The organism is Pseudomonas sp. P39-UII1, assembly GCF_039672635.1.
Taxonomy (GTDB): domain Bacteria; phylum Pseudomonadota; class Gammaproteobacteria; order Pseudomonadales; family Pseudomonadaceae; genus Aquipseudomonas.
Map to the genome: position 1 here is coordinate 168,000 of NZ_JBDFPP010000001.1, position 55,485 is coordinate 223,484.

The following is a 55,485-nucleotide window of genomic DNA, read 5'->3' on the forward strand; positions in this document are numbered from 1 at the left end:
GCCAGGCGCGGGTCGTCACGCATCTCGATCGCGGCGTAAAAGCAATCGCAGTCGATGTGGATGATCTTGCGCAAAGACATGGATGACCGTGAGCACTGTAAATTCATACAGATAGTAACGCATGCTCCCACACGGAGACAGCCACCCGCTTGTACTGCACGACAATTGGCCTGAAAGCCCCGCCACGGCTGAGCTGCCTGCCTTGACCAACCGCTAAGGGTTTGAAGGAAAAAGGTTTTTTTGAATGAAAAGCTTGACACAGGGAAGAAAATCCGTAGAATTCGATCTCACAGGCGCGGGATGGAGCAGCCTGGTAGCTCGTCGGGCTCATAACCCGAAGGTCGTCGGTTCAAATCCGGCTCCCGCAACCAGATTCGAGAAAAGGCCACTGTTAACGCAGTGGCCTTTTTCTTTGCCCTGAAAAAGGCACTCCGCAAAAAGTTTCGTTAAATCAATAACTAACAGTTGACACTCGGCGCTTAAGCTGTAGAATTCGATTCCACAGGCGCGGGATGGAGCAGCCTGGTAGCTCGTCGGGCTCATAACCCGAAGGTCGTCGGTTCAAATCCGGCTCCCGCAACCAGATTCGAGAAAAGGCCACTGTTAACGCAGTGGCCTTTTTCTTTGGCTTCGAAAAAGTACGAGCCGAAGAAAAACGTGGCCGAACAATATTTAGTACTTGACCGCCAAGTTCAACGCTGTAGAATGCGCCCCTCTGACGCGGGATGGAGCAGTCTGGTAGCTCGTCGGGCTCATAACCCGAAGGTCGTCGGTTCAAATCCGGCTCCCGCAACCATATTCGTCAGAACAAACCCCGCCTGTGTAACAGCAGCGCGGGGTTTGTTGCTTTTCGTCACCTGAAAAACCCCTTCTGCATTCGGCAACCCCCGGGCTTGAGATGCTCTCCTTTGGATGAACTATCTTTAACCCTGCCGGACGACTGAAAGTAACGTTGCCCGGAGTAATATCTGGATACGTTTCCAAAGGGACTTTCACTTGGCCGCACCTTCCCCCCATCTCGCGCTGATTGCCCGGGGTAACCCATGACCTCCCATCACCCTGAACCCCAGGCGCCGCTTGCCTCGGCATTGCCTGCGGCTGCGCAGCGTTTGCCCTGGCTGGAGCGGCTAAGTCGCTATCGCCAACCGATCGGGCTCGGCGTGACCCTGGTGCTGTTCGCCATGGCACTGATCGCCTGCCGCCACTTGCTCAGCGAGCTGGACATCTACGCCCTGCACGATGCCATGCTCAGTGTGCCACGGCAGTCCCTGTTCGGTGCCTTGCTGGCCACGGTCATCGGGTTCGTGATCCTGCTTGGTTATGAATGGTCGGCCAGCCGCTATGCCGCCGTTAAGCTCCCTGCGCGGACCCTGTTGCTCGGCGGCTTTAGCGCGTTCGCCATTGGTAACGCCATTGGCCTGTCGATGCTCTCTGGCGGCTCTGTGCGTTATCGCCTGTACGCCCGCCAAGGGCTGGGCGCCGCCGAAGTCGCGCGCATGACGGTATTCGCCAGCCTGTCCCTGGGTTGCGCCCTGCCCCCGCTCGCCGCGTTGGCAACCTTGAGCAACCTGCCTGCCGCATCTGTCGCCTTGCGCCTGCCCGCCCCCGTACTGGCCGGTATCGCTATTGCCGTGCTGGCCCTGACCGCCGTGCTGGTGGTCGGGCTGTACCGCCGCCGCCTGGCAGAACAGCCACTGGCCGACAGCCTGCTGGTACAAATAGGTCGCCGCACCTTGCGCCTGCCCGGCGCGCGCCTGACTGCACTGCAACTGGTCATCACCGCACTGGACGTTGCCGCCGCCGCTACCGTGCTCTACCTGCTACTGCCAGAAGCCCCACCGTTCGGTGCGTTTGTCCTGGTCTACCTGCTGGCCCTGGCCGCGGGCGTGCTCAGCCATGTGCCCGGCGGTGTCGGGGTGTTCGAGGCAATCCTGCTTGCCGCTTTCGCCGACCAGCTCGGCGCTGCGCCGCTGGCCGCCGCGTTGCTGCTGTATCGCTTGATCTATGTGGTCCTGCCGCTGCTGGTAGCCTGCGTGCTGTTGCTGGCCAACGAAGCGAGGCGCCTGCTGTTCGCGCAACAGGCACTGAAAGCCGCATCGGGGCTGGCCGCCCCGATCCTGGCGATTTTGGTGTTTCTCTCGGGGGTCGTGCTGTTGTTCTCGGGCGCTACCCCGGAAATCGACACCCGCCTGGAGCACATGGGCTTTCTGGTGCCACACCGCCTGATCGATGCCTCGCACTTCGGCGCCAGCCTGATTGGCGTGTTGTGCCTGTTGCTGGCCCAAGGCTTGCGCCGTCGCCTCTCCGCAGCCTGGCTACTGACTACTGTGTTGCTGCTGGTGGGCGCACTGCTGTCACTGCTCAAAGGCTTCGACTGGGAAGAGGCCAGCCTGCTGATCTTCACTGCTGCCCTGCTCGCCCTCTTCCGCCGCTCGTTCTACCGGCCAAGCCGGCTGCTGGAGCTGCCGTTCTCACCGGTGTACCTGGTGGCCAGCGCGTGCGTGGTCGGCGCTTCGGTATGGCTGCTGCTGTTCGCCTACCAGGATGTTCCGTACAGCCATCAGCTGTGGTGGCAGTTCACCCTCGACGCCGATGCCCCACGGGGCCTGCGCGCGGCCATGGGCAGCGCAGTACTGCTGGTGATCGTCGCCCTGACCTGGCTGCTGCGCACCGCCCGGCCAGTCATCCACCTGCCTGACGATGAGGAACTGCAGCGCGCCAACCGTATCCTGCTAGCGTCCGAACAGCCCGACGGCGGCCTGGCCCTGACCGGCGACAAGGCCCTGCTGTTCCACCCCAACGACAACGCCTTCCTCATGTACGCCCGCCGCGGCCGCAGCCTGGTGGCGCTGTACGATCCGATCGGCCCGGCCCAGGAACGCGCCGAGATGATCTGGCAGTTCCGCGACCTGTGCGACTTGCACCACGCCCGCCCGGTGTTCTACCAGGTGCGCGCGGAGAACTTGCCGTTCTATATGGACATCGGCCTGACCGCACTTAAGCTCGGCGAGGAAGCCCGGGTCGATTTGCGCCGCTTCGACATCGAAGCCAAGGGCAAGGAAATGAAAGACCTGCGCTACACCTGGAACCGTGGCGGTCGCGATGGCCTCAGCCTGGAAATCCACGAGCCCGGCCAGGCCCCGCTGGCCGAGCTCAAGGAAATTTCCGATGCCTGGCTGGGCGGCAAGAACGTGCGCGAGAAAGGCTTCTCGCTGGGCCGCTTCAGCCCCGAGTACCTGCAGCACTTTCGCATCGCCCTGATTCGCTTCCAGGGCCGGCCGGTGGCGTTTGCCAACCTGCTGGAAACCCACGGCAACGAACTGGCCAGCCTCGACCTGATGCGCGCCCACCCCGAGGCTCCGAAGCTGACCATGGAATTCATGATGATCGGCCTGATCCTGCATTACAAAAGCCACGACTACGGCCGCTTCAGCCTGGGGATGGTCCCGCTATCCGGCCTGCAACCGCGGCGCGGTGCACCGTTGACCCAGCGCCTGGGCTCGATGGTGTTCCGCCGCGGCGAACAGCTCTATAACTTCCAGGGCCTGCGGCGCTTCAAAGACAAGTTCCAGCCGGACTGGGAACCTCGTTACATGGCCGTGCCAGCCGGGCTCGACCCGCTGGTTGCACTGGCCGACACCGCCGCCCTGATTGCAGGCGGCCTGACTGGATTGGTGAAACGTTGATGATCCGACGCTATTGGCTGTACGTATTGATACCTCTGCTCCTGGCTGCCGTGGCTGGAGCTGCAGGCTTCTGGTTGTGGACACGCCCGGCCCCCGAGGCACGCCTGGAACAACTGACCCTCAACGACACCCGCATCACTCGCGTCAGCCCCGGCGTGCATGCCAAGGCTCGGGTCGCCATAAGCGTCCCTCAGGACCAGGCCCTGACCGACAAGCAACTGCTGGACCTGAGCCAGGCCGGTGAGGCACAGCTGGTGCAGGTCATCCTGCCGCCAGGCGACTGCAGCAAGCAGCAGCAGGCAATGGACCAGGCATTGGCGCAACTGGCCGAGAAGCCGACCCTGGTGGCCGGCATCGGCCCGGGTGCCGCCCAAGCCTGGCGCTGGCTGGCCACCCAGACCGACGACAAGGCCCGCGCCATTTCCGTCGATTTCAACGTGGAGCAGCCCGGCTGCACCGTCGCCCTGCCGAAGACCGCCGCCCATGGCCACTGGAACGTCGCCTGGAACGACAACCCCGATGACGCCAGCGCGGCATTCGTACGCGACCAGGCCAATGCCGAAACCAGCATCAGCGACTACGACATCCACCTGCCGCAAGTCCTCAAGTCTCAGTTGACCCAAGCCCTGGTGGGCCGCGACGGCAATGCACTGGCAATCCCTGTGGTGGAAGTGCCGGCCGGGCAGACCACCGATACCGTCACCCTGTTCCTCTCGGGCGATGGCGGCTGGCGCGACCTGGACCGTGACGTGGCCGGTGAAATGGCCAAGCTCGGCTACCCGGTCGTCGGCATAGACACCCTGCGTTACTACTGGCAGCACAAGACGCCTGAGCAAAGTGCCGCCGACCTGTCAGAACTGATGCAGCACTACCGCCAGAAATGGGGCACCAAGCGCTTCGTGCTGACCGGCTATTCGTTTGGTGCCGACGTGCTCCCTGCCATCTACAACCGCCTGCCGGCCGAAGACCAGCAGCGTATCGATGCCGTAATGCTGCTGGCCTTCGCCCGCAGTGGCAGCTTCGAAATCGAAGTCGAGGGCTGGCTGGGCAAGGAAGGCCAGGAAGCGCCTACCGGGCCGGAAATGGCCAAGCTGCCCGCGGCCAAGGTGGTGTGCGTGTATGGCGTGGAAGAAACCGACGAAAGCGGCTGCACCGACCATACGGCGGTCGGTGAGCGCCTGAAGCTGCCAGGCGGGCACCACTTTGACGAGAACTACCCGGCACTGGCCAAGCGGTTGATTGGCGAGATCGAGACACGCCAGGGCAAGTCCAGCGTGGCAGAGCAGAACTGAGACAAACCAGGGGCCGCATAGCGGCCCCTTTTTCAATCAGATCTCGACCTGTGTTCCCAGCTCGATTACCCGGTTGAGCGGCAGGTTGAAGAAGCGCAGGTTACCATTGGCATTTTTCAGCAAGAACGCGAACAGGTTGCCGCGCCAGCGTGACATCCCTTCCAGGCGCGACGCGATCACGGTTTCACGGCTCAGGAAGTAGGTCGTACGCATCGGGCTGAAGTCCAGCGCGTCCAGGTGGCACAGCTTGAGCGCCGCCGGCACATCCGGCTCATCCATGAAGCCAAAGTGCAGCAGCACGCGGAAGAAGCCATCACCATAGGCCTCCACTTCAAAGCGCTCCTGGTCCGGCACCCGTGGCCGATCCTCACTCACCACCGTCAGCAGCACCACCTGGCTGTGCAGCACCTGGTTATGCAACATGTTGTGCAACAGGGCATGCGGCACCGCATCCGGGCGCGCAGTGAGGAACACGGCGGTCCCCTCTACCCGGTGCGGTGGCTGCACACGGATGCTGCTGATGAACACCGGCAGTGGCAAACCACCTTCATCTATACGCTCGACGAGGATCTGCTTGCCGCGCTTCCAGGTGCTCATCAGCAGGAACAGTACGCCGCCTGCAAGCACCGGGAAGGCACCGCCCTGTACGATCTTCGGCACGTTGGCGGCGAAGAACAGCCCGTCGACAAACAGGAAGCCCAGCAGAATCGGCACGGCCAGCACCGGCGGCCATTTCCACAGCAGCAGCATCACCGCCGACACCAGAATGGTGGTCATCAACATGGTGCCGGTCACCGCCACACCGTAAGCCGCAGCCAGCGCACCGGATGACTCGAAACCGATCACCAGCAGCACCACACCGACCATCAGCGTCCAGTTCACCGCCCCGATGTAGATCTGCCCCTGTTCATCACTGGACGTGTGCTGGATCTGCATGCGCGGAATGTAACCGAGCTGGATGGCCTGGCGCGTCAGGGAAAAGGCACCGGAAATCACTGCCTGCGATGCAATCACCGTGGCCATGGTCGCCAGCCCCACCAGCGGCAACAGCGCCCAGCTCGGGGCCAGCAGGTAGAACGGGTTGCGTGCGGCCTCGGGGTTTTGCAGCAGCATTGCGCCCTGGCCGAAATAGTTGAGCACCAGCGCCGGCAGCACCAGGGCAAACCAGGCACGGGCTATCGGCTTGCGGCCGAAGTGCCCCATGTCGGCATACAGCGCCTCGGCACCGGTCAACGCCAGCACCACCGCGCCCAGAATCGCCACGCCCATGCCCGGATGGACGATGAAGAAATTCACCGCCCAGCCTGGGTTGAATGCCTTGAGCACTTCCGGGGTCTGCGAGATGCCATGCACCCCCAGCGCGCCCAGCACCACGAACCAGGTGACCATGATCGGCCCGAACAGCTTGCCGATCTTTTCGGTACCGTGCTTCTGCACCAGGAACAGCGCCACCAGCACCACCAGCGATATCGGCACCACCCAATGGTCGATACCGTCGAACGCCAGGCCCATGCCCTCCACCGCCGACAATACCGACACCGCCGGTGTGATCATGCTGTCGCCGTAGAACAACGAGGCGCCGATCAGGCCGCAGATGACCATCAGCGTGCGCAACCGTGGGTAAGCCGCGGTGGCCCGTCGCGCCAGCGCCGTGAGCGCCATGGTGCCGCCCTCGCCCTGGTTGTCGGCGCGCAGGATGAACATCACGTACTTGAACGACACCACCCACAACAGCGACCAGAGGATCAGCGACAGGATCCCCAGCACGCCATCATGGTTGACCGGCACCCCGTAACCGCCGGTAAAGACTTCCTTGAGGGTATACAACGGGCTGGTACCGATATCGCCATAGACCACCCCAACAGCTGCCACCAGCAGGCTCAGCGACTTTGCCGTCCCGTGCCCGCCTTCGGCGTGACTGCTTGCCTGAACCATCGACCACTCCCGCAAACGGCCACCAAGGCCGGTAGAATTCACCTCAGCGCCGGGGCATCGCAGATACCCGGACGCAACGGCGCGAAGCATAGCGCAGCGTTCGTCGCATTTCTGCTAGTCAAGCGACCTTGCGCTCGCAGGAATTGCGCAATTGTTGATCAGGTGCGCCAAAAACCGCCCGTTGAGACCGCACCCGTTTAAGCCCGGGGCGACCTGCGTTTTGCCTATGCCGCTCGTCCCCTGATCAAGAAAAATCACATGCTGACACAAGCGCTACCTTGAACAATGTAGGTTAACCCCCTATCATCCAACTACGCCAATGACGCACAGAAGGAGCTGCATGATCTTCATCGAAACTCCAGTATTCACCTCCGATCTCAAGGAGCATCTGGATGATGAAGAATACCGGGCTTTTCAGGCCTATCTGTCTGAGCGTCCGGAAGCCGGCTCTCTCATAGAGGAAACCGGCGGCCTCAGAAAAGTCCGCTGGGCGGCCAAGGGCAAGGGCAAGAGTGGGGGTGTGAGAGTGATCTACTACCACGTCACTGCAGCCCACCAGATCCGTTTGATTCTGATCTATCGCAAGGGAATCAGGGATACCTTGACAAATAGTCAGAAAGCGCAGCTTCGCGCACTAAACAAAGGGTGGAAATAATGGAAAAGAATCTCTTCGATCGTCTTGTGGAAAGCATGACTCAGATGGATGAGATCGATCGCGGGGAGCGTCAGCCTTCGCGTGAATTCCACGTAGACGCAGTTCAAGTCAAAAAAATTCGTCAAGCCACTGGCCTCTCCCAGGCCATGTTCGCCAAACGTATTGATGTCGCAGTAGGCACTTTACGAAATTGGGAACAAGGCCGTCGCGAACCTGAGGGACCAGCTCGTGCCTTGCTCCGTGCGATCCATAACGATCCTGAGCATGTACTTGCAGCCTTGAGCTGAGTGCACAAAAGCCCGCAATAGCGGGCTTTTTTATGCACGGAGTTCCGATACGAGCCTGGCCTTTTCCCACCTTGTCGGTCAGCGTCTCTGGGCGATTCATCATTTGCCATTCAGCAACCTGGCGAGAGCTGAGTGTCCATTTGAACTGCATCACAAACGCCTCAAGATGATTCAGGACAACGCGATAGAGGGTGGCCAGGTCGCAGTTAAAGGGGTTCAGCAGCGTTCGTCGCATTTCTGCTAGTCAAGCGACCTTGCGCTCGCTAGAATTGCGCACTTTTTGATCAGAGGCGCCAAAAAGCGCCCGTCAAGACCGCCCCCGTTTCCGCCCGGGCGGCCTGCATTCAATACCGAGGTTAGTCATGTCCACCACGCCCGCCACCCCCAAGGTAGGATTCGTAAGCCTGGGTTGCCCCAAAGCCCTGGTCGATTCCGAGCGCATTCTGACCCAGCTGCGCATGGAAGGTTATGAAGTCGTGCCCACCTACGAGGACGCCGACGTGGTGGTGGTCAACACCTGCGGCTTCATCGACAGTGCCAAGGCCGAGTCGCTGGAAGTCATCGGCGAAGCGATCAAGGAAAACGGCAAGGTCATCGTCACCGGCTGCATGGGCGTCGAAGAAGGCAGCATCCGTGATGTGCACCCCAGCGTGCTGTCGGTCACCGGCCCGCAGCAGTACGAGCAGGTAGTCAATGCTGTGCACGAAGTGGTGCCACCGCGCCAGGACCACAACCCGCTGATCGACCTGGTGCCGCCGCAGGGCGTCAAGCTGACGCCGCGCCACTACGCCTACCTGAAGATTTCCGAAGGCTGCAACCATAGCTGCAGTTTCTGCATCATCCCGTCGATGCGCGGCAAGCTGGTCAGCCGCCCGGTCGGTGAAGTGCTGAGCGAAGCCGAGCGCCTGGTCAAGGCTGGCGTCAAGGAGATCCTGGTGATTTCCCAGGACACCAGCGCCTACGGCGTCGACGTCAAGTACAAGACCGATTTCTGGAATGGCCGCCCGGTCAAGACCCGCATGCTCGAGCTGTGCGAGGCGCTGAGCAGCCTGGGTGCCTGGGTACGCCTGCACTACGTGTACCCCTACCCGAACGTCGACGACGTGATCCCGCTGATGGCCGCCGGCAAGATCCTGCCGTACCTGGACATCCCGTTCCAGCATGCCAGCCCCAAAGTGCTCAAGTCGATGAAGCGCCCAGCCTTCGAAGACCGCACCCTGGCGCGCATCAAGAACTGGCGCGAACAGTGCCCGGACCTGGTGATCCGCTCGACCTTCATCGTCGGCTTCCCGGGCGAAACCGAAGAAGACTTCCAGTACCTGCTGGACTGGTTGACCGAAGCCCAGCTCGACCGCGTCGGCTGCTTCCAGTACTCGCCGGTCGAAGGCGCCCCGGCCAACGACCTTGGCCTTGAAGAAGTACCGGATGACGTCAAGCAGGCACGCTGGGACCGCTTCATGGCCCACCAGCAGGCCATCAGCAGTGCACGCCTGCAGCTACGCATCGGCAAGGAAATCGAAGTGCTGATCGACGAAGTCGAAGAGCAAGGCTCGGTGGGCCGCAGCTTCTTCGATGCTCCGGAAATCGACGGCAGCGTGTTCATCGATGGCGACCACGGCTTCAAGCCGGGCGACAAGGTCCGCTGCCGTGTCGTCGATGCCGATGAGTACGACATGTGGGCCGAGCCAATCTAAGGTCACTTGGTTATCCATCGCCTGTATTGGGGCCGCTTTGCGGCCCCAGCGCTCCTGAGTGAACCGCACTACGCCCCACTGGCAGGGCCTTTTTTTGCATCTATGGTTTCCTCAATGGCCAACGAGGAATACCGGCATGCACTTGATGCTGCAAACACCCCACCTGAGCGACTACCCCGAACTGGCCCAGGTCTGGGAAGACTCGGTACGCGCGACCCACGAGTTCCTGCCCGACGCCTACATCACGCTGCTGCGTGAACATGTTCTGGGCAAGTACCTCGACGCCGTCATGCTGGTCTGCTGCAGGCATGGCCAGCGCATCTGCGGCTTCGCCGGTGTCGCCAACGGCCGCGTGGACATGCTGTTCGTTGCCCCGCAGTACCGTGGCCAAGGCGTCGGAAAGCGCTTGCTGCGCTACGCCATCAGCGAGCTGAATGCCGAACGCCTCGACGTCAATGAGCAAAACCCCCAAGCCTTGGGTTTCTATCTGCACGAAGGTTTCGAAGTCATCGGCCGCTCGGAAACCGACGGCTTGGGGCAGCCTTACCCATTGCTTCACATGAAGCTGGTTCCTACAGCTCGCTAGGAGCGCACTGTAGGATGCCGTCCGATACTTCCGAAATGGCGCATTTGACACAGATTCCCGTCATCAACTGCGCATGGGCAGGTACAATGCAAGACTTTCCCTGCCTTGCGAATTGCCCGCCATGTCCGAACCCATCCGCCTGTCCAAACGCCTCATCGAGCAGCTCGGCTGCTCCCGCCGTGAGGCCGAGCTGTATATCGAAGGGGGCTGGGTCACGGTCGATGGCGTGGTCGTCGAGCAACCTCAGTTCAAGGTCGACAACCAGACCGTGGAACTGTTGCCAGGCGCCAATGCACAGGCGCTGGACCCGGTTACCCTGCTGCTCAACCAGCCGGCTGGGGTCGATATCGACACGGCGCGCGCCAGCATGAACCTGGCCAGCCTCAGCGAAGCGCACCGCGAGGGTGTGCGGCCCCTGCACGGGCATTTCGCCCGGTTGACCTGCTCTGCCCCTCTCGAGCGCGGTGCCAGCGGCCTGCAGATATTCACGCAAGACTGGAAGGTAACCCGCAAGATCGAGGCCGACCTGCGCAAGCTGGAGCAGGAATACATCATCGAAGTGCGCGGCGAGACCACCCCACAGGCGCTGGAGCGCCTGGCACGCGGGGCGACGCGCAACGACCGGGAACTGCCCAAGGCCAAGGCCAGCTGGCAGAACGAAACCCACCTGCGCCTGGCCTTGAAAAACCCACAACCCGGGCAGATTTCCGAGATATGCGCTTACCTGCGCCTGGAAGTGCTCAGCATGCGCCGTATTCGCCTGGGTGGGGTATCCATGGGCAAGCTGCCTGTGGGCCAGTGGCGTTACCTGGCCGGCACTGAACGTTTCTAAGCAATGCGCCACGCCGTTGCGTGGCTTCTGAACAGGATTTTGCAGCAATGAACCACAATGATGTCCTGCGCAGCCTGCGCTACATGCTCAAGGTGAACGACGCCAAGATGGCCGAAATCATCGCGCTGTCGGGCCTGGAGGTAAACCCGGTGGTACTCGCCACCTACCTGAAGAAAGAAGACGAGCCCGGTTTTGTGCGCTGCCCCGAGCGGGTCATGGCGCACTTTCTGGACGGCCTGGTCACCCACCGCCGTGGCAAGGATGACAGCCGTCCGCCACAGCCGGTCGAGCTGCCGGTGACCAACAACACCGTGCTCAAGAAGCTGCGCGTGGCCTTCGAGCTCAAGGAAGAAGACCTGCATGCAATCCTCAAGTCGGTCAACTTCCCGGTGTCCAAGCCCGAGCTCAGCGCGCTGTTCCGCAAGGTCGGCCACGACAACTACCGGCCCTGCGGCGATCAGTTGCTGCGCAACTTCCTCAAGGGCCTGACCCTGCGCGTGCGCGGCTGAGTGACCATGCAGCATACGGTTTCGCCCGTCGGCATCGTGCGCTCCTGCTTCAAGGAGAAGTTCGCCATACCGCGCCAGCCCCAGCTGGCGCCGGCGGCCCGTGGTGTATTGGAACTGCTGCCACCGTTCGACCAGGGTGATGCGGTGGCAGGCCTGGAGCAGGTCAGCCATGTCTGGCTGCTGTTCCTGTTCCACCAGGCACTGGAAGACAAACCACGCCTGAAGGTGCGCCCGCCGCGCCTGGGCGGCAACAAGAGCATGGGCGTGTTCGCCACGCGTGCCACCCATCGGCCAAACGGCATCGGCCAGTCGGTGGTCCGGCTGGAGGGCGTTGAACCGGGGCGGCTGCTGTTGTCCGGCATCGATCTGCTCGACGGCACGCCGGTACTGGATATCAAGCCCTATGTCCCCTACGCCGACAGCATCGCCGGGGCCAGCAACCTGATGGCCAGCGAAGCCCCTGAGGCAATCGGCGTGCAATGGGCGGACAGCGCGCTGCCGCAGGCCCACGAGCATGCGTTGCGCCTGGGCGAGCCGCTGGTAGAGCTGATCGAGCAGTGCCTGGCACAGGATCCGCGGCCTGCCTATCAGGTACCGCCAGCGGAGCGCGTATATGGGGTGAAGTTCTGGGACGTACAGGTCAGGTGGCACTACCCGCAGCCGGATGTGATTCGGGTGCTTGAGGTTGTGGGCGACTGACAGCGCCTCAGGCGGCAGGCATAAAAAAACGCAGACCTGGGTCTGCGTTTTTTAATACAGCGGTGGCGTTACTTCTCGACGAACGCGCGCTCGATCAGGTAGTCACCTGGCTCGCGCATCCGCGCAGAGACTTTCAGGCCGAAGCTGTCGAGCACTTCGCTGGTCTCGTCGAGCATGCTCGGGCTGCCGCAGATCATGGCGCGGTCGTCCTGCGGGTTGATGGGTGGCAGGCCGATGTCGCTGAACAGCTTGCCGCTGCGCATCAGGTCGGTCAGGCGGCCCTGGTTCTCGAACGGCTCGCGGGTCACGGTTGGGTAGTAGATCAGCTTGTCACGTACCGCCTCACCGAAGAACTCGTTCTGCGGCAGGTGCTCGGTGATGAACTCGCGGTAGGCCACTTCGTTCACGTAACGCACGCCGTGCACCAGGATCACCTTCTCGAAGCGCTCGTAGGTTTCCGGGTCCTGGATGACGCTCATGAACGGCGCCAGGCCAGTGCCGGTGCTCAGCAGGTACAGGTGCTTGCCCGGGTTCAGGTCATCGAGTACCAAAGTACCGGTAGGCTTCTTGCTGATGATGATCTCGTCGCCTTCCTTCAGGTGCTGCAGCTGGGAAGTCAGCGGGCCGTCCGGCACCTTGATGCTGAAGAACTCCAGGTGCTCTTCCCAGTTCGGCGAAGCGATGGAATAGGCGCGCATGAGCGGACGGCCGCTTTCCTGCTGCAGGCCGATCATCACGAACTGACCGTTCTCGAAGCGCAGGCCCGGGTCGCGGGTGCACTTGAAGCTGAACAGGGTGTCGTTCCAGTGATGCACACTGAGGACACGTTCGTGGTTCATGTTGCTCATCGATGGGGCTCCTGAAGAAAACGCAGCGCGCAAAGCGCACAGTTGCGCAATAGTTTAGGGGCAGCGACAATATCTGTTAACTGAATTATCAAGATATGTGTTATCGGTTATATCGATATGCGATTCACACTCCGCCAGCTCCAGGTCTTCGTCGCCGTGGCCCAGCATCAGAGCGTCTCACGGGCCGCCAGCCTGCTGGCCCTGTCGCAGTCGGCTGCCAGCACTTCCATCACCGAACTGGAGCGTCAGTCAAGCTGCCAGCTGTTCGACCGTGCGGGCAAGCGCCTGGCCCTCAACGCGCTTGGCCACCAGTTGTTGCCACAGGCAGTTGCGCTGCTTGACCAGGCCAAGGAAATCGAAGACCTGCTCAACGGCAAGTCCGGTTTCGGCTCATTGGCCGTCGGTGCCACGCTGACCATCGGCAACTACCTGGCCACCTTGCTGATCGGCAGCTTCATGCAGGTGCACCCGGAGAGCCAGGTAAAGCTGCATGTACAGAACACAGCTCATATCGTGCACCAGGTGGCGCAGTACGAAATTGATCTGGGTCTAATCGAGGGCGACTGCAACCACCCGGACCTGGAGGTGCAGCCGTGGGTCGAAGACGAGCTGGTGGTGTTCTGTGCGCCGCAGCATCCGCTGGCCAACGTGGGCCGGGCCAATATCGAAAGCCTGTCGCAGGAAGCCTGGATCTTGCGCGAGCAGGGCTCCGGTACGCGCCTGACCTTCGATCAGGCCATGCGCCATCATCGCGCCAACCTGAATATCCGCCTGGAGCTGGAGCATACCGAAGCGATCAAGCGTGCCGTGGAGTCGGGCCTGGGCATTGGCTGCATCTCGCGCCTGGCCCTGCGCGATGCGTTCCGCCGTGGCAGCCTGGTGCCGGTCGAGACCCCGGAGCTGGACCTCATGCGCCAGTTCTACTTCATCTGGCACAAACAGAAATACCAGACCTCCGCCATGCGCGAGTTTCTTGAGCTCTGCCGCAACTTCACTGCGGGCTTTACCCGCAGTGACGAGATCGTATTGCCACCGATTGCCTAGAGCAGGATGACGCCCCAGACCAGGGCCACCATGGTCAGCGCTACCAGCTGTGCGGCGCTGCCCATGTCCTTGGCGTTTTTCGACAGCGGGTGGCGCTCGAGCGAGATGCGATCGATCGCCGCCTCCACTGCCGAGTTGAACAGCTCGACAATCAGGCCGAGCAGGCAAACGGCAATCATGATCGCCCGCTCTGCGCGACTGACCGGTAGCCAGAAGGCAATCGGAATCAGCAGTACGTTGAGCAGCACCAGTTGGCGGAAGGCAGCCTCACCCTTGAAGGCGGCGCGCAAGCCGTCCAGCGAATAGCCGGCGGCGTTGAAGATACGTTTGAGGCCCGTCTGGCCTTTGAATGGCGACATGTGCGTCACTTTACCGATGAAAGGCCAGCAGACTAGTTGAAAAAGCATCAAAAAAGCGTGAAGGCGCAGGCAGTTAGCTGCTCGCAACCGATTCCAGTTGTTGCAGCAGCAAGGCCGCCTGGGTGCGCGTACGCACACCCAGCTTGCGGAATATCGCTGTCACGTGGGCCTTGATGGTAGCCTCCGAAACACTCAGTTCATAGGCGATCTGTTTGTTCAACAAGCCTTCGCAGACCATGGTCAGCACGCGGAACTGCTGCGGCGTAAGGCTGGCGAGGCCTTCGCTGGCGGCCTTGGCCTCGGCCGACACATCGACTTTCTCGAACGCCTGTGGTGGCCACCAGACTTCACCGTCGAGCACTTTTCTCACCGCATCCTGAATCACTTCGAGGCCGCTGGACTTGGGAATGAAGCCACTGGCGCCAAACTCGCGGGACTTGACCACCACGGCAGCCTCTTCCTGAGCCGAAACCATCACCACCGGGATTTGCGGGTACTGGCCGCGCAACAGTACCAGCCCGGAGAAACCGTAGGCACCTGGCATGTTCAGGTCCAGCAGGACCAGGTCCCAGTCGGCTTTCTCGCTCAGCCGGGTTTCAAGCTCGGCGATGCTCGCCACTTCAACCAGGCGTACATCCGGCCCCAGGCCAAGGGTAACGGCTTGGCGCAGAGCGCTGCGAAACAGCGGGTGGTCATCGGCAATCAGGACTTCGTAAGTGGCCATCGATCTAGGGATCCTGTTCTGTGCCAGGCGCATGCGGGGGAATAATAGCGCCGGGCGGGGAATCGGCGGCAAGGGTGGCGAGCACGCAGGCGCGGGTCAACCGATCGCCCTGCCGCCTCGCCGCACCCCGGCTGCCAGCCCCGTCATTATGAACCAAAGCGGGGCTGATGCCCCTTGGACTATAGGAAGGTATGCAAACGCTGGTGGATATCATCCTGCTCATCCAGCGGCAACCGACGCTTGCCACTGAGGTAATGCAGGCTGAACACGTCCAGATACGCATCCAGTGCCTGAGAGGCCTGGCTGTCGCCCGCGAGGTCCAGGCACATGGCAGCCACCTCTGCGGTACAGAAGTGATCGTCACGTTTGGAGCGACGCAGGCGATAGCGCGACATCTGCTCGGCCTGCAGGCTCAATACCGGGAAGCGCTCAAGATAAGGGCTCTTGCGGAACATCTTGCGGGCTTCGGTCCAGGTGGCATCCAGCAGGATGAACAACGGGCGCTTGCCCGCGGTACGCACCACTTCGCTGACCACGCGCTCCTGCGCAACGAACTCACCGGGGAAGACGATGTACGGCTGCCACTGCGGATCATCCAGCAGCGCCAGCAAACCTTCGTCCACCGAAGTACGCAGCCAGCCGAACGCTGAGGTGTCTTCGATCAGGTCGGCGATCAGCCAGCCGGTGTTGGTCGGTTTCAACGGCTCGGTGTCATGCATCAGCAGGCATACACCGGAGTCTGCCTGCACCCTGGGCTTCCAGGCGCACAGGCAATGCGTGGCGATCACCCGACAGTCAGGGCAGCGCTCGGCGCGTGAACCACGGGCAATGAATGGCTTGATGCTGCGAGCCAGGCGTTCGGCGCGCAAGCGCGCTACCGCGTGGCTCATGCTGGCAAGCCTCGGGGGAGGATGTGACTGGACACTGCGATAACTCGGAGAAAACAAACCGCCAGTCTAACAGAGCAGGCGTCATTTGCCGTGCAGCAGGACGGGTTGGTCCCTTATAATCTGCGCTTTGGCGGCCGCGAAGTTGCCCGTGAACATGCTTGATTCAGGGAACGCCTGCTGCCAGCGCATGTCAAAGCGCCAGTCATCGAACCAGGAGAGATTCATGCTGCGTCTTATTGTCCCGACCCTGAGCCTGTTGCTCACCCTGCCACTGGCAGCCCACGCGGCCTCCAAGCAGGAATTCGAACTGAACAAGACGCTGCAGAAGGTCGCCAAGGAAAGCAGCGTCGGTACCCCGCGGGCCATCAACGAAGATATTCTCGACCAAGGCTATACCGTCGAAGGCAAAGCCTTGGTCAACCACTTGAGCGTACGCCCTGAGCACGCCGCGCGCATGCAGGCAAACCCCGAGCAGGTACGCAGCCAACTGGGTGACAGCGTATGCCGCAACAGTGGCTACCGTAACCTGATGTCCAAGGGCGCAGTGATGGTCTATCGCTTCACTGTCTACAAGACCAACCAACCGGTCATGGACCAGGCGTTCGACGCTGCCAGTTGCACTGCCGGTAACAAGAAGAAGTAATCAGCTGACCCGCTCATCCTCCGCGCGCCGCGGCCCTTCGTCGGCGCGCATCTCCGCCAGTAGCGCCTGCAGATAAGGTGACTGGCACTCAAGCGCAGCCAACCGCCGCCGACACTCCACCTCCAGGCTCACATGGTGAACCTGCGCCGCATTTTCAAGCTGCTGATAAAGCTGCCGGTCTACCTCGATGACCAAGCGATGCATACCGCCACCTCCTGCATCGACACGTTTCGCTTCACCAGTTAATCAAACCCTCGCCATCAATGGTCATGCGCCGACGAGCGGCCACGCAGATCACAACGGCACGAACGGTCGCGAGGGTCTAGATTGATAGCGAAGACTGTGAAAACAACACGATGAATTTGCGCAACTGCATCAGGGCCTGAAGGCCTACTGCAATGCTTGGGTTGCACACTCGAGCCAGAGCAGCCAGCGACGCACGTAGTGTCGCGGCCAAGCCGGACCCTCGGCTCGGTCAGAGGTTTTGCTGCAGAAGGAGACGTTGAATGCCTTACCAACCCAGTGAGTATCTATTCAATCATTTCAGGGACAGCGGTATCGACCTGAGCAAGATCGACCAGCAACTGCAACTGGTCGCCCCCGACAGCCCCAACCTGCCACTGTACCGTGACATGATGCTGACCGTCCTGCGCATGGCCCACGATGACGGTGATCGCTGGAACGCCAAGATCACCTTGCAGGCACTTCGCGAACTGGACCAGTCATTCCGCACCCTGCAACGCTACAAGGGCCGGCGCAAGGTCACTGTGTTCGGTTCGGCGCGCACACCACTGGAACACCCGATGTACGCCTTGGCCCGCGAATTGGGGGCCACGCTTGCCCGCTCCGACCTGATGGTCATCACCGGTGCTGGTGGCGGCATCATGGCGGCCGCGCACGAAGGTGCGGGCAGCGATCACAGCCTGGGGTTCAATATCACATTGCCCTTCGAACAGCATGCCAACCCCACCGTCGATGGCACTGACAAGCTGTTGCCCTTCCACTTCTTCTTCATTCGCAAGCTGTTCTTCGTCAAGGAAGCTGACGGCCTGGTGCTCTGCCCTGGAGGCTTTGGTACGCTCGACGAGGCACTGGAAGTGCTCACGTTGATCCAGACAGGCAAGAGCCCATTGGTGCCTGTGGTTCTGCTCGACTCACCGGGTGGCAGCTTCTGGCGTGACTGCCTGGACTTCATCAGCCGCCAACTGGAAGAAAACCGTTATATCCTCCCCACCGACCTCAAGTTGGTGCGCCTGGTACACAGCGCCGACGAGGCCGTAGAAGAGATCAACCAGTTCTACAGCAACTACCACTCCAGCCGCTGGCTCAAGAACCAGTTCGTGATCCGCATGCACCACCGGCTCAGCGACGCCGCACTGCATGAAATTGAGGAGGGATTTGCCGATTTGCGCCTGAGTGGCAAATATCACCAGCACGCAGACAGTGGCGCAGAGCACGAGGTAGGCAACTACAGCCACCTCACGCGCCTGACCTTTGCGTTCAACGGTCGCGACCAGGGACGCCTGCGTGAACTGGTGGACTTTATCAATCTGCCGGAGAACTGGGCCAAACCACAGCCGATGCACACGACTCAGCGGGCGCGTGAGGCGTTGAAGGTCAGCTAGGCAAGTTTAATCGTACAAATCCCGGCCGCTGAGCAGGCGGCCGATCATCTCCATGGGGAAGCCACGGTAAGCGAGAAACCGGGTTTGCTGTGCACGGCTGCGAGGGTCTTGCGGGCGCTGCCCGGCATACTTGCGCTGCCAGGCTTCCTGTAACCGCTCCGCCCAATCGACACCGCTGTCACGCAGTGCCTGGTCGACATCTCCACGGTTCAGGCCACGCTGGCCAAGCTCTTCGCGAATCCGCGCAGGGCCATAGCCAGCATTGGATCGGTACCTGATGAAGCTTTCGAGATAGCGGGCTTCGCTAAGCAACCCTTCTTCGGCGAGCCGATCGAGCGCAGGCTCGATCAGCTCATCCGTCGCGCCGCGCTGGCGCAATTTGCGCGTCAGCTCTACGCGACCATGCTCGCGTCGCGCGAGCAGGTCCATGGCTGTCCGTCGAACGGCGACGGGGGTGTCGAGTACGGCGGACATGATCGGCCAAGCAGCTATCAGTAACCGGCGTCGGCGTCAGCCACGTCGTCAGCGTTGGCGTCGGCAGCAGCAGCCTTGCCAGCTTCAGCAACAACACCCGCCTTGAGCAGCTTCTCGCGGATCTGCTTCTCGATCTCGGCACCAATAGCCGGGTTCTCGTGCAGGTACTTGGCAGCGTTAGCCTTGCCCTGGCCGATCTTGTTGCCCTGGTAGGCATACCAGGCACCGGACTTCTCGACCAGGCCTTGAGACACGCCCAGGTCGATGATTTCGCCGTTGCGGTAGATGCCCTTGCCGTAAAGGATCTGGAACTCGGCCTGACGGAATGGCGGCGAGACCTTGTTCTTGACGATCTTCACGCGGGTTTCGCTGCCCACTACTTCGTCGCCTTCCTTGACCGCGCCGGTACGGCGGATGTCGAGGCGCACCGAAGCGTAGAACTTCAGGGCGTTACCACCGGTGGTGGTTTCCGGGCTACCGAACATCACGCCGATTTTCATACGAATCTGGTTGATGAAGATGACCAGGCAGTTGGCGTTCTTGATGTTACCGGTGATCTTGCGCAGCGCCTGGGACATCAGACGGGCCTGCAGGCCGACGTGCATGTCACCCATCTCGCCTTCGATTTCGGCTTTGGGTACCAGGGCAGCCACGGAGTCGACGATGATCACGTCAACGGCGTTGGAGCGCACCAGCATGTCGGTGATTTCCAGCGCCTGCTCACCGGTGTCCGGCTGAGAAACCAGCAGGTCGTCGACGTTGACGCCCAGCTTGCCGGCGTATTCAGGGTCGAGGGCGTGCTCGGCGTCGACGAAGGCGCAGGTGGCGCCGCTCTTCTGTGCTTCAGCGATGACCGACAGGGTCAGCGTGGTTTTACCCGACGATTCCGGGCCGTAGATTTCGACGATACGGCCTTTTGGCAGGCCGCCAATGCCGAGGGCGATGTCCAGGCCCAGGGAGCCGGTAGAGATAGCCGGGATGCCTGTGCGCTCGTGGTCGCCCATGCGCATGACCGCGCCTTTGCCGAATTGGCGTTCGATCTGACCCAGGGCCGCAGCCAAGGCGCGCTTCTTGTTGTCGTCCATTGAAATCCTCACGTGTTCGACTTGGCCCTGATGGCCGGAATACCTGTATAAGTAGCCAGTATTATTCCACAGGGAAGCGTTTGAGCAAACCCCTGTCGTCGAATTACTCGGTACCGAGCTGTAACAAACCGTCTAACGCGGCGATCACCGTTTGTCGGCGCACCGCTTCGCGGTCGCCATCGAAGTGGCGACGCTCACTGATCACGTGCTCGCCATCCGCCCAGGCCAGCCACACGGTGCCCACCGGTTTGGCCGGCGAACCTCCATCTGGCCCGGCTACACCGCTGACGGCAACGGCAAAGCGCGCGCCACTGGCAACCTGGGCGCCACGGGCCATGGCCTCGACCACTTCCTGGCTGACCGCGCCTACCTGGCTGAACAGCGGTTCAGGGACGCCAAGCTGGCGGGTCTTCTGCGAATTGGAGTAGGTGACATACCCAGCCTCGAACCAGGCGGAGCAACCGGGTACACGGGTGATGGCTTCTGCGATGCCACCACCGGTGCAGGATTCGGCAGTGGTGATCTGAGCGTTCAAGCGGCGCAAGTGTTCGCCCAGACGGGTGGAGAGAGCGGTGATCGGGTCCATGGGTGGTTCCTTGGGGAGACGGATGACACCGTAGCACTTGAGTTGGCATAGCGGGATAGGCGTTGCAATGCGCAATGCGCGGCGTGTTAGTGACCATCCGTATCACGCAGCCCCAGCCGCCTCATCGCCCACCGCTCATACATACGCATTGCAACATCCGCTCCCCCCACAGCGGTCAGGCAGCCCACCCCGCTGGCCGCCCAGATCGACAAGCCGGCGGCGTACAGCAGCATCCCGGTCGAAACCCCACAAATGACGCAGGCGCCGGAGCGCAGCACCAGTCGTCGCAAGAGCGACCACCCGGTGGCGCCGGCCTTGTCCGCCCGCCACATTTCGCCACTCAGGCCGGCCAGCAATGCCAGGGCGATCACCACCCAGAGCGGCAACTCCAGCAACACTTGCTGCTCGTTGATCACGGCGCTGCCTCCTGTGTATTGGCCGTCAACACTGATCGGCAGGCGAAAATGAGGGGGAAAGAGCAAAACCCGTCCAACCCAATTTATGCATTTACGCATAACAGGTCAATGCACCGGTTCACATTTCCATGAGGCAACAAAAAACCGCCGAAGCGGTTTTATGGAGGAACACCCCCTCAGCGGGCATACATGCCCCACCAGAACACATGGCCGAGCAGACTGATCTGCTCCTCCTGCAGTTGCTGGAAGCTGTAGTCCTCATCGGGATGTTCATCGCGGTTGAAGCTGCGCAGGCGGATGCCTGTGGGCAATCGGTAAACCTGCTTCACCCGTAATTGGCCGTTGTGGTTGATGGCGTAGAGGTCACCGTCGATGATGTCGCCAATCGAGCACTTGCCGGTATTGACGCCGACGGTAGCCCCGTCGCGCAGTACGGGCAGCATGCTGTTGCCGCGCACGGTCACGCATTTGGCCTGGTCGAACTGCACACCGTTATGGCGCAAGCTGCGCTTGCCAAACCGCAGACGGGCACGCTCGCTCTCTTCGATGACGAATCTTCCAGACCCAGCTGCCAATTCGACCTCGCGAAGAAAAGGGACCGACACCTCGTCGTCCTCGACGGGTGTTTCATCATCCCAGAGGCTGATGTCGCGCAGGTCCGCATGGCCATTAACGGGCAGCGCGGCTTCACGCGGCGCGCCCAACTCGGCACGGCCGCGCAGCTGCTCGGTGCTGACGCCAAAGTAGCTGGCGATCTTCGACACGTGCTTGTCAGAAGGGTCGACGATCTTTTCACCGAGAATGCGCGACAAGGTGGACTGGGGCACGCCCGTGCGCCGATGCAGCTCTGTCGGGGACAGGCTGTGGCGGTCGAGCAGTACCCTGAGTACGGTGGCTATATTGCGTTTTTGCATAGCATGCATAATGCCGCTACATCTCACACAATGCAATGCAGGTGCAGGCCGGGCTCAACCCGCCTTCAGGCTTTCGAGAGCAATCGCAGTGAATGCGCGCTCATCGTTCCGCCCCAGCCGCGGCAAACCCTCGGGCCACGCTTGCGACCACTCGAAACCGTCGAGCTGACGCATGTCCTCGATCGCCGAGCGCCACCAGATCACCCTGCAGGCGCGCTGATACTCGTCGCCACCGATACCGCTGCCATACAGCAGTTTGCGCCCGATGCCGCGCAACTCGGGTGGAACACGCTTCAGGCTCCATTTGACCGAAAGCCGGCCAAGCCAGGAAGGGACCGGGCGCTGCATCGGTACCTTGAGCGCCTGCTTGCACAGGCGCGGGTCGAACTGGTCGCCGCAACGCCTGAAGAAAATCTCAAGAATGGCGTGAATGTACTGCTTCACCGCGAAATAGTGGCTGATGACGCCACGCGCCTCGTTGATCTGCGCGCCATGCAGTTCGAACGAAAAAGCAATCTGCTCGATGGTATGCAGGGCCGAGGCGTACTGCGTCCAGGCATCGATGCGCTGGATGGCACGCTCGGCAATCGCGGCGTTTTCGAGGGCAAAGCCCATGACGCCGCTGTTGCAAAGGCGCAAGTCATCCACTGGCGCCTCGCCAGACAACGTCAGGCCGCGGGTAAAGCCTGCGTAATAGGCGCTGTGGGATGCCTCCGCCCAGCTCATCTCGACTTCGTCCACCAGAAAGTGCTGGGCATCTACCTGCTGGAACAGCTTCTGCGGCGATTGCAGGAAGACTGTGTCGGTATCGATGAAGATGGTCTTCTCTGCCCAGCGGGACGCATGGGCAATGGCGCAGGCCTTGCGCCGGTGGGTGTAGCCGCCCTCTCCGGACCAGTCCGCGAGCCTTTGCCCATCCAGCACTACCACGTCCACAGGCCAGCCATCGAACGCCTGTGGCTGGTCGGTCAGCACGCGGATGGTCGGCAGTTCGCCCGGCTTGCTGCGGGCAAGTGCGGTAAGGATGCTGAATTTGGCCTCAAGCTGATAGATGCGGCGCTCTCCATAAAGGAGGTAGATCAATTGCTGCTTTACGAAGGGGACACTGCTGGGCACTTTCATTACACATCGCGTGGAGCGGGCTGGCCGGGGGCGCGCATTGTAGTGAAGTGTTCCGTGCATCACCACAATTGCCCGCCGAACTGCGCCAAACCGGCGCATACGTCGCGTCCTACCGCCGCCTGCATCTCGATGAAAAAGCCTGTACCATTGCCGGTTTCAAAATCGCCAACCAGATCACCCGCTGTAAGGCCCTGAATGTCTGATCTTTCCGCACACACCCCGATGATGCAGCAGTACTGGAAGCTGAAAAACCAGCACCCGGACCAGCTGATGTTCTACCGCATGGGCGACTTTTACGAAATCTTCTACGAAGATGCAAAAAAAGCCGCGAAACTGCTGGATATCACCCTGACCGCGCGCGGTCAGTCGGCCGGCCAGTCGATCCCCATGTGCGGGATCCCGTTCCATTCGCTGGAGGGCTACCTGGCCAAACTGGTCAAGCTTGGCGAGTCGGTGGTGATCTGCGAGCAGATTGGCGACCCGGCCACCAGCAAAGGCCCGGTGGAACGCCAGGTGGTGCGCATCATTACCCCAGGTACGGTCAGCGACGAAGCGCTGCTGGATGAGCGCCGCGACAACCTGATTGCCGCGCTGCTGGGCGACGAGCGCCTGTTCGGCCTGGCGGTGCTGGATATCACCAGCGGCAACTTCAGTGTGCAAGAGATCAAAGGCTGGGAAAACCTGCTGGCCGAGCTCGAGCGCCTCAACCCGGTCGAGCTGCTGATCCCGGACGACTGGCCGCGTGACCTGCCGGCCGAAAAGCGCCCAGGCGCACGCCGCCGTGCCCCTTGGGACTTCGACCGCGACTCGGCACGCAAGGCGCTCTGCCAACAGTTTGCAACCAAGGACCTCAAGGGCTTTGGCTGCGACAAGCTGACCCTGGCCATCGGCGCCGCCGGCTGCCTGCTGACCTACGCCAAGGAAACCCAGCGTACCGCCCTGCCGCACCTGCGCAGCCTGCGCCACGAGCGGCTGGACGACACGGTGATCCTCGACGGCGCCAGCCGCCGCAACCTGGAGCTGGACATCAACCTGGCCGGCGGGCGCGACAACACCCTGCAGTCGGTGATCGACCGCTGCCAGACCGCAATGGCCAGCCGTTTGCTGAGCCGCTGGCTGAACCGCCCGCTGCGTGACCCCAAGGTGCTGCAGGCGCGCCAGGATTCGATCCGCTGCCTGCTCGATGGCTACCGTTTCGAGAAGCTGCAGCCGCAACTCAAGGAAATTGGCGATATCGAGCGGATCCTCGCCCGTATCGGCCTGCGCAACGCCCGGCCACGCGACCTGGCGCGCCTGCGCGATGCCCTCGGCGCCCTGCCCGAGCTGCAGAACGCCATGACCGAGCTGGAAGCGCCGCACCTGGCGCGCCTGGCCGCGATCACCGGTACCTACCCGGAGCTTGCCAGCCTGCTGGAGCGGGCGATCGTCGACAACCCGCCAGCAGTAATCCGCGACGGCGGTGTACTCAAGGCCGGATACGACAACGAACTGGACGAGCTGCTGGCGATCAGCGAGAACGCTGGCCAGTTCCTGATCGACCTGGAAACGCGCGAAAAGGCCCGTACAGGCCTTGCCAACCTGAAGGTCGGCTACAACCGCGTACACGGCTATTTCATCGAACTGCCGACCAAACAGGCCGAACAGGCCCCGGGCGATTACATTCGCAGGCAGACACTCAAAGGTGCCGAGCGCTTCATCACGCCGGAACTCAAAGCCTTCGAGGACAAGGCGCTGTCGGCCAAGAGCCGCGCCCTGGCCCGCGAGAAAATGCTCTACGACGCGCTGCTGGAAACCCTCATCAGCCACCTCGCGCCGCTGCAGGACAGCGCCGCCGCGCTTGCTGAGCTGGACGTGCTGAGCAACCTTGCCGAGCGCGCGCTGAACCTCGACCTGAACTGCCCGCGCTTCGTCGACGAGCCGTGCCTGCGCATCGACCAAGGCCGTCACCCGGTAGTCGAGCAGGTGCTGACCACCCCGTTCGTGGCCAACGACCTGGGCCTGGACAACAGCACCCGCATGCTGATCATCACCGGCCCGAACATGGGCGGTAAGTCCACTTACATGCGCCAGACCGCGTTGATCGTGCTGATGGCGCACATCGGCAGTTTCGTGCCGGCGGCAAGTTGCGAGCTGTCGCTGGTCGATCGCATCTTTACCCGTATCGGCTCCAGCGACGACCTGGCTGGCGGGCGCTCGACCTTCATGGTCGAGATGAGTGAAACCGCCAACATCCTGCACAACGCCACCGACCGTAGCCTGGTGCTGATGGATGAAGTGGGCCGCGGCACCAGTACCTTCGACGGCCTGTCGCTGGCCTGGGCTGCAGCCGAGCGCCTGGCGCAGCTGCGCGCCTACACGCTGTTCGCCACCCACTACTTCGAGCTGACCGTACTTCCGGAGAGCGAGCCGCTGGTGGCCAACGTTCACCTGAACGCCACCGAGCACAACGAGCGCATCGTGTTCCTGCACCACGTGCTGCCTGGCCCGGCCAGCCAAAGCTATGGCTTGGCCGTCGCGCAGCTGGCAGGTGTGCCGTCGCCGGTCATCCAGCGTGCGCGCGAGCACCTGAGCCGCCTCGAAACCAGCAGCCTGCCGCATGAACTACCCGTTTCGCAAAAAGCCAAGGGCGAGCCACAAGCACCGCACCAGAGCGATTTGTTCGCCAGCCTGCCACACCCGGCCATCGAGAAGCTGGGCAAGCTGGACCTTGACGACATGACCCCTCGTCAAGCTATCGAAATGCTATATCAACTAAAGAACCTGTTATAACGGCGCCCACTACAAGCTGGTAGAATCCGCCGCGGTTTGCTGGTGCTGCAGGTTATTAGCCTGGCCTGCAGCCACATGCCCGTAAACCGCGCGGCCCTGAGAGGAAGGGCCGCCGCCGTTGCCTGAGGAGAGAACTAGAAATGACCTTCGTCGTCACCGACAACTGCATCAAATGCAAATACACCGACTGCGTGGAAGTCTGTCCGGTGGACTGCTTCTACGAAGGCCCGAACTTCCTGGTCATTCACCCGGACGAGTGCATCGACTGTGCACTGTGCGAGCCTGAGTGCCCGGCCCAGGCCATCTTCTCGGAAGACGAGGTGCCTGCCGGCATGGAGAACTTCCTCGAGCTCAATGCGGAGTTGGCGGAAATCTGGCCGAACATTACCGAGCGTAAGGATGCCCTGCCGGACGCTGAAGAGTGGGATGGCAAGCCTGGCAAGATCGCCGACCTGGAGCGCTAAGCGCCCAGATACGAAAAAGGCCCTCACAGGGCCTTTTTCATTTTCTGCAGGCAAAAAAAAGGGGCGGTTTGACCCGCCCACATTTTTTCCGTAGTCCCTGCTTGTCCCTAACATCGTCCGTAATGAAATCGCTTCTTGCGATGTCCTTGGCCTTCTCCCTGAAAGCCTGTGCATGTCCGTGTGCACAGTTCGAATACTAGCGACTTCCCCAAGGCAGGCAACTGCCACACCTCTCAAAACATTACCGGGGACACATTTCCACAAATTTGAAATCCTCATTGATTTCAATATGTTATGAAATTTACGATTCTGGAAACGACAATGATCTACTCGTCCTTACACGAATGGCTTACACCACGAGTAAGCAAAGGCTTACATGCCATGCATCAAGGGTAGCGCCGGACACATGAAAGCCCTGTTTGCGGGTAACCAGGCACAAGCTGCACAAACAAAAACGCCCCGAATTTATCGGGGCGTTTTGCATACCTTGTTGACGCTTATTGGAACAGCGACTCGCTGGACAGGCCGTTCTTCTCGAGAATCTCGCGCAGGCGCTTGAGCCCCTCTACTTGAATCTGCCGTACCCGCTCACGGGTCAGGCCGATCTCCAGGCCAACATCTTCAAGGGTGCTGCTCTCATGCCCACGCAGGCCGAAGCGACGCACTACCACTTCACGCTGCTTGTCGGTCAGCTCGCCGAGCCACTGATCGATGCTCTGCGACAGGTCGTCATCCTGCAGCAGTTCACAGGGGTCGGTTGGCCGGTCGTCGGTCAGGGTGTCGAGCAGGGTCTTGTCTGAATCTGGCCCGAGGGATACGTCCACCGACGACACCCGTTCGTTAAGGCCAAGCATGCGCTTGACCTCGGCAACAGGCTTCTCGAGCAGGGTGGCGATTTCTTCGGGGGAAGGTTCGTGATCGAGCTTCTGAGTCAGCTCCCGCGCAGCACGCAGGTAAACGTTCAGCTCCTTGACCACGTGGATCGGCAGGCGAATGGTGCGGGTCTGGTTCATGATCGCCCGCTCGATGGTCTGGCGGATCCACCAGGTCGCATAGGTCGAGAAGCGGAAACCGCGCTCCGGGTCGAATTTCTCGACCGCACGGATCAGCCCCAGGTTGCCTTCCTCGATCAGGTCGAGCAACGACAGGCCGCGGTTCACGTAACGACGGGCAATTTTCACAACCAGGCGCAGGTTGCTTTCGATCATGCGCTTGCGGCCAGCAGGGTCGCCCTTCTGCGACAAGCGCGCGAAGTGCACTTCCTCTTCTGGCGAAAGCAGAGGCGAGAATCCGATCTCGTTGAGATACAACTGGGTCGCGTCGAGCGCCCGGGTGTAATCGATGTACTTATGCTGCTTGAGCGAAGAGCCTGATTTGGCCCTGGTCCGAACCGACGGTACAGCAGGTTCGTCTGACACCACATCCGTTTCCAAAACGATGCCCGTCTCCATCAGGAGGACGTCATCGTCGATGTCAAACTCCGGCGCTTCTTTATTGAGAGCCATTGTTATAGTCCTTTGCTGAGTTCGAACTCAGACTCGAGCGGCGCCTGCATCCCTGGCAACGCTAGAGCCTGTCCCCTCTACATCACAGGAACAGGCCGGGTACAACAATCAACGGCGTGGCAGGAACTGGAGTGGATCGACGGGTTTGCCCTGGCGGCGAATCTCGAAATGCAGCTTCACCCTATCAGTGCCCGTGGACCCCATTTCAGCAATCGACTGCCCTGCCTTGACCTGCTGCCCCTCCCGAACCAACAGCCTGCGGTTATGGCCGTAGGCACTGACATAGGTATCGCTGTGCTTGATGATGATCAGCTCGCCGTAGCCCCTCAAGCCACTCCCGGCGTAGACCACCGCACCATCAGACGCAGCAAAAACAGGCTGTCCCAAATCACCGGCGATATCAATGCCTTTATTCAAACTACCGTTTGAAGCGAATTTTCCAATCAGCACACCGTTGGCAGGCCAGGTCCAGCCGCCCACCGCCCGCTCTGCGGCGGGCACCGTGGTAACCACCGGCGCAGGCGTGGTTGGCGAATTTGGCGTCGCTTTTCCGCCGCTGGCGGGCGGGGCAATAGCTGTTCCAACAGGGCGACGAATGACCGTTGTCTTGCTCGAGGACGACGGGTTGGAAACTACCGTGGTACTGCCAGTCGAGCCGCTGCTGAAGCGGATCGCCTGACCGGGGCGAATGGTATAGGGAGCGGGGATGCCGTTGCGTGCCGCCAGCTCCTTGTAATCCCACCCGTAACGGAAAGCGATTGAGAACAGGGTGTCGCCAGGCTTGACCACATATTGGCCGGAAGTCACCGTCGGCCGCTTGGGCGCCGACGTGTTGCGATCGACCACGCGTGCGCCGCTCGAGCTGGTGCTGGAGCAACCCGTCAGCAGGGTGCCCATGGCCAAAGCAATCACCAGAAGCTTGAAACCCGCCCAATCCTTGCGCTGCCGAATGACTGTGTGCCCCACCCGCGCTCCCCTCATGGTGCCGAAAATCGATAATACGATATGAAATGCAATAATGTTGCAATTATAACCGAGCGCCACTGCATTGGCAGGCTCGCTGCAAAAGGCTCACTGAAGAGCCGGGATACCCCGCCAGATAGACAGGGCCGAACGGCAAGAATTCGTCGTCGCCGCAAATATTCCCTGTCGCTCAGGCCAACGGACCATTGAGCAGCGGCACGAAGCGCACGGCGCCCAGCACGCGCCGAGAGAAACCGTGCTCTTCGCGGACGATCAGCATCAGTTGCTGAACCTCCCCGGCCGGCCCAACCGGGATCACCATGCGGCCGCCCGGTGCCAGCTGGTCAAGCAGAGCCTGCGGCACTTCCGGCGCTACAGCGGTGACGATAATGGCATTGTAGGGCGCCAGCGCCTGCCAGCCATCGCAACCGTCCCCCCAGCGAAACACCACATTGCGCAGATTCAGCTCGACCAGGCGCTCCTTGGCGCGATCCTGCAGCACCTTGATGCGCTCCACCGAGAACACCCGCTCGACCAATTGGGCAAGGATCGCCGTCTGGTAGCCGGAACCTGTGCCAATCTCCAGCACCTTGTCCAGCGCCCCTGCTTCCAGCAGCAGTTCGCTCATGTGTGCGACCATGAACGGCTGGGAGATCGTCTGGTTGTGCCCGATTGGCAACGCGGTGTCTTCGTAGGCGCGGTGGGCGAGCGCCTCGTCGACGAACAGGTGGCGCGGCGTACGGCGGATGGCATCGAGCACCTTGGGGTTCGATACGCCCTCCTCGCACAGGCGCTGAATCAGCCGCTCCCGGGTACGCTGGGAGGTCATGCCAATACCGCGGCGCTGCAGATCGTCCTGTTCGCGCATCAGAGCAGGCCCTCCAGCCAACCGTCGAGCTGTTCGAAGGCATCGTTGAAGGTGCGGTCCAGCTGCAGCGGGGTAATCGAAACGTAGCCCTGCATCACCGCGTGGAAGTCGGTACCCGGCCCGCCGTCCTCGGCATCACCCGCCACGGCAATCCAGTAGCCCTCTTTGCCGCGCGGGTTGACCACCTTGGTCGGCGCTGCCGCCCGGGCCCGGTGACCGAGGCGGGTGAGCTGGATGCCGCGGATGTGCTCCAGCGGCAGGTTGGGAATGTTGACGTTGAGCACGGTGCGCGGGGGCAGCTGCAGACGCGGCTGCGCCTCCACCAGGCGGCGGGCGATGAAGGCCGCTGTCGGCAGATTGTCAGGCAAGCGCGACAACAGCGAAAACGCCAGCGACGTGCCGCCCAGGAAGCGCCCTTCCAGCGCGGCGGCAACCGTACCGGAATAGATCACGTCATCACCCAGGTTGGCCCCCAGGTTGATCCCCGAAACGACCATGTCGGGCGGTTCCGGCAGCAGGCCATTGAGCCCCAGGTGCACGCAATCGGTGGGCGTGCCATTGAGGCTGATGAAACCGTTGGCCAGCGTCTGCGGATGCAGCGGCCGGTCCAGCGTCAGCGAACTGCTGGCGCCGCTCTTGTCCTGGTCCGGGGCGATTACCACGCACTCGGCATAATCCGCCAGCGCGCCATGCAGCGCGGCCAGGCCTGGTGCCGTAACACCGTCATCATTCGAAATCAGAATACGCATGGGCTGTCCGTCTGCCCTGCCGGCACCAGATCGACGAGTTCGCGCACCACCACGGTGGCGAAGCATCCGGCCGGGAGGACGAATTCCAGTTGCAGGATATCAGGCTCGGGATAATGCCACGTCAGCCCGCCAATAGGGAGCCGCAGGATACGCCGTTCGTGACTCATGCCCGCATTGGCGAGCCATTGGCACAATGCCGGATGCTGCTCGGCGACCGCCGACTCCAGGGCCAAGGCCGCGCCGGCTGTGGGCGAAGGGCCTTCGCCCCACATCGGGCCGGTGGGATGCAAGTCGAGAATACCCAGGCGCGGATCGGAACATTCCAGCTCGCCCGCCGGGAAGAAACTGCGGCTATCGGTGAACGCCAACAGGTCACCGACCTGGGCGCGCTGCCAGCTGCCGTCGGCAACCCGGGCGGCCAGTACCTGGTTGAACACATAACTGCGCGCGGCAGAAAGCAGCCGCGAGCGCACGTTGCGCTGCTCTGGCAGGGCCTCGCGCGCAGCCCAGTCCTGGGCATCCTGAACGTTGCCGCCGCCAAAGCCGAAGCGCTGGCTGCCGAAATAATTCGGTACACCGTCCTGCTTGAGGGCCTCCAGGCGGGCATCGAGGGCCTGGTGGTCGGCCGCCAGCGCGGTCAGGCGCAGGGTAAAGCCATTGGCCGAATGGGCGCCACGCTGCAGCTTGCGCGAGTGGCGCACCTGCTTGAGCACGCGCAGGGTGGCATCCTCGGCACGCGCCAGGTCGGGGTCGGCCTTGCCCGGCAGGTGCAGGCTGAACCACTGACGGGTCAGCGCCTGCCGGTCCTTGAGGCCGGCATAGCTGATCGAACGCACCGGCACACCTGCGGCACGTGCCAGCCGGCGGGCTGCCTCTTCGGTGTTGAGGTCACGCTTCTCGACCCACAGCCACAGGTGCTCGCCTTGACCGGATAACGGAATGTCCAGCACTTCGTCGACCTGAAAGTCTTGCGCGACAGCCTTGAGCACCGCAGTACCCAGTGGTTCACCCGATGCACGCGGGCCCAGCAGTTCCAGTTCGGTCATGCGGGCAGCAGCAGGGCGACAGCGTGCACGGCAATCCCCTCCTCACGGCCGGTGAAACCCAGCTTCTCGGTGGTGGTGGCCTTGACGTTGACCTGATCAAGCTCGGCCTGAAGGTCTTCGGCGATCAGTTGGCGCATGGTCTCGATATGCGGGGCCATTTTCGGTGCCTGGGCAACGATGGTGGCGTCGACGTTGCCGACTTTCCAGCCCTTGGCCTGGACGATGCCGACCACATGGCGCAGCAGCACGCGGCTGTCGGCCCCCTTGAACTGGGGGTCGGTGTCGGGGAAGTGCTTGCCGATATCGCCCAATGCCGCCGCGCCGAGCAAGGCATCGCTCAAGGCATGCAACAGCACGTCACCATCGGAATGGGCCAGGAGGCCGTATTTGTGGGTGATACGCACCCCACCCAGGGTAATGAAATCACCGTCGCAGAAACGGTGCACATCGTAGCCGTGGCCAATACGCATAGAAAAACGCCCTGATTGAGTCAGGGCGTGATTCTACCTGCTTTGCAGGTGGTTGGGCGGCTTTTGGACCGGATCGTTAAACCCGCCCCAGTGCCGCTGCGTGATGGCGCAGATGGTCGTCGATGAAGCTGGCGATGAAGTAGTAGCTGTGGTCATAGCCAGGCTGCAAGCGCAGGCTGAACGCATGCCCACCCTTGCGTGCCGCCTGCTCCAGCGCCTCGGGCTTGAGCTGCTTTTCGAGGAAGTCATCACGGTCGCCCTGATCCACCAGCAATGGCGGACACTCGCCAGCCGGCGTCTCGGCCAGCAGCACGCTGGCATCCCACTCACGCCAACGCGCGCGGTCTTCACCCAGGTAACGGCTGAAGGCCTTTTCGCCCCATGGGCAATCCATTGGGTTGCTGATCGGCGAAAACGCTGAGACCGACCGGTAGCGCCCCGGGTTGCGCAGCGCACAGACCAGCGCACCATGCCCGCCCATCGAGTGGCCACTGATGCTGCGCTGATCCGAGGCCGGGAAGTGCGCCTCGATCAGCGCCGGCAACTCGTCCACCACATAGTCATGCATGCGGTAATGCTGTGCCCAGGGCTGCTGGGTGGCATTGAGGTAGAACCCCGCCCCCAGGCCGAAGTCCCAGGCACCCTCAGGGTCGCCCGGCACCTGCTCGCCACGCGGGCTGGTGTCGGGTGCGACGATGATCAGGCCAAGCTCGGCAGCCAGGCGCTGGGCGCCCGCCTTCTGCATGAAGTTCTCATCGGTGCAGGTCAGGCCGCTGAGCCAGTACAGCACCGGCAGCTTCTCGCCCTGCTCTGCCTGCGGCGGCAGGTAGACGGCAAAGACCATGTCGCAGCCCAGCACCTTGGAGTGATGCCGGTAACGCTTGTGCCAGCCGCCGAAGCTCTTCTGGCAGGAGATGTTATCCAGGCTCATGGCAGACCTCAGAAGTGGATCACGCTGCGGATGCTCTTGCCTTCATGCATCAGGTCGAAGGCTTTGTTGATGTCCTCCAGGCCCATGGTGTGGGTGATGAAGGTGTCCAGCGGAATCTCGCCTTTCTCGGCCATGTCCACATAGCTTGGCAACTCGCTACGGCCGCGCACGCCACCGAAGGCAGAACCGCGCCAGACGCGGCCGGTCACCAGCTGGAACGGACGGGTAGCGATTTCCTGGCCGGCACCGGCGACACCGATGATCACCGATTCACCCCAACCTTTGTGGCAGCACTCCAGGGCCGCGCGCATCAGCTGCACATTGCCGATGCACTCGAAGGAGAAGTCCACGCCGCCGTCGGTGAGGTCGACGATCACTTCCTGGATCGGGCGGTCGTACTCCTTCGGGTTGATGCAGTCGGTGGCCCCCAACTGGCGGGCGATCTCGAACTTGGCCGGGTTGATGTCGATGGCGATGATGCGCGAGGCCTTGGCCTTGACTGCGCCGATGATCGCCGACAGGCCGATGCCGCCCAGGCCGAAGATGGCCACGGTGTCACCCGGCTTGACCTTGGCGGTGTTGATCACCGCGCCGATGCCGGTAGTGACGCCGCAACCGAGCAGGCAGACTTTCTCCAGCGGTGCTTCCTTCTGGATCTTGGCTACGGAAATTTCCGGCAGCACGGTGTACTCGGAGAAGGTCGAGGTGCCCATGTAGTGGAACAGCTGCTGGCCCTTGTAGGAAAAACGGGTAGTGCCGTCCGGCATCAGGCCCTTGCCCTGGGTGGCGCGGATGGCCTGGCACAGGTTGGTCTTGCCGGAGCGGCAGAATTTGCACTGGCCACATTCCGGGGTGTACAGCGGGATCACGTGATCACCGACAGCCACCGAGGTAACGCCCTCGCCTACTGCCTCGACGATCGCACCACCTTCATGGCCAAGGATCGACGGGAAGATACCCTCCGGGTCGGCACCCGAGAGGGTATAGGCGTCGGTGTGGCAGACACCGCTGGCAACCACGCGCAGCAGCACTTCGCCAGCCTTGGGCATGGCCACGTCCACTTCGACGATTTCCAGGGGTTTCTTGGCCTCGAAGGCAACGGCAGCACGGGACTTGATCATCAAAGGTCTCCAAACAGAGGGTCGATTCAGTCCAACAGTGTAATTCACGTGCTTTTGATGAATAATCCAGGCAAAGGCAAAACATTATTGCTGCACAGGGACAATCAATGAGCAACCGCTGGGAGGGCATCGACGAATTCGTCGCGGTAGCGGAATCGGGTCAGTTCACCGCAGCGGCGGAACGCATGGGTGTCTCGTCATCGCACATCAGCCGGCAGATCGCTCGCCTGGAAGAGCGCCTGCAGACCCGCCTTCTGTACCGCAGCACCCGCCGGGTGACCTTGAGTGAAGCCGGGCAGACCTTCCTGCAGCACTGCCAGCGCCTGCAGGACGGCCGCGAGGAGGCGCTGCGGGCCATGGGTGACCTGGCCAGCGAGCCGAAAGGCCTGCTGCGGATGACCTGCGCCGTGGCGTATGGCGAACGCTTCATCGTGCCGCTGGTGACACGCTTCATGGCGCTGTACCCGCAGCTGCGGGTTGAAGTGGAGCTCAGCAACCGTACCCTGGACTTGCTGCACGAAGGCATGGACCTGGCGATCCGCCTGGGGCGGCTCGCCGACTCCCGGCTGGTGGCCACACGTTTGGCGCCGCGGCGCATGTACCTGTGCGCCTCGCCCGCTTACCTGGAGCGTTATGGCCGCCCGCACAGCCTGTCCGAGCTGGCCCGGCACAATTGCCTGGTGGGCAGTTCCGACTTATGGGCGCTGCAACAGGACGGCCGTGAGATCAGCCAGCGGGTGCAGGGCAACTGGCGCTGCAACAGCGGGCAGGCGGTGCTGGATGCAGCCTTGCTGGGGATGGGGTTGTGCCAGCTGCCGGACTACTACGTGCTGGAGCACCTGAACAGCGGTGCGCTGGTGTCGTTGCTGGAGGCGCATCAGCCGCCCAATACAGCAGTGTGGGCGTTGTATCCACAGCAGCGGCACCTGTCGCCCAAGGTTCGGCGGCTGGTGGATTATCTGAAGGAAGGGTTGGCGGGGATGCCGGCGTATCGGGTGGCCTGACAGTGTGCCGGGTCCGCTTTGCGGCCCAATCGCCGGCAAGCCGGCTCCCACTGGGACAACACAGCGTTCGGACACTGCACTTCATCTGTGGGAGCCGGCTTGCCGGCGATTGGGCCACGCAGTGGACCCGGCGATCTCAACCGCGCCCCGCCCAACGCTGGCGCAGCCACTCAAGGTCTTCCGGCCGGGTTACCTTGATGTTATCGCTGCGCCCCTCGATCAGCCGCGGCGCCTGGCCGGACCACTCGATGGCCGAAGCTTCATCGGTGACAACCACGTCGGAAACCAGGCACTCGGCCAAGGCCCGATGCAACGCGCCCAGGCGGAACATCTGCGGCGTGTAGGCCTGCCAGACAGTGCTGCGATCCACGGTGGCACTGACTCGCCCATTGGCATCCGCCCGCTTCAGGGTGTCGCGTGCAGGCACAGCCAGCAGCCCACCTACCGGGTCGTCAGCCAGTTCCGACAGCAAACGGTCCAGATCCGTACGCGCCAGGTTCGGCCGCGCCGCATCGTGCACCAGCACCCAGTCATCGTCAGCAGCACCCTGCGCATGCAGCAGCAACAGGGCATTGAGGACGGAGTCGGCGCGCTCGCGCCCACCTGACGCACGCTGGATGCGCGGATCGCTGGCGCAGCGCAAGCCAGGCCAGTAAGGGTCATCTTCGGCAACGCTGACCACTACGCCTTTTAGCGTGGGATGGCCAAGAAAACAGTCGAGGCTATGCTCGAGAAGTGTCTGCCCAGCCAATTGCAGATATTGCTTGGGGCGGTCGGCAGCCATGCGGGCACCTACACCCGCAGCAGGAATCACGGCCCAGAAAGCCGGCAGGGTATTCATCATTTTTGCGGCAGCTGGAAGAGGGTCTCGCCCTCTTTGACCATTCCCAGTTCATGACGAGCCCGCTCTTCGACGGTCTCCATGCCTTTCTTCAACTCCAGCACCTCGGCGTCGAGCACGCGATTACGCTCCAGCAGCCGCTCGTTCTCGGCATGCTGCTCGTCGATCTGCTGCTTGAGCTCGGCCACTTGCGCCAGGCTGCCGTTACCCACCCACAGGCGGTACTGCAGGCCACCCAGCAGCAGGAGCAGGACAAGAAACAACCAATAGGGACTGCGCATCAAGGTATCCAGGTTAAAAAGACCGCCAGCTATAGGCAGGCCTCAAATAGCACGAAGCCTGGCCGAGGCCAGGCTTCGTTGACAGAAACCCGCATGAAGCGTCAGAAATTTCAGAGCGAAAGTTCCGACAGCCTCGGCTGCTGTCTTTTTACCATCTCTTGCTTAGCCGCGAAACTCGTCACGACCGCGGTACACCGCTTTGGCGCCCAGTTGCTCTTCGATGCGCAGCAGCTGGTTGTACTTCGAGACGCGGTCGGAACGGCACAGCGAACCGGTCTTGATCTGGCCAGCAGCGGTACCCACGGCCAGGTCGGCAATGGTGGAATCTTCGGTTTCACCGGAACGGTGCGAGATCACTGCGGTGTAGCCGGCAGCCTTCGCCATCTGGATGGCTTCCAGGGTTTCGGTCAGCGAGCCGATCTGGTTGAACTTGATCAGGATCGAGTTACCGATGCCCTTCTCGATGCCTTCCTTGAGGATCTTGGTGTTGGTCACGAACAGGTCGTCACCGACCAGTTGCACCTTCTCGCCAATCTTGTCGGTGAGGATTTTCCAGCCAGCCCAGTCGGACTCGTCCAGGCCGTCTTCGATCGAGATGATCGGGAAACGTTCGGTCAGGCCTTTCAGGTAGTCGGCGAAGCCTTCGGCATCGAACGACTTGCCTTCGCCGGACAGGTTGTACTTGCCGTCTTCGTAGAATTCGGAAGCCGCGCAGTCCAGGGCCAGGGTCACGTCGGTGCCCAGCTTGTAGCCGGCTTTTTCAACGGCTTCGGCGATGGCAGCCAGCGCGTCTTCGTTGGAAGCCAGGTTCGGGGCGAAACCACCTTCGTCACCCACGGCAGTGTTCAGGCCACGGGCCTTCAGTACAGCCTTGAGGTGGTGGAAGATCTCGGTGCCCATGCGCAGGCCGTCGGAGAAGGTCTTGGCGCCAACCGGCTGAACCATGAACTCCTGGATGTCGACGTTGTTGTCGGCGTGCTCGCCACCGTTGATGATGTTCATCATCGGAACCGGCATCGAGTACTGGCCCGGGGTGCCGTTCAGGTTGGCAATGTGCGCGTACAGCGGCAGGTCCTGGTCCTGGGCAGCAGCCTTGGCGGCAGCCAGGGAAACAGCCAGGATGGCGTTGGCGCCCAGCTTGGCTTTGTTCTCGGTACCGTCCAGTTCGATCATGGCGCGGTCCAGGGCCTTCTGGTCGGACGGGTCCTTGCCCAGCAGCAGCTCACGGATGGGGCCGTTGATGTTGCCGACGGCTTTCAGCACGCCCTTGCCCAGGTAACGGCTCTTGTCGCCATCACGCAGCTCCAGCGCTTCGCGCGAGCCGGTGGAAGCACCGGACGGCGCGCAAGCGCTGCCGATGATGCCGTTGTCGAGCAGTACATCGGCTTCCACGGTGGGGTTGCCACGCGAATCGAGAACTTCACGACCTTTGATGTCGACGATTTTTGCCATTGTTGTAAGCACTCCAGAATTGACGAAAACAACGCAGCTTTAGGAAATTCTTGCCTTCCACCAGGCGGACATGCAGCAGGCAGGCCTGGCAGAAGCAACCCCTGACCGGCAGGTCAGGGGCAGAACGGGCGGTACTTTACCCGAGAAATGAGCTTTGCGCGGTTTATACCGTCGGAAAACTCATCAAAGCCTGAGCTCAGGCCTTGTTCTTCTGAGCCAGGGCAGCCTTGACGAAGCCGCTGAACAGCGGGTGGCCGTCACGCGGGGTCGAGGTGAACTCCGGGTGGAACTGGCAGGCGACGAACCATGGGTGGTCCTTGGACTCGACCACTTCCACCAGCGCGCCGTCTTCGGAGCGGCCGGAAACCACCAGGCCGGCGTCCATCAACTGCGGCAGCAGGTTGTTGTTCACTTCGTAACGGTGACGGTGACGCTCGGTGATCACATCCTTGCCGTAGCAGTCGTGCACCTTGGAACCGGCAGCCAGTTGGCAGTCCTGAGCGCCCAGGCGCATGGTGCCGCCCAGGTCGGAAGCTTCGGTACGGGTCTCGACGGCACCGGTGGCATCGGCCCACTCGGTGATCAGGCCGACTACCGGGTGGCCGCTGTTGCGGTCGAACTCGGTGGAGTTGGCGTCTTTCCAGCCCATCACGTTGCGGGCGAACTCGATCACGGCAACCTGCATGCCCAGGCAGATACCCAGGTACGGCACCTTGTTCTCACGGGCGTATTGCACCGCGGTGATCTTGCCTTCCACGCCACGCAGGCCGAAACCGCCCGGTACCAGGATGGCATCGGCGCCTTCCAGCAGGCTGGTGCCCTGGTTCTCGATGTCTTCGGAGTCGATGTAGCGCAGGTTGACCTTGGTACGGTTGGTGATGCCGGCGTGGCTCATCGCTTCGATCAGCGACTTGTACGCGTCCAGCAGCTCCATGTACTTGCCGACCATGGCGATGGTCACTTCCTGCTCCGGGTTGAGCTTGGCATCGACCACTTTGTCCCATTCGGACAGGTCGGCGCCATTGCACTGCAGGCCGAAGCGCTCGACGACGAAGTCGTCCAGGCCCTGTGCGTGCAGTACGCCAGGAATCTTGTAGATGGTGTCGACGTCTTCCAGGGAAATGACCGCACGCTCTTCGACGTTGGTGAACAACGCGATCTTGCGGCGCGACGAGGCATCGACCGGGTGGTCGGAACGGCAGATCAGCACGTCAGGCTGCAGGCCGATGGAGCGCAGTTCCTTGACCGAGTGCTGGGTCGGCTTGGTCTTGGTTTCGCCAGCGGTGGCGATGTACGGGACCAGGGTCAGGTGCATCAGCATGGCGCGCTTGGAGCCCACTTCGACACGCAGCTGGCGGATCGCCTCGAGGAACGGCTGCGACTCGATGTCGCCCACGGTACCGCCGATTTCCACCAGGGCCACGTCGGCATCGCCGGCGCCCTTGATGATACGACGCTTGATCTCGTCGGTGATGTGCGGAATGACCTGGATGGTAGCGCCCAGGTAATCACCACGACGCTCCTTGCGCAGCACGTGCTCGTAGATACGGCCGGTGGTGAAGTTGTTGTTCTGGGTCATGGTCGTGCGGATGAACCGCTCGTAGTGGCCCAGGTCAAGGTCGGTCTCGGCGCCATCGTGGGTGACGAATACTTCACCGTGCTGGAACGGACTCATGGTGCCAGGATCGACGTTGATGTACGGATCCAGCTTGAGCATGGTGACCTTGAGCCCCCGCGCTTCCAGGATGGCCGCCAGGGAAGCCGAGGCAATGCCTTTCCCCAATGAAGAAACAACACCGCCCGTGACGAATATGTAGCGCGTCATGAAAAACCCTAGAAGTCTGCGTTAAGGCGGCCAGCGCCGCCGGAGAAAGCGAAGGAAGGCCGAAGCCCCCGATCACCCGCGTCAATCACAGTGCATCTCGAAAAACTGCCGCGTCTGTACAGACCAGGGGTATCCCCGGCATGGAGTTCGCTCGTCATTTCCAGAATCAGCCCAGCAAAAAACTGCTTGGTAATCGGCAACTGCCGTGTTTCCGAGGAACGCACAGAAGTTGTATCAAGAAGGGAGGGTAGTCTACCGGAATGTACCCTTCAGCTCAAACCTTGCGCGTTCGTCGGAGGCTGCCAGTGCAGCTGGCAATCCGCCTGCCCCAGTTCAGGCAGGTTGGCCACCGCCAGCAGGCGCTCGCCGCAGTACAGCAACGGTAGCCGCGAACGCACGAAGTGCGGCACTTGCAGCTCGTTGAGCAGGCGTTTCAAGTCGCGCTTGCCGCGGCCGGGAATGTTCAGTACTTCGCCCCCCTGGCGGTAGGCAATGTGCAACTCACCCTGAGGGCGGCCCTGCAGGCGCACACTGCCGTTGCCGGGCAACACCAACCGGCCATCGGGTTGCTCCCAGCGCAATACGCCGCCGACAGGCTGCAACCAGTCACCACTCAACCACCAGACGCGCCCGTTGCTGCGCTCCAGCTTGCCGTCGGTCAGGTGCCAGGCTGGCCGAGCATCGATTGCCGCGTCGCGCAGGGCTGCCCAGCCGGCCCAATGGCGGCTGTCGGGCAAACGGGTGCGCAGGCTCAGCCAGTGCTGCAGGGCATTGCGCTGACGAGCCGGCGACAGCGCCACGAGGGTAGCCAGATCGAGCGAGTCCAAGCCAGGCCAAGCAACACACCCGCCCTCCCCGGCCTCGGCCAGGTCGGCCTGCGCCAGCTCATCCAGCAGCCCGAGCGCCTCGCCCAGGTGGTCGGCACTGCGTGCAAGGTTCTGGCTGGCCTGCGGCCAACGCTGTTGCAACAACGGGAACACCTCTGCGCGCAGGAAGTTGCGGGCATACGCCGTGTCGTTGTTCGAGGGGTCTTCGATCCAGGCCAGCCCATGGCCTTGGGCATAGGTGTGCAACTGCGTGCGTGAGACCGCCAGTAACGGCCTGACCAGTTGGCCCTGCCCCAAAGGGCGCTGTACCGGCATGGCGGACAACCCGCGCAGGCCCGCACCGCGCAAAAGGCGTAACAACAGGGTCTCGGCCTGGTCATCACGGTGCTGGCCGGTAAACAGCACATCGCCCGCGCCAAGCACGCCCTTGAAAGCCGCGTAGCGGGCATCGCGCGCGGCCTGTTCGAGGCTGGCACCCGGGGTTACCTGGACGTGGATGACAGTAAGCGGGATACCCAGGCGGTCGCAGACTGCTTTGCAATGCGCTGGCCAGGCGTCGGCAGCCGGTTGCAGGCCGTGATGAACGTGGATGGCGTGCAGCGGAGGGGTTTGCTGACTGCGGGCGTGGTCGGCCAGCAGGTGCAGGAGCACGGTGGAGTCGAGGCCGCCAGAGAAGGCGATGTGCCAGGCGGGGGCGTTAAGCCAGGGGGTGAGGTTGATCATTGAAGCCTCACAGTTTCGAAAACGCCGGGGCCGCGTTGCGCCCCTTTCGCCGGCAAGCCGGCTCCCACATTATTCGGCGACAAAGCGGACAATGTGGAAGCCGGCTTGCCGGCAAAAGGGCCGCAACGCGGCCCCAGGGCTACATCAGATGCCGTAGCTCATCAGGCGCTCGTAACGACGGGCCAGCAGCGCGTCATTGTCGAACTTGCCCAGCATGTCCAGCTGCTCAACCAGGTCGGCGCGAATGCTTTCGGACATCTGCGCCGGGTCACGGTGGGCGCCGCCCAGCGGCTCCTGAATGACCTTGTCGACGATGTTCAGGCTCTTCAGGCGCTCGGCAGTGATGCCCATGGCTTCGGCAGCGTCGGCAGCCTTGTCGGCCGTCTTCCACAGAATCGAGGCACAGCCTTCCGGCGAGATCACCGAGTAGGTGGAATACTGCAGCATGTTCAGCTGGTCGCACACACCGATGGCCAATGCACCGCCGGAACCACCTTCACCGATCACGGTGGCGATGATCGGAGTTTTCAGGCGCGCCATGACGCGCAGGTTCCAGGCGATCGCTTCACTCTGGTTGCGCTCTTCGGCGTCGATGCCCGGGTAGGCACCCGGGGTGTCGATGAAGGTCAGGATCGGCATCTTGAAACGTTCGGCCATTTCCATCAGGCGGCATGCCTTGCGGTAGCCTTCCGGACGCGGCATGCCGAAGTTGCGGCGAACCTTTTCGCGCACTTCACGGCCCTTCTGGTGGCCGATGACCATTACCGGCTTGCCATCCAGGCGCGCGGTACCGCCGACGATGGCGGCGTCGTCGGAGAAGTGGCGGTCGCCGTGCAGCTCTTCGAACTCGGTGAAGATGTGCTCCAGGTAGTCCAGGGTGTAAGGACGACGTGGGTGGCGGGCCAGGCGGGCGATCTGCCAGCTGGTCAGGTTGCCGAAGATGCTTTCGGTCAGTGTGTTGCTCTTGTCTTGCAGACGGGCAATTTCATCGCTGATATTCAGCGAGTTGTCGTTACCCACCAAACGCAGCCCTTCGATCTTGGCTTGCAGGTCGGCAATCGGCTGTTCGAAATCGAGAAAATTCGGGTTCATAGTCATCCGTCTTGGGTCTACGGCCAGGCGGCCGGCCGGTTGATCCGTTTGGCGCCCTACCTTAAGGGATCAGGCGCATTCAGGTCGAGCGTAAATTTCGTCGGTTCAACGATATTGCAGGAAGACGTTCTCACGCCCGAACTGGTCACGCAGCGCCTGAATCAGGCCATCGGCCGGGTCGATCGACCACTGCTCGCCGAACTGCAACATGGCCTTGGCATCGCTGCCCGTGTATTCGAGGGTGATCGGGCAACCGCCGCGGTGGCGGGTGATCAGCTCGCCCAGCCAGTTCAGGCGGTCACCCTTGAGCGCCTCGTGGGTGATCTTCAGGCGCAGGCTCTCGGCCAGCTTGGTCCGGGCATCTTCCATGGTCATCACCTGCTTCACGCGCAGGCGCAGGCCACCCGAGAAGTCGTCATTGCTGACCTCGCCTTCGACCACCACCATGGCATCGTTCTGCAACAGCGCTTGAGCGCCCATGAAGGCATCGGCGAACAGCGACGCCTCGATGCGCCCTGACCGGTCATCGAGGGTGACAAAGCCCATCTTGTCGCCCTTCTTGTTCTTCATCACGCGCAGGGCAATGATCATCCCGGCGATGGTCTGCGTTTCGCGCGACGGCTTGAGGTCGATGATCCGCTGGCGGGCGAAGCGGCGGATCTCCCCTTCGTATTCATCGATCGGGTGGCCGGTGAGGTACACACCCAGGGTGTCTTTCTCACCCTTCAGGCGCTCTTTGAGCGACAGCTCGCGCACCTTGCGGTGGTTGGCGTAGACATCCGAGTCGGCTTCGACGAACAGCCCGCCAAACAGGTCGACATGGCCGCTGTCGGCCGTGCGCGCGGTCTGTTCTGCAGCCTTGATGGCTTCTTCCAGGGCCGACAGCAAGGTCGCACGGTTGATGTCGATGCTGGCGTGGTACGCCTTGATCTCATCATGGAAGTGCGGGCCGAGACGGTCCAGCGCCCCGCTGCGGATCAGCGCATCGAGGGTCCGCTTGTTGACACGCTTGAGGTCGACCCGCTCGCAGAAGTCGAACAAGTCCTTGAACGGCCCGCCCTGGGCGCGCGCTTCGACGATGGCTTCCACCGGGCCTTCACCGACACCTTTGATGGCACCCAGCCCATAGATGATGCGGCCGTCGTCGTTGACCGTGAACTTGAACTCGGAGGCATTCACGTCAGGTGCATCGAGGCGCAGTTTCATGGTGCGCACTTCTTCGATCAGCACCACCACCTTGTCGGTGTTGTGCATGTCCGCCGACAGTACCGCAGCCATGAACGGCGCCGGGTAGTGAGTCTTGAGCCAGGCGGTCTGATAGGAGACCAGGCCATAGGCTGCCGAGTGGGATTTGTTGAAGCCGTAGCCGGCGAACTTCTCTACCAGGTCGAAGATGTTACCGGCGAGGTCTGCCTCGATGTTGTTGGCGACACAACCCTCGATGAAACCGCCGCGCTGCTTGGCCATCTCTTCGGGCTTTTTCTTGCCCATGGCTCGGCGCAGCATGTCGGCGCCGCCCAGGGTATAGCCGGCCATGACCTGGGCAATCTGCATCACCTGTTCCTGATACAGGATGATGCCGTAGGTTGGTGCCAATACCGGTTTGAGGCCTTCGTACTGGTAGTCCGAGTGGGGGTAGGCCAGCTCGGCGCGCCCGTGCTTACGGTTGATGAAGTCGTCCACCATGCCCGATTGCAACGGGCCAGGGCGGAACAATGCCACCAGTGCGATGAGGTCTTCCAGGCAGTCGGGCTTGAGCTTCTTGATCAGCTCTTTCATGCCCCGCGATTCAAGCTGGAACACCGCCGTGGTTTCGGCCTTCTGCAGCAGCTCGTAGGTCTTGCGGTCGTCCAGCGGGATGAAGTCGATGTTCAGGTCGGGCAGGTTGTTCTTGGCCTGCTCGCGGTTGATCGTCTCCATCGCCCACTTGATGATGGTCAGGGTACGCAGACCGAGGAAGTCGAACTTGACCAGGCCTGCGGCCTCGACGTCGTCCTTGTCGAACTGGGTAACCAGGCCGCCGCCTTCTTCGTCACAGGCGATCGGCGAGAAGTCGGTAAGCTTGGTCGGGGCGATGACCACGCCACCGGCGTGCTTGCCGGTACCCCGGGTGACACCCTCCAGCTTGAGCGCCATCTCCCAGATTTCACGGGCGTCTTCATCGCCCTTGAGGAAGTCGCGCAGAATCTCTTCCTGCTCGTACGCCTTCTCCAGGGTCATGCCCACTTCGAACGGGATCATCTTCGACAGGCGATCGGCCAGGCCATACGACTTGCCTTGCACCCGCGCCACGTCGCGCACCACCGCCTTGGCGGCCATGGTGCCGAAGGTGATGATCTGGCTGACCGCGTTGCGACCATAGGCCTCGGCCACGTAGTCGATCACCCGGTCACGCCCATCCATGCAGAAGTCGACGTCGAAGTCGGGCATGGAAACCCGTTCAGGGTTCAGGAAACGCTCGAACAGCAGGTCGTAGGCCAGCGGGTCGAGGTCGGTGATCTTCAATACGTAGGCCACCAGCGAGCCGGCACCCGAGCCCCGCCCAGGGCCTACCGGCACGCCGTTGTTCTTGGCCCATTTGATGAAGTCCATCACGATCAGGAAGTAGCCGGGGAAGCCCATCTGGATGATGATGTCCAGCTCGAACTTCAGGCGGTCCAGGTAGACCTGGCGCTTCTCTTCGTAATTGGGCGTGGTCTCTTTCGGCCAGAGCACCGCAAGGCGCTCCTCGAGCCCTTCATGGGAGACGTGGCGCAGGTAGTCATCGATGCCCATGCCGTTGGGCGTCGGGAAGTCGGGCAGGAAGTACTTGCCCAGCTGCACCTGGATGTTGCAGCGCTTGGCGATTTCGACGGTGTTGGCGACGGCGTCGGGCAGGTCGCTGAACAGCTCGGCCATTTCGTCCGCGCTCTTGAGGTACTGCTGATCGCTGTACATCCGCGGGCGACGCGGGTCGTCCAGGGTCCAGCCTTCACCAATGCACACGCGGCTTTCGTGGGCGTCAAAGTCGGATTGCTTGATGAAACGCACATCGTTGGTCGCCACCAGCGGCGCACTGAACTTGTCGGCCAGTGCCACGGCGGCATGCACGTACTCTTCGTCACCGGCGCGGTTGGTGCGCTGCACCTCGACGTAAAAGCGATCGGGGAACATGCCCATCCAATCGTGCAGCAGCGCCTCGGCCTCGTCGGCCCGGCCCGCCATCAAGGCCATGCCGATATCGCCTTCCTTGCCTGCAGACAGGGCAATCAACCCGTCGCTGGCCGGGGCGATCCAGTCACGCTGAAGAATCACCAGGCCGTTGCGCTGGCCGTCGGTCCAACCCTGCGAGATCAGCTCGGTGAGATTGCGATAACCCGCAGGGTTCATGGCCAGGAAGCAGATGCGCGACAGTGGCGCCTCTGGGTCGGCACCCGCCAGCCACAGGTCGGCACCACAGATCGGCTTGATGCCAGCGCCCATGGCGGCCTTGTAGAACTTCACCAGCGAGCACATGTTGCTCTGGTCGGTGATCGCCACTGCCGGCATGTTCATCCCCGCCAGCGCCTTGGCCAGCGGCTTGATCCGCACCAGGCCGTCTACCAGCGAGAATTCGGAGTGGACGCGCAGGTGAACGAAGGGTACCGACATGGAAGATCCTGTAGCAGTGCTGAACGACGAGGCGGGATTGTAACGTAAATGCGAGGGGGGTTTGGGGCTGCTTTGCAGCCCCTTCGCGGGGTCGCCGCCGAACCCTGTGGGAGCTGGCTTGCCGGCGATGGGCCGCAAAGCGGCCGCTGGCCTAGATCAGAGAATCGGTAATGCCTTCACGGGCTTCCCAGGCGGCACGCACCGGCGCAAACGAGCGCCGATGAATCGGCGTAGGCCCCAGCCGCGCCAGGGCCTCAAGGTGCACCGGGGTCGGGTAGCCCTTGTGCCCGCCAATCCCGTACCCCGGATAGATCAGCTCGAAAGCGCTCATTTCGCGGTCACGGGTGACCTTGGCCAGGATCGACGCGGCAGCGATGGCCGGCACCTGGCTATCGCCCTTGACCACTGGCGCAGCCGGCACCGCGAGCTTGGGGCAGCGATTACCGTCGATCAGCGCGAGCTTGGGCGTGATGTGCAGGCCCTCGACCGCACGCTGCATGGCCAACAGGGTGGCGTGAAGAATGTTCAGCCGGTCGATTTCATCCACTTCGGCCCGGGCGATGCAAAAGCTCAGGGCTTTTTCGCAGATTTCGTCGAACAGCGCTTCGCGCTTGGCTTCGGTGAGCTTTTTCGAATCATTCAGGCCCAGGATCGGGCGTGCCGGGTCGAGAATCACCGCTGCCGTTACCACCGCGCCGCACAGCGGGCCACGGCCAACTTCATCGACGCCGGCGACCAGCTCCTCGACCAGGTTGAAGTCCAGTCCTATCTGCATGTCAGCGGTCCTTCAGCAAAGCGAGCACCGCGTCTGCCGCCTGGTTGGAGGCGTCGCGGCGCAGGGTACGGTGGATCTCGTCGAAGCGCTCGGTCTGCTGGCTGCCATCGGTAACCAGCGGTGCCAAGGCCTGCGCCAGGGCTTCACTGGTAGCGGCGTCCTGCAGCAGCTCGGGCACCAGCTCGCGCTGGGCCAGCAAATTGGGCAGCGACACGTAGGGGCTTTTTACCAGGCGTTTGAGTATCCAGTAAGTCAGCGGCGCAAGGCGGTAGGCGACGACCATGGGGCGCTTGTACAGCATGGCCTCCAGCGTAGCGGTACCGGAGGCGATAAGCACCGCATCACAGGCAGCCAGGGCCTGGTGCGATTGGCCATCGAGCAACGTCAGGGGCAAGTCACGACCCTCGAGCATCTGCTCGAGCTGCGCACGCCGCGCCGCATTGGCGCAGGGCAATACGAAGCGTACACCCGGCACCCGTTCGCACAGGCGCTGCGCTGCGTCGAGGAACAGCGCGCCGAGGCGGCCGACCTCGCCCCCCCGGCTACCCGGCATCAATGCCACTACCGGGCCGCCGCCCAGGCCCAGGGCAACGCGCGCCGCCTGGCGATCAGCCTCTAATGGGATGGTATCTGCCAACGGATGGCCAACGAAGCGCACCGGCACGCCCTGCTCTTCATAGAAGCGCGCCTCGAACGGCAGCAGGGTCAGCATCAGATCGCAGCCCTCACGGATCTTGAGCACACGCTTCTGCCGCCAGGCCCAGACCGACGGGCTGACATAATGCACGGTCTTGATACCGGCCTGGCGCAGTTTCAATTCGATATTGAGGGTGAAGTCAGGGGCGTCGATGCCGATGAACACATCGGGCTTTTCGGCAATCAGGGTCTGGATCAACGCCTTGCGCCGCTTCAGCAGCTCGCGCAGGCGCCCCAGTACCTCGACCAGGCCCATGACCGCGAGACGCTCCATGGGGAAATACGACTGCAGGCCTTCGGCTTCCATCAACGGGCCGCCGACACCAATAAAACGCACATCGGGATGGCGCGCCTTCAAGGCGCGCATCAGGCCGGAACCGAGAATATCGCCGCTGGCCTCACCCGCGACCAGGGCTACGCAAAGCTGCGCCATGTCAGCGGGTGATGCCGCGGGCGGAATTCACGATCGACTGACGGAACAGGTCGACCTCGGGGTGCTTGCCGGCCAGCTCGTCCAGCTCCTTGATCGCCTCTTCGACGGTCAGGCCCTGACGGTAGACGATCTTGTAGGAACGACGCAGGGCATGGATCACCTCGTCGCTGAAACCGCGACGGCGCATGCCTTCGAAGTTCATGCTGCGGGCCTCGGCGGGGCTGCCGAACACCGTGACGAAGGCCGGGACATCCTTGCCGATCGCCGTACCCATGCCCGAAAACGCATGGGCACCGATGTGGCAATACTGATGCACCAGGGTGAAACCGGACAGGATCGCCCAGTCTCCCACGTGCACATGCCCGGCCAGCGCCGTGTTGTTCACCAGGATGCAATGGTTGCCGATCACGCTGTCATGGCCGATATGGGCATAGGCCATGATCAGGTTGTGGTCACCCAGGGTCGTTTCCGCGCGGTCCTGGACCGTGCCACGGTGGATGGTCACCCCCTCGCGGATCACATTGTGATCACCGATCACCAGCCGCGTCGGTTCACCCTTGTACTTGAGGTCAGGGGTGTCTTCGCCGATAGAGGAAAACTGGTAGATGCGGTTGTGCTTGCCGATCCGGGTCGGGCCCTTCAGCACCACATGGGGACCGATGACGGTACCCTCCCCGATTTCAACGTCGGGGCCAATGATCGACCACGGGCCGACCTCGACGCCGTCGGCCAGCTTGGCCGACGGGTCGATGATCGCTCGCGGATCAATCGAATTCATAGCTCACGTTCCGCACAGGTGATCTCGGCCGAGCACACAGGCTTGCCATCGACCAACGCCCGGCACTCGAACTTCCAGATGGTCTTCTTGCGGCCGATGAACTTCGCTTCCAGCACCAGCTGGTCGCCCGGCAATACCGGCTGACGGAAACGCAGTTTGTCGGAACCGACGAAATAGTACAGCGTGCCATCGGCGGGCTTGGTATCGAGCATCTTGAAACCGAGAATGCCTGCAGCCTGCGCCATGGCTTCGATGATCAGCACGCCTGGCATTACCGGGTGTTCCGGGAAATGCCCGTTGAAGAACGGCTCGTTGATGCTGACATTCTTGTAGGCACGAATGCTCTGGGCCTCGAAGTCCAGATCCGTCACACGGTCTACCAGCAGGAACGGGTAGCGGTGAGGCAGGTATTCGCGAATCTCGTTGATGTCCATCATTTCGGGGGGAAGCCTGTAATAAGAATAGGGAGCGCAGGTGCTGACCACACGCTCCTTTTGCAATCCAAAGAGGAGCCAGCTAGCGACTGTTCACTCTTGCTCAGGAAATGGTATCAGCCTTCTGATGCCGGCTGGCCACCTGAGGTCACGGTATCGACACGTTTTTCCAGCTGCTGGAGACGCTTGGACATGTCATCCAGCTGGCGGATACGCGCGGCGCTCTTGCGCCAGTCAGCCAATGGCTGCATGGCAGTACCGGAAGAATAGGCGCCCGGTTCGGTGATAGAACGGGTCACCATGGTCATCCCGGACACGAATACGTTGTCGCAGACATCGATGTGGCCAACCATGCCGACGCCGCCGGCGATGGTGCAGTGCTTGCCAATGCGCGTGCTGCCGGAAATCCCGACGCAGGCGGCCATGGCCGTGTGCTCACCGATCTGGACGTTGTGTGCGATCTGGATCTGGTTGTCCAGCTTGACCCCGTCGGCAATCCGCGTGTCGGACAGCGCACCACGGTCTACCGCGGTATTCACGCCGATCTCGACGTCATCACCGATGGTGACCCCGCCGATCTGGGCAATCTTGCGCCATACACCTTTCTCGTTGGCGAAACCGAAGCCTTCACCGCCGATCACGGCGCCCGACTGGATGACCACGCGCTTGCCGATGGTCACGTCGTGATACAACGTGACCCGTGGCGCCAACCAGCCGCCCTCGCCGACCACGCAACGGGCACCGATCACGCAATGCGCGCCGATGCTCACGTTGGCGCCGATGCGTGCGCCGCTCTCGATAACCGCGAACGGCCCGATACTGGCACTGGCATCGACCTGCGCGTCCTCGGCCACCACGGCGCTGGGATGTATTCCCGCCACAGCCTTGGGTTTCGGGTCGAACAGGTGGGAAATGCGCGCGTAAGCCAGGTACGGGTCGGCGACGATCAGGGCGTTGCCGGTGAAGCTTTCGGCATCCGCAGCCTTCAGCAGCACCGCAGCGGCCTGGCTGTTATCCAGGAATTTGCGGTACTGCGGGTTGGCGAGGAAGCTCAACTGCCCGGGCCCTGCCTCCTGCAAGGTGGCAAGCCCGGTAATCTGCAGCGCCTCGGAGCCTTTGAGAGTGGCCCCGAGGGCCTCGGCCAGCTGGCCGAGCGTCATGGTCACGGTCATATCAACGGGCTTGGTTCATGCGCTCGATGACTTGGCGGGTGATGTCGTACTGAGGCTTGACATCAATGACCGCACCGCGCTCGAGAACCAGGTCGTAACCGCCTTTCTTGATCACTTCCTCGACAGCGCCATCCAGCTTGGGCTTGAGCTGCTTGAGCATGTCACGGTCGGCGACGGCCTTGGCTTCGTTCAGTTCCTTGGACTGGAACTGGAAGTCACGGGCCTTTTGCTTGAATTCAAGCTCCAGGCGCTCGCGCTCTGGCTGGGCCATCTTGTCGCCGCCCTTGATCAGGCGGTCCTGAATGCCCTTGGCGCTGCTTTCCAGCCCTTTGAGCTTGGTCAGTTGCGGGCCGAATTTCTTCTCGGCATCCACCGCGTACTTCTTGGCGGCATCGGATTCGAGCAGGGCCATCTGATAGTTCAGTACGGCAACCTTCATTTCGGCGAACGCCGGGGTGGCGACCAGCGCCGCGGCCACTACGGCCAGTTGAGCCAATTTACGCACGATGCACTCCTGGATAAACCGTTGTCATTAAGCTAGGGCCGACCTTAGAAGGTCTGGCCCAGAGAGAATTGGAACACCTGGGTATCGGCATCGTCCGGCTTCTTGACCGGCATCGCCAGGCTGAAGCTCAACGGGCCCAGGGCAGTAATCCAGGTGACGCCCAGGCCGACCGAACTGGCCATGCCCGAGAAGCCGACCTTTTCGCAATCCGGCTTGCTGCCGCAATTGGTGTCGAACACGTTACCCACATCCCAGAACACGGAGGTGCGCAGCGAACGCTGGTCCTTGACGAACGGCAGCGGGAACAGCAGCTCGACGCCACCTTGCACCAGCACGTTGCCACCGAATGGCAGCGGATCCTGATCCGGGTCGGCAATCGTACCTGGGTTCTTGCCGGTACTAGGCGTACTGCGCGGCCCCAGGCTGCTGTCCTTGAAGCCGCGGACGGAGTTGAAGCCACCCGCGTAGTAGTTCTCGTAGAACGGCAGGCCCGAAGTACCACCGAAACCATCACCATAGCCCAGTTCGGTGTGCAGGCGCAGGGTGTAGTCATTGTTGATTGGCTTGAACAGCTGGCCGCGGTAGTCGAGCTTGTAGAACGACAGGTCGCTGCCCGGCACGGTGGTTTCCAGGGTCAGGCTCTGGGAGTGACCACGGGTAGCCAGCACGCCTTTGTTCAGGGTCGATTCGGACCAGCCGACCGACGCCTTGAAGTTCAGGAAGCTATCGCCCTCCTCTTCGAGGAAGTCGAAGATCTCGTCGACGGTATAACGGCCGGTCTTGATCTTGTCCTGCTGCACGCTCAGGCCGTAGGTCAGGCGCGAGGTTTCACTGATCGGGTAGCCGAGGCTGACACCCGCACCCAGGCTGTCGACCGCATAGCTGGCCACGTCGACGTCGAGGTCGTCGTAGTCGGTGCTGCGGTAGAACGCGTTGTAGCCCAGGCTGACGCCGTCAGCAGTGAAGTAGGGGTCCACGAAGCCGAAGTTGTAGCGGGTCTGGTATTCGGAACGGGTCAGGCCGATGGAGACCTTGTTACCGGTACCGAGGAAGTTGGTCTGGCTGATCGAACCACCGAGGATCAGGCCGGCGCTCTGGGCGAAACCGACGCTGGCGGTGATCGAACCGGAGGCTTGCTCTTCAACGCTGTAGTTGACGTCGACCTGGTCGTCAGTGCCTGGCACCGGCGGGGTCTCGACGTTGACTTCCTTGAAGAAGCCCAGGCGCTCCAGACGGGTCTTGGACTGGTCGATCAGGTAGGTCGACGCCCAGCCGCCTTCCATCTGGCGCATTTCGCGGCGCAGCACTTCGTCTTCGGTCTTGGTGTTGCCGCGGTAGTTGATGCGGTTGACGTATGCACGCTTGCCCGGGTCCACGACGAACATGATGTCGACGGTGTGGTCCTGGTCGTTCGGCTGTGGCACGCCGTTGACGTTGGCGAAGGTATAGCCTTCGTTACCCAGGCGACGGGTGATCAGCTCGGACGTGGTGGTCATCACCTTGCGCGAGAATACCTGGCCCGGCTGCACCAGCAGCAGCGACTTGACCTGGTCTTCCGGCACCTTCAGGTCACCGGACAGTTTAACGTCGCGAACGGTGTACTTTTCGCCTTCGTTGACGTTGACGGTGATGTAGACGTGCTTCTTGTCCGGGGTGATCGACACCTGGGTAGAGGCGATGTCCATGTTGATGTAGCCGCGGTCCAGGTAGTAGGAACGCAGGCGCTCCAGGTCACCGGAGAGTTTTTCGCGGGCATACTTGTCGTCGTTCTTGAAGAACGACAGCCAGTTGGTGGTCTTCAGCTCGAACAGCTGCGACAGCTCTTCATCGTCGAACACGGTGTTGCCAACGATGTTGATGTGCTGGATGGCAGCGACGGTACCTTCGTTGATCTTGATTTTCAGCGCGACGCGGTTGCGCGGCTGCGGCACCACTTCGGCGTCGACCTCGGCCGAGTAGCGGCCCTGGGCGACATATTGGCGCTGCAGTTCGTTACGCACACCTTCGAGGGTGGCGCGCTGGAAGATCTCGCCTTCCGCCAGGCCCGACTGTTTCAGGCCCTTCATCAGGTCTTCGGTGCTGATCGCCTTGTTGCCTTCGATCTCGATGCTCGACACCGACGGGCGCTCGACCACGTTGATGATCAGGACATTGCCATCGCGGTTCAGCTGGATGTCCTGGAAGAAGCCAGTCTTGAACAGCGAACGGGTCGACTCCACCAGGCGCCGGTCATCGGCCTGGTCGCCCACGTTCAGGGGCAAGGCGCCGAACACGCTGCCAGCGGATACCCGCTGCAGGCCGTTGACACGAATATCGGAGATGGTGAAGGACTCGGCGTGAACTTCAGCGATCATCAGTGCGGAGAGGACCGCAGTTAGCAGCAGACGTTTCATGAAGTCCTTTTATTCCAACTGGCAATAAACAACCTGCCGCGAAAGGGCGGCAGGTTCGCAATGCGAAGCTTTTATAGTCGACCCAGATCGTTGATCAGGGCGAGCAACATCACCCCTACGACCAAACTGATACCGATCTGGATCCCCCAACCTTGTACCCGATCGGACAGCGGACGACCGCGCGCCCACTCGACCAGGTAAAACAGCAAATGCCCCCCATCCAGTACCGGAATGGGCAGCAGGTTAAGAACCCCCAGGCTTATGCTCAGGTAGGCGAGGAAATTCAGGAAATCCCCGACGCCGGACTGGGCTGAAGCGCCCGCCACTTTAGCAATGGTTATCGGTCCGCTCAAGTTTTTTACCGAGAGCTCACCGAACAGCATTTTCTTCAGTGATTCGAGCGTCAGGACGCTCATGTTCCAGGTCCGCGAGATGCCCTCGCCCACTGCATCCAGCGGCCCGTAGCTCACCTCGCGGAGCATGCTGGCAGGCCATTCGGCGCCTTTGACACCGGCACCCAGGTAACCACCGGCAGCCTTGCCCTCACCCTTGCGGGCCAGGGTTACCGGCACATCCAGCGCAGCGCCATCGCGCTCTACACGAACCACCACATTGGCCTCGGGGCGCGCGCGCACGCTGTCGACCACTTGCTGCCAGTCGCTCAGTGCAACGCCATCAAGGGCCAGCAGCTTGTCCCCGGTCTTCAGGCCGGCAGCAGCAGCCGGGCCCTTGGGGTCGATCTCGGCCAGCACAGGCTGCACCGCGGGGCGCCAAGGGCGCAGCCCGAGGGACTGAATCGGGTCGGGCTCATCTGCGCCTTTAAGCCAGCTATCAAGCTTCACCTGCAACTGACGTTCGGCGCTGGCGCCTTCATCGCGCACGCCAACTTGCAAGGTTCCGCTTTCGCCAAGGCGGCGAACCAGCTGCAAATTGACCGCCGACCAGCCATTGGTCGGTTTGCCATCGATGGAGACGATTTCCTGCCCCGCCACCAGCCCAGCCGACGCTGCCAGGCTGCCGGACTCTACCGCACCGATTACCGGGCGGATCTGCTGGGTGCCGAGCATCGCCAGCACCCAGAAAAACACGATAGCCAGGAGGAAGTTGGCAATCGGCCCCGCTGCAACGATGGCAATGCGCTGGCGAACCGACTTGCGATTGAACGATTGGTCGACCAGTGCCGGGGGCACATCGCCCTCGCGCTCGTCGAGCATCTTGACGTAACCGCCCAGGGGGATCGCCGCCACCACGAACTCGGTGCCATGGCGGTCATGCCAGCGCAACAGGCCAGGCCCGAAGCCTACGGAAAAGCGCAGCACCTTCACACCGCAACGCCGGGCAACCCAGAAGTGGCCGAATTCGTGGAAAGTGACCAGTACACCCAGGGCCACCAGGGTGCCGATAATCATGTACAACGCAGTCATGTCTTTCTCCGAATGACGTTCAGCGGAACGACTTTTCGTACAAACCCTGGGCCGATCGTAATCAACGACCGTGGCGCCTCAACCACTCACGAGACAGCTCGCGGGCGCGCTGGTCGGCAGCGAATACTGCATCCAGCGACGTCACTGGAACCACAGGCTCCTGGTCGAGCACCTGTTCGATCATACCCGCGATCTCCGGGAAGCGGATACGCCGCTCGAGAAATGCCTCGACAGCGATCTCGTTGGCCGCATTGAGCACCGCAGGTGCACTGTTGCCGGCCTCGGCAGCCTGCCGCGCCAAGCGCAGGCAAGGAAAGCGCAGTTCGTCGGGGGCCTGGAAATCCAGACGGGCAATGGCGAACAGATCCAGCGGCGCAACCCCGGAATCGATCCGCTCAGGCCAGGCCAGGGCGTTGGCAATGGGCGTGCGCATATCCGGGTTGCCCAATTGGGCCAATACCGAACCATCAACGTAATCCACCAGCGAGTGGATCACGCTCTGCGGGTGCACCACCACCTCAACCTTGGCCGGCGCCGCATCGAACAGCCAGCAGGCTTCGATCAGCTCCAGCCCCTTGTTCATCATGCTCGCCGAGTCCACCGAAATCTTGCGCCCCATGGACCAGTTCGGGTGGGCGCAGGCCTGTTCCGGCGTGACATCGGCCAGCGCCGCCTGCGGCGTTTCGCGGAACGGACCACCCGAAGCGGTCAGCAGGATCCGGCGTACGCCAACCTGGCTCAGGCCGCGCTCGTAATCGCCCGGCAGGCACTGGAAAATCGCATTGTGCTCGCTGTCGATCGGCAGCAGCACGGCGCCGCTACGACGCACGGCATCCATGAACAGTGCGCCGGACATCACCAGCGCCTCCTTGTTGGCCAGCAGCACCTTCTTGCCTGCCTCGACAGCTGCCAACGTCGGGCGCAGCCCGGCAGCGCCGACGATAGCCGCCATCACCGCATCCACTTCAGGGGCGCAGGCGACTTCGCAGAGGCCAGCCTCCCCTTCCAGCACCTCGGTGGCGCAGCCCGCAGCCGCAAGGCCAGCACGCAGGCGTGCGGCCGCTTCGCCATTCGGCACCACGGCAAAGGCCGGACGATGCTGTACGCACAAGCCCAGCAGCTCGTCGATGCGCGAATAACCACTCAACGCGAACACCTGATAACGCTCGGGGTGACGGGCGATCACATCCAGCGTGCTGAGGCCGATCGAGCCGGTAGCGCCCAGCACGGTAATGCGCTGTATGGCAGTCACATCACACCCCATTCGGCAGCCCACAACAGCACGGCAAAGATCGGGATGGCCGCTGTCAGGCTGTCGATGCGGTCAAGCACACCACCATGGCCAGGCAACAGGTTACTGCTGTCCTTGATACCGGAACGGCGCTTGAACATGCTTTCGGTCAGGTCAC

Annotated in this window: 54 protein-coding genes, 3 tRNA genes and 1 pseudogene (2 of these 58 running past the window's edge); 18 read left to right on the forward strand and 40 right to left on the reverse strand. The window is 62.1% G+C overall.

Annotated features, from left to right (window positions below; translation table 11 throughout):
- A protein-coding gene (gene dinB, locus ABEH27_RS00830; protein WP_346612065.1) for a DNA polymerase IV crosses the window boundary here: on the reverse strand, positions 1 to 74 show its 5' end (the start). Its footprint begins 985 nt before the window's first position; only the first 74 of its 1,059 coding nucleotides appear in the window; it begins with the start codon at positions 72 to 74; its stop codon lies off the left edge, out of view.
- Between the two features lie 220 nt (positions 75 to 294).
- Here dinB and ABEH27_RS00835 point away from each other — a divergent pair.
- The 5 genes from ABEH27_RS00835 to ABEH27_RS00855 all read left to right on the forward strand — a co-directional run bounded on the left by ABEH27_RS00835 (position 295) and on the right by ABEH27_RS00855 (position 4,978).
- Positions 295 to 371: transfer RNA gene (locus ABEH27_RS00835), tRNA-Met, on the forward strand.
- Positions 372 to 506: 135 nt separating this feature from the next.
- Positions 507 to 583: transfer RNA gene (locus tag ABEH27_RS00840), tRNA-Met, on the forward strand.
- A gap of 136 nt (positions 584 to 719) precedes the next feature.
- Positions 720 to 796: transfer RNA gene (locus ABEH27_RS00845), tRNA-Met, on the forward strand.
- A gap of 247 nt (positions 797 to 1,043) precedes the next feature.
- Positions 1,044 to 3,686 (forward strand): bifunctional lysylphosphatidylglycerol flippase/synthetase MprF, encoded by a 2,643-nt coding sequence (gene mprF, locus ABEH27_RS00850; RefSeq protein WP_346611748.1) that lies wholly within the window; start codon positions 1,044 to 1,046, stop codon positions 3,684 to 3,686.
- The gene (locus ABEH27_RS00855; protein ID WP_346611749.1) at positions 3,686 to 4,978 is read left to right on the forward strand and encodes an AcvB/VirJ family lysyl-phosphatidylglycerol hydrolase; all 1,293 of its coding nucleotides are present in this window, start codon (positions 3,686 to 3,688) and stop codon (positions 4,976 to 4,978) included. Before mprF ends, ABEH27_RS00855 begins: the two co-directional genes overlap by 1 nt.
- 36 nt (positions 4,979 to 5,014) lie before the next feature.
- On the opposite strand, the gene ABEH27_RS00860 is transcribed toward ABEH27_RS00855, so the two are convergent.
- The gene (locus ABEH27_RS00860) at positions 5,015 to 6,913 is read right to left on the reverse strand and encodes a potassium transporter Kup (protein WP_346611750.1); all 1,899 of its coding nucleotides are present in this window, start codon (positions 6,911 to 6,913) and stop codon (positions 5,015 to 5,017) included.
- Between the two features lie 340 nt (positions 6,914 to 7,253).
- Here ABEH27_RS00860 and ABEH27_RS00865 point away from each other — a divergent pair, with 340 nt between their 5' ends.
- Positions 7,254 to 7,568, forward strand: a complete 315-nt coding sequence (locus tag ABEH27_RS00865) for a hypothetical protein (RefSeq protein WP_346611751.1) — start codon at positions 7,254 to 7,256, stop codon at positions 7,566 to 7,568.
- On the forward strand, positions 7,568 to 7,855 hold the full coding sequence (locus ABEH27_RS00870) for a helix-turn-helix domain-containing protein (RefSeq protein WP_346611752.1): 288 nt from the start codon (positions 7,568 to 7,570) through the stop codon (positions 7,853 to 7,855). The genes ABEH27_RS00865 and ABEH27_RS00870 overlap by 1 nt, the downstream gene beginning before the upstream one ends.
- A gap of 73 nt (positions 7,856 to 7,928) precedes the next feature.
- Here ABEH27_RS00870 and ABEH27_RS00875 read toward each other — a convergent pair.
- Positions 7,929 to 8,078, reverse strand: a pseudogene (locus ABEH27_RS00875) (DNA adenine methylase); the annotation flags it as partial.
- Between the two features lie 139 nt (positions 8,079 to 8,217).
- On the opposite strand from ABEH27_RS00875, the gene rimO reads away from it, so the two are divergent.
- The 5 genes from rimO to tsaA all read left to right on the forward strand — a co-directional run bounded on the left by rimO (position 8,218) and on the right by tsaA (position 12,175).
- The gene (gene rimO / locus ABEH27_RS00880) at positions 8,218 to 9,549 is read left to right on the forward strand and encodes a 30S ribosomal protein S12 methylthiotransferase RimO (RefSeq protein ID WP_346611753.1); all 1,332 of its coding nucleotides are present in this window, start codon (positions 8,218 to 8,220) and stop codon (positions 9,547 to 9,549) included.
- Positions 9,550 to 9,685: 136 nt separating this feature from the next.
- A complete protein-coding gene (locus tag ABEH27_RS00885) occupies positions 9,686 to 10,135 on the forward strand; it encodes a GNAT family N-acetyltransferase (protein ID WP_346611754.1) in 450 nt (149 codons plus the stop codon).
- A gap of 121 nt (positions 10,136 to 10,256) precedes the next feature.
- Positions 10,257 to 10,967, forward strand: a complete 711-nt coding sequence (locus ABEH27_RS00890) for an rRNA pseudouridine synthase (protein ID WP_346611755.1) — start codon at positions 10,257 to 10,259, stop codon at positions 10,965 to 10,967.
- Between the two features lie 47 nt (positions 10,968 to 11,014).
- Positions 11,015 to 11,476 carry a DUF1456 family protein gene (locus tag ABEH27_RS00895; protein WP_346611756.1) on the forward strand — a complete coding sequence of 154 codons (462 nt, stop codon included), beginning with the start codon at positions 11,015 to 11,017 and terminating at the stop codon, positions 11,474 to 11,476.
- Positions 11,477 to 11,482: 6 nt separating this feature from the next.
- Positions 11,483 to 12,175, forward strand: a complete 693-nt coding sequence (gene tsaA, locus ABEH27_RS00900; RefSeq protein WP_346611757.1) for a tRNA (N6-threonylcarbamoyladenosine(37)-N6)-methyltransferase TrmO — start codon at positions 11,483 to 11,485, stop codon at positions 12,173 to 12,175.
- 68 nt (positions 12,176 to 12,243) lie between these two features.
- Here tsaA and fpr read toward each other — a convergent pair whose 3' ends face one another.
- Positions 12,244 to 13,023, reverse strand: coding sequence for a ferredoxin-NADP reductase (gene fpr, locus ABEH27_RS00905; protein WP_167069020.1), 780 nt, complete (start codon positions 13,021 to 13,023; stop codon positions 12,244 to 12,246).
- A 117-nt stretch (positions 13,024 to 13,140) separates the two neighbouring features.
- Here fpr and finR point away from each other — a divergent pair, with 117 nt between their 5' ends.
- Complete coding sequence (gene finR / locus ABEH27_RS00910; protein WP_346611758.1) at positions 13,141 to 14,067, forward strand: LysR family transcriptional regulator FinR; 927 nt, start codon at positions 13,141 to 13,143, stop codon at positions 14,065 to 14,067.
- On the opposite strand, the gene ABEH27_RS00915 is transcribed toward finR, so the two are convergent.
- The 4 genes from ABEH27_RS00915 to ABEH27_RS00930 all read right to left on the reverse strand — a co-directional run bounded on the left by ABEH27_RS00915 (position 14,064) and on the right by ABEH27_RS00930 (position 16,265).
- The gene (locus ABEH27_RS00915) at positions 14,064 to 14,426 is read right to left on the reverse strand and encodes a diacylglycerol kinase (RefSeq protein WP_008094698.1); all 363 of its coding nucleotides are present in this window, start codon (positions 14,424 to 14,426) and stop codon (positions 14,064 to 14,066) included. The genes finR and ABEH27_RS00915 overlap by 4 nt on opposite strands.
- Before the next feature lie 73 nt (positions 14,427 to 14,499).
- Positions 14,500 to 15,150, reverse strand: coding sequence for a response regulator transcription factor ErdR (gene erdR, locus ABEH27_RS00920; protein WP_346611759.1), 651 nt, complete (start codon positions 15,148 to 15,150; stop codon positions 14,500 to 14,502).
- 179 nt (positions 15,151 to 15,329) lie between these two features.
- Positions 15,330 to 16,040, reverse strand: coding sequence for a tRNA-uridine aminocarboxypropyltransferase (locus ABEH27_RS00925; protein ID WP_346611760.1), 711 nt, complete (start codon positions 16,038 to 16,040; stop codon positions 15,330 to 15,332).
- Between the two features lie 81 nt (positions 16,041 to 16,121).
- Positions 16,122 to 16,265: a hypothetical protein gene (locus ABEH27_RS00930; RefSeq protein WP_346611761.1), complete on the reverse strand. Its 144-nt coding sequence runs from the start codon at positions 16,263 to 16,265 to the stop codon at positions 16,122 to 16,124.
- Between ABEH27_RS00930 and ABEH27_RS00935 the strand changes: the two genes are divergently transcribed.
- A complete protein-coding gene (locus tag ABEH27_RS00935) occupies positions 16,264 to 16,683 on the forward strand; it encodes a quorum-sensing-regulated virulence factor family protein (protein WP_346611762.1) in 420 nt (139 codons plus the stop codon). The genes ABEH27_RS00930 and ABEH27_RS00935 overlap by 2 nt on opposite strands.
- On the opposite strand, the gene ABEH27_RS00940 is transcribed toward ABEH27_RS00935, so the two are convergent.
- Positions 16,684 to 16,887 carry a hypothetical protein gene (locus ABEH27_RS00940; RefSeq protein WP_346611763.1) on the reverse strand — a complete coding sequence of 68 codons (204 nt, stop codon included), beginning with the start codon at positions 16,885 to 16,887 and terminating at the stop codon, positions 16,684 to 16,686.
- A 302-nt stretch (positions 16,888 to 17,189) separates the two neighbouring features.
- On the opposite strand from ABEH27_RS00940, the gene ABEH27_RS00945 reads away from it, so the two are divergent.
- Positions 17,190 to 18,308: an LOG family protein gene (locus tag ABEH27_RS00945; RefSeq protein WP_346611764.1), complete on the forward strand. Its 1,119-nt coding sequence runs from the start codon at positions 17,190 to 17,192 to the stop codon at positions 18,306 to 18,308.
- A 6-nt stretch (positions 18,309 to 18,314) separates the two neighbouring features.
- On the opposite strand, the gene recX is transcribed toward ABEH27_RS00945, so the two are convergent.
- The 6 genes from recX to ABEH27_RS00975 form a co-directional block, all read right to left on the reverse strand.
- Positions 18,315 to 18,782 (reverse strand): recombination regulator RecX, encoded by a 468-nt coding sequence (gene recX / locus ABEH27_RS00950; RefSeq protein WP_346611765.1) that lies wholly within the window; start codon positions 18,780 to 18,782, stop codon positions 18,315 to 18,317.
- A gap of 17 nt (positions 18,783 to 18,799) precedes the next feature.
- Positions 18,800 to 19,867 (reverse strand): recombinase RecA, encoded by a 1,068-nt coding sequence (gene recA / locus ABEH27_RS00955; protein WP_346611766.1) that lies wholly within the window; start codon positions 19,865 to 19,867, stop codon positions 18,800 to 18,802.
- Between the two features lie 103 nt (positions 19,868 to 19,970).
- Positions 19,971 to 20,453, reverse strand: a complete 483-nt coding sequence (locus tag ABEH27_RS00960; protein ID WP_346611767.1) for a nicotinamide-nucleotide amidohydrolase family protein — start codon at positions 20,451 to 20,453, stop codon at positions 19,971 to 19,973.
- A gap of 86 nt (positions 20,454 to 20,539) precedes the next feature.
- Entirely contained in the window at positions 20,540 to 20,869 is a 330-nt protein-coding gene (locus tag ABEH27_RS00965; RefSeq protein WP_346611768.1) for a phage holin family protein, read from the reverse strand.
- A 176-nt stretch (positions 20,870 to 21,045) separates the two neighbouring features.
- Positions 21,046 to 21,792 carry a S24 family peptidase gene (locus ABEH27_RS00970; protein WP_346611769.1) on the reverse strand — a complete coding sequence of 249 codons (747 nt, stop codon included), beginning with the start codon at positions 21,790 to 21,792 and terminating at the stop codon, positions 21,046 to 21,048.
- A gap of 45 nt (positions 21,793 to 21,837) precedes the next feature.
- On the reverse strand, positions 21,838 to 22,905 hold the full coding sequence (locus ABEH27_RS00975; RefSeq protein WP_346611770.1) for a hypothetical protein: 1,068 nt from the start codon (positions 22,903 to 22,905) through the stop codon (positions 21,838 to 21,840).
- Positions 22,906 to 23,100: 195 nt separating this feature from the next.
- Between ABEH27_RS00975 and mutS the strand changes: the two genes are divergently transcribed.
- Together mutS and fdxA are read left to right on the forward strand one after the other, a co-directional pair.
- Positions 23,101 to 25,674, forward strand: coding sequence for a DNA mismatch repair protein MutS (mutS, locus tag ABEH27_RS00980; RefSeq protein ID WP_346611771.1), 2,574 nt, complete (start codon positions 23,101 to 23,103; stop codon positions 25,672 to 25,674).
- 140 nt (positions 25,675 to 25,814) lie between these two features.
- Entirely contained in the window at positions 25,815 to 26,138 is a 324-nt protein-coding gene (gene fdxA / locus ABEH27_RS00985) for a ferredoxin FdxA (RefSeq protein ID WP_012315871.1), read from the forward strand.
- A 497-nt stretch (positions 26,139 to 26,635) separates the two neighbouring features.
- Here fdxA and rpoS read toward each other — a convergent pair whose 3' ends face one another.
- From rpoS to ABEH27_RS01025, 8 genes are all read right to left on the reverse strand, one after another.
- Positions 26,636 to 27,643 (reverse strand): RNA polymerase sigma factor RpoS, encoded by a 1,008-nt coding sequence (rpoS, locus tag ABEH27_RS00990; RefSeq protein WP_033700853.1) that lies wholly within the window; start codon positions 27,641 to 27,643, stop codon positions 26,636 to 26,638.
- 108 nt (positions 27,644 to 27,751) lie between these two features.
- Complete coding sequence (locus ABEH27_RS00995) at positions 27,752 to 28,609, reverse strand: peptidoglycan DD-metalloendopeptidase family protein (RefSeq protein ID WP_346612066.1); 858 nt, start codon at positions 28,607 to 28,609, stop codon at positions 27,752 to 27,754.
- A 187-nt stretch (positions 28,610 to 28,796) separates the two neighbouring features.
- Positions 28,797 to 29,435, reverse strand: a complete 639-nt coding sequence (locus ABEH27_RS01000; protein WP_346612067.1) for a protein-L-isoaspartate(D-aspartate) O-methyltransferase — start codon at positions 29,433 to 29,435, stop codon at positions 28,797 to 28,799.
- A 38-nt stretch (positions 29,436 to 29,473) separates the two neighbouring features.
- Positions 29,474 to 30,223 (reverse strand): 5'/3'-nucleotidase SurE, encoded by a 750-nt coding sequence (surE, locus tag ABEH27_RS01005; RefSeq protein ID WP_346611772.1) that lies wholly within the window; start codon positions 30,221 to 30,223, stop codon positions 29,474 to 29,476.
- The gene (truD, locus tag ABEH27_RS01010) at positions 30,211 to 31,269 is read right to left on the reverse strand and encodes a tRNA pseudouridine(13) synthase TruD (protein ID WP_346611773.1); all 1,059 of its coding nucleotides are present in this window, start codon (positions 31,267 to 31,269) and stop codon (positions 30,211 to 30,213) included. Before truD ends, surE begins: the two co-directional genes overlap by 13 nt.
- Positions 31,266 to 31,739 (reverse strand): 2-C-methyl-D-erythritol 2,4-cyclodiphosphate synthase, encoded by a 474-nt coding sequence (gene ispF / locus ABEH27_RS01015; RefSeq protein WP_346611774.1) that lies wholly within the window; start codon positions 31,737 to 31,739, stop codon positions 31,266 to 31,268. Before ispF ends, truD begins: the two co-directional genes overlap by 4 nt.
- 76 nt (positions 31,740 to 31,815) lie before the next feature.
- Positions 31,816 to 32,670 (reverse strand): S-formylglutathione hydrolase, encoded by an 855-nt coding sequence (gene fghA, locus ABEH27_RS01020; RefSeq protein WP_346611775.1) that lies wholly within the window; start codon positions 32,668 to 32,670, stop codon positions 31,816 to 31,818.
- 8 nt (positions 32,671 to 32,678) lie between these two features.
- Positions 32,679 to 33,791, reverse strand: a complete 1,113-nt coding sequence (locus ABEH27_RS01025) for an S-(hydroxymethyl)glutathione dehydrogenase/class III alcohol dehydrogenase (protein WP_346611776.1) — start codon at positions 33,789 to 33,791, stop codon at positions 32,679 to 32,681.
- 107 nt (positions 33,792 to 33,898) lie between these two features.
- Here ABEH27_RS01025 and ABEH27_RS01030 point away from each other — a divergent pair, with 107 nt between their 5' ends.
- Positions 33,899 to 34,795, forward strand: coding sequence for a LysR substrate-binding domain-containing protein (locus ABEH27_RS01030; RefSeq protein ID WP_346611777.1), 897 nt, complete (start codon positions 33,899 to 33,901; stop codon positions 34,793 to 34,795).
- 136 nt (positions 34,796 to 34,931) lie between these two features.
- On the opposite strand, the gene ispD is transcribed toward ABEH27_RS01030, so the two are convergent.
- The 17 genes from ispD to ABEH27_RS01115 form a co-directional block, all read right to left on the reverse strand.
- Positions 34,932 to 35,639, reverse strand: a complete 708-nt coding sequence (ispD, locus tag ABEH27_RS01035) for a 2-C-methyl-D-erythritol 4-phosphate cytidylyltransferase (protein WP_346611778.1) — start codon at positions 35,637 to 35,639, stop codon at positions 34,932 to 34,934.
- Entirely contained in the window at positions 35,636 to 35,917 is a 282-nt protein-coding gene (gene ftsB / locus ABEH27_RS01040) for a cell division protein FtsB (protein WP_023534037.1), read from the reverse strand. The genes ispD and ftsB overlap by 4 nt, the downstream gene beginning before the upstream one ends.
- Before the next feature lie 162 nt (positions 35,918 to 36,079).
- On the reverse strand, positions 36,080 to 37,369 hold the full coding sequence (gene eno / locus ABEH27_RS01045; RefSeq protein WP_346611779.1) for a phosphopyruvate hydratase: 1,290 nt from the start codon (positions 37,367 to 37,369) through the stop codon (positions 36,080 to 36,082).
- A gap of 196 nt (positions 37,370 to 37,565) precedes the next feature.
- Positions 37,566 to 39,194 (reverse strand): CTP synthase, encoded by a 1,629-nt coding sequence (locus ABEH27_RS01050; protein ID WP_346611780.1) that lies wholly within the window; start codon positions 39,192 to 39,194, stop codon positions 37,566 to 37,568.
- A 269-nt stretch (positions 39,195 to 39,463) separates the two neighbouring features.
- On the reverse strand, positions 39,464 to 40,744 hold the full coding sequence (tilS, locus tag ABEH27_RS01055; RefSeq protein ID WP_346611781.1) for a tRNA lysidine(34) synthetase TilS: 1,281 nt from the start codon (positions 40,742 to 40,744) through the stop codon (positions 39,464 to 39,466).
- A gap of 144 nt (positions 40,745 to 40,888) precedes the next feature.
- Positions 40,889 to 41,836, reverse strand: a complete 948-nt coding sequence (locus ABEH27_RS01060; RefSeq protein WP_346611782.1) for an acetyl-CoA carboxylase carboxyltransferase subunit alpha — start codon at positions 41,834 to 41,836, stop codon at positions 40,889 to 40,891.
- Positions 41,837 to 41,941: 105 nt separating this feature from the next.
- A complete protein-coding gene (gene dnaE, locus ABEH27_RS01065) occupies positions 41,942 to 45,466 on the reverse strand; it encodes a DNA polymerase III subunit alpha (RefSeq protein WP_346611783.1) in 3,525 nt (1,174 codons plus the stop codon).
- A gap of 151 nt (positions 45,467 to 45,617) precedes the next feature.
- Positions 45,618 to 46,241, reverse strand: coding sequence for a ribonuclease HII (rnhB, locus tag ABEH27_RS01070; protein WP_346611784.1), 624 nt, complete (start codon positions 46,239 to 46,241; stop codon positions 45,618 to 45,620).
- 1 nt (position 46,242) lies between these two features.
- The gene (lpxB, locus tag ABEH27_RS01075) at positions 46,243 to 47,370 is read right to left on the reverse strand and encodes a lipid-A-disaccharide synthase (protein WP_346611785.1); all 1,128 of its coding nucleotides are present in this window, start codon (positions 47,368 to 47,370) and stop codon (positions 46,243 to 46,245) included.
- A 1-nt stretch (position 47,371) separates the two neighbouring features.
- Positions 47,372 to 48,148 (reverse strand): acyl-ACP--UDP-N-acetylglucosamine O-acyltransferase, encoded by a 777-nt coding sequence (gene lpxA / locus ABEH27_RS01080; RefSeq protein ID WP_346611786.1) that lies wholly within the window; start codon positions 48,146 to 48,148, stop codon positions 47,372 to 47,374.
- On the reverse strand, positions 48,145 to 48,585 hold the full coding sequence (gene fabZ, locus ABEH27_RS01085; RefSeq protein WP_346611787.1) for a 3-hydroxyacyl-ACP dehydratase FabZ: 441 nt from the start codon (positions 48,583 to 48,585) through the stop codon (positions 48,145 to 48,147). Before fabZ ends, lpxA begins: the two co-directional genes overlap by 4 nt.
- Before the next feature lie 113 nt (positions 48,586 to 48,698).
- Positions 48,699 to 49,754 carry a UDP-3-O-(3-hydroxymyristoyl)glucosamine N-acyltransferase gene (lpxD, locus tag ABEH27_RS01090; RefSeq protein ID WP_346611788.1) on the reverse strand — a complete coding sequence of 352 codons (1,056 nt, stop codon included), beginning with the start codon at positions 49,752 to 49,754 and terminating at the stop codon, positions 48,699 to 48,701.
- Position 49,755: 1 nt separating this feature from the next.
- Complete coding sequence (locus tag ABEH27_RS01095) at positions 49,756 to 50,259, reverse strand: OmpH family outer membrane protein (protein WP_167069119.1); 504 nt, start codon at positions 50,257 to 50,259, stop codon at positions 49,756 to 49,758.
- A gap of 44 nt (positions 50,260 to 50,303) precedes the next feature.
- Complete coding sequence (gene bamA, locus ABEH27_RS01100; RefSeq protein ID WP_346611789.1) at positions 50,304 to 52,652, reverse strand: outer membrane protein assembly factor BamA; 2,349 nt, start codon at positions 52,650 to 52,652, stop codon at positions 50,304 to 50,306.
- A gap of 71 nt (positions 52,653 to 52,723) precedes the next feature.
- On the reverse strand, positions 52,724 to 54,076 hold the full coding sequence (gene rseP / locus ABEH27_RS01105; protein WP_346611790.1) for an RIP metalloprotease RseP: 1,353 nt from the start codon (positions 54,074 to 54,076) through the stop codon (positions 52,724 to 52,726).
- A gap of 61 nt (positions 54,077 to 54,137) precedes the next feature.
- Positions 54,138 to 55,328 (reverse strand): 1-deoxy-D-xylulose-5-phosphate reductoisomerase, encoded by a 1,191-nt coding sequence (gene ispC / locus ABEH27_RS01110; RefSeq protein WP_346611791.1) that lies wholly within the window; start codon positions 55,326 to 55,328, stop codon positions 54,138 to 54,140.
- Positions 55,325 to 55,485 carry the 3' portion of a phosphatidate cytidylyltransferase gene (locus ABEH27_RS01115; protein ID WP_346611792.1) on the reverse strand. The gene runs 655 nt beyond the window's last position, so 161 of the gene's 816 nt are visible here — the last part of the coding sequence; the start codon falls outside the window, past its right edge; the stop codon is at positions 55,325 to 55,327. Before ABEH27_RS01115 ends, ispC begins: the two co-directional genes overlap by 4 nt.

Excerpts from the sequence above, each read along its gene's own strand:
- ABEH27_RS00855 (WP_346611749.1), top strand. The coding sequence starts at position 3,686 with ATGATCCGACGCTATTGGCTGTACGTATTGATACCTCTGCTCCTGGCT.
- ABEH27_RS01025 (WP_346611776.1), bottom strand. The coding sequence starts at position 33,791 with ATGATCAAGTCCCGTGCTGCCGTTGCCTTCGAGGCCAAGAAACCCCTG.
- ABEH27_RS01060 (WP_346611782.1), bottom strand. The coding sequence starts at position 41,836 with ATGAACCCGAATTTTCTCGATTTCGAACAGCCGATTGCCGACCTGCAA.
- ftsB (WP_023534037.1), bottom strand. The coding sequence starts at position 35,917 with ATGCGCAGTCCCTATTGGTTGTTTCTTGTCCTGCTCCTGCTGCTGGGT.
- ispD (WP_346611778.1), bottom strand. The coding sequence starts at position 35,639 with ATGATGAATACCCTGCCGGCTTTCTGGGCCGTGATTCCTGCTGCGGGT.
- ABEH27_RS01000 (WP_346612067.1), bottom strand. The coding sequence starts at position 29,435 with ATGACCTCCCAGCGTACCCGGGAGCGGCTGATTCAGCGCCTGTGCGAG.
- recX (WP_346611765.1), bottom strand. The coding sequence starts at position 18,782 with ATGTCCGCCGTACTCGACACCCCCGTCGCCGTTCGACGGACAGCCATG.
- ABEH27_RS00975 (WP_346611770.1), bottom strand. The coding sequence starts at position 22,905 with ATGAAAGTGCCCAGCAGTGTCCCCTTCGTAAAGCAGCAATTGATCTAC.
- rnhB (WP_346611784.1), bottom strand. The coding sequence starts at position 46,241 with ATGCAGATAGGACTGGACTTCAACCTGGTCGAGGAGCTGGTCGCCGGC.
- fpr (WP_167069020.1), bottom strand. The coding sequence starts at position 13,023 with ATGAGCAACATGAACCACGAACGTGTCCTCAGTGTGCATCACTGGAAC.
- tilS (WP_346611781.1), bottom strand. The coding sequence starts at position 40,744 with ATGATCAACCTCACCCCCTGGCTTAACGCCCCCGCCTGGCACATCGCC.
- eno (WP_346611779.1), bottom strand. The coding sequence starts at position 37,369 with ATGGCAAAAATCGTCGACATCAAAGGTCGTGAAGTTCTCGATTCGCGT.
- fghA (WP_346611775.1), bottom strand. The coding sequence starts at position 32,670 with ATGAGCCTGGATAACATCTCCTGCCAGAAGAGCTTCGGCGGCTGGCAC.
- lpxB (WP_346611785.1), bottom strand. The coding sequence starts at position 47,370 with ATGGCGCAGCTTTGCGTAGCCCTGGTCGCGGGTGAGGCCAGCGGCGAT.
- ABEH27_RS00895 (WP_346611756.1), top strand. The coding sequence starts at position 11,015 with ATGAACCACAATGATGTCCTGCGCAGCCTGCGCTACATGCTCAAGGTG.
- erdR (WP_346611759.1), bottom strand. The coding sequence starts at position 15,150 with ATGGCCACTTACGAAGTCCTGATTGCCGATGACCACCCGCTGTTTCGC.
- lpxA (WP_346611786.1), bottom strand. The coding sequence starts at position 48,148 with ATGAATTCGATTGATCCGCGAGCGATCATCGACCCGTCGGCCAAGCTG.
- truD (WP_346611773.1), bottom strand. The coding sequence starts at position 31,269 with ATGACCGAACTGGAACTGCTGGGCCCGCGTGCATCGGGTGAACCACTG.
- ABEH27_RS00885 (WP_346611754.1), top strand. The coding sequence starts at position 9,686 with ATGCACTTGATGCTGCAAACACCCCACCTGAGCGACTACCCCGAACTG.
- ABEH27_RS01050 (WP_346611780.1), bottom strand. The coding sequence starts at position 39,194 with ATGACGCGCTACATATTCGTCACGGGCGGTGTTGTTTCTTCATTGGGG.
- ABEH27_RS00860 (WP_346611750.1), bottom strand. The coding sequence starts at position 6,913 with ATGGTTCAGGCAAGCAGTCACGCCGAAGGCGGGCACGGGACGGCAAAG.
- ispF (WP_346611774.1), bottom strand. The coding sequence starts at position 31,739 with ATGCGTATTGGCCACGGCTACGATGTGCACCGTTTCTGCGACGGTGAT.
- ABEH27_RS00890 (WP_346611755.1), top strand. The coding sequence starts at position 10,257 with ATGTCCGAACCCATCCGCCTGTCCAAACGCCTCATCGAGCAGCTCGGC.
- surE (WP_346611772.1), bottom strand. The coding sequence starts at position 30,223 with ATGCGTATTCTGATTTCGAATGATGACGGTGTTACGGCACCAGGCCTG.
- dnaE (WP_346611783.1), bottom strand. The coding sequence starts at position 45,466 with ATGTCGGTACCCTTCGTTCACCTGCGCGTCCACTCCGAATTCTCGCTG.
- rpoS (WP_033700853.1), bottom strand. The coding sequence starts at position 27,643 with ATGGCTCTCAATAAAGAAGCGCCGGAGTTTGACATCGACGATGACGTC.
- ABEH27_RS00915 (WP_008094698.1), bottom strand. The coding sequence starts at position 14,426 with ATGTCGCCATTCAAAGGCCAGACGGGCCTCAAACGTATCTTCAACGCC.
- ABEH27_RS00935 (WP_346611762.1), top strand. The coding sequence starts at position 16,264 with ATGCTGCGTCTTATTGTCCCGACCCTGAGCCTGTTGCTCACCCTGCCA.
- fabZ (WP_346611787.1), bottom strand. The coding sequence starts at position 48,585 with ATGATGGACATCAACGAGATTCGCGAATACCTGCCTCACCGCTACCCG.
- bamA (WP_346611789.1), bottom strand. The coding sequence starts at position 52,652 with ATGAAACGTCTGCTGCTAACTGCGGTCCTCTCCGCACTGATGATCGCT.
- rseP (WP_346611790.1), bottom strand. The coding sequence starts at position 54,076 with ATGACTGCGTTGTACATGATTATCGGCACCCTGGTGGCCCTGGGTGTA.
- fdxA (WP_012315871.1), top strand. The coding sequence starts at position 25,815 with ATGACCTTCGTCGTCACCGACAACTGCATCAAATGCAAATACACCGAC.
- ABEH27_RS00870 (WP_346611752.1), top strand. The coding sequence starts at position 7,568 with ATGGAAAAGAATCTCTTCGATCGTCTTGTGGAAAGCATGACTCAGATG.
- finR (WP_346611758.1), top strand. The coding sequence starts at position 13,141 with ATGCGATTCACACTCCGCCAGCTCCAGGTCTTCGTCGCCGTGGCCCAG.
- ABEH27_RS00930 (WP_346611761.1), bottom strand. The coding sequence starts at position 16,265 with ATGAATCTCTCCTGGTTCGATGACTGGCGCTTTGACATGCGCTGGCAG.
- ABEH27_RS00940 (WP_346611763.1), bottom strand. The coding sequence starts at position 16,887 with ATGCATCGCTTGGTCATCGAGGTAGACCGGCAGCTTTATCAGCAGCTT.
- mprF (WP_346611748.1), top strand. The coding sequence starts at position 1,044 with ATGACCTCCCATCACCCTGAACCCCAGGCGCCGCTTGCCTCGGCATTG.
- ABEH27_RS00960 (WP_346611767.1), bottom strand. The coding sequence starts at position 20,453 with ATGGACCCGATCACCGCTCTCTCCACCCGTCTGGGCGAACACTTGCGC.
- ABEH27_RS00970 (WP_346611769.1), bottom strand. The coding sequence starts at position 21,792 with ATGCATGCTATGCAAAAACGCAATATAGCCACCGTACTCAGGGTACTG.
- rimO (WP_346611753.1), top strand. The coding sequence starts at position 8,218 with ATGTCCACCACGCCCGCCACCCCCAAGGTAGGATTCGTAAGCCTGGGT.
- ABEH27_RS01030 (WP_346611777.1), top strand. The coding sequence starts at position 33,899 with ATGAGCAACCGCTGGGAGGGCATCGACGAATTCGTCGCGGTAGCGGAA.
- tsaA (WP_346611757.1), top strand. The coding sequence starts at position 11,483 with ATGCAGCATACGGTTTCGCCCGTCGGCATCGTGCGCTCCTGCTTCAAG.
- recA (WP_346611766.1), bottom strand. The coding sequence starts at position 19,867 with ATGGACGACAACAAGAAGCGCGCCTTGGCTGCGGCCCTGGGTCAGATC.
- lpxD (WP_346611788.1), bottom strand. The coding sequence starts at position 49,754 with ATGACCGTGACCATGACGCTCGGCCAGCTGGCCGAGGCCCTCGGGGCC.
- mutS (WP_346611771.1), top strand. The coding sequence starts at position 23,101 with ATGTCTGATCTTTCCGCACACACCCCGATGATGCAGCAGTACTGGAAG.
- ABEH27_RS00865 (WP_346611751.1), top strand. The coding sequence starts at position 7,254 with ATGATCTTCATCGAAACTCCAGTATTCACCTCCGATCTCAAGGAGCAT.
- ABEH27_RS00925 (WP_346611760.1), bottom strand. The coding sequence starts at position 16,040 with ATGAGCCACGCGGTAGCGCGCTTGCGCGCCGAACGCCTGGCTCGCAGC.
- ABEH27_RS00945 (WP_346611764.1), top strand. The coding sequence starts at position 17,190 with ATGCCTTACCAACCCAGTGAGTATCTATTCAATCATTTCAGGGACAGC.